Annotated in this window: 29 protein-coding genes and 1 pseudogene (2 of these 30 running past the window's edge); 25 read left to right on the top strand and 5 right to left on the bottom strand. The window is 73.8% G+C overall.

The window, feature by feature from the left end:
* From ACGF13_RS08830 to ACGF13_RS08840, 3 genes are all read left to right on the top strand, one after another.
* Positions 1–721, top strand: partial view of a DUF1702 family protein gene (locus ACGF13_RS08830; protein WP_392870647.1) — the 3' portion only. The gene continues 257 nt to the left of window position 1, outside the view; the window shows 721 of its 978 coding nt (coding positions 258–978); its start codon lies beyond the left edge, outside the window; its stop codon occupies positions 719–721.
* A 70-nt stretch (positions 722–791) separates the two neighbouring features.
* The gene (locus tag ACGF13_RS08835; protein WP_392870650.1) at positions 792–1,766 is read left to right on the top strand and encodes a DUF1702 family protein; all 975 of its coding nucleotides are present in this window, start codon (positions 792–794) and stop codon (positions 1,764–1,766) included.
* Between the two features lie 2 nt (positions 1,767–1,768).
* A complete protein-coding gene (locus ACGF13_RS08840; RefSeq protein WP_392870653.1) occupies positions 1,769–3,127 on the top strand; it encodes a cytochrome P450 in 1,359 nt (452 codons plus the stop codon).
* A gap of 137 nt (positions 3,128–3,264) precedes the next feature.
* Here the strand turns inward: ACGF13_RS08840 and ACGF13_RS08845 are convergent, their stop codons facing one another.
* Positions 3,265–4,044: a helix-turn-helix transcriptional regulator gene (locus ACGF13_RS08845; protein ID WP_392870656.1), complete on the bottom strand. Its 780-nt coding sequence runs from the start codon at positions 4,042–4,044 to the stop codon at positions 3,265–3,267.
* Positions 4,045–4,494: 450 nt separating this feature from the next.
* On the opposite strand from ACGF13_RS08845, the gene ACGF13_RS08850 reads away from it, so the two are divergent.
* From ACGF13_RS08850 to ACGF13_RS08885, 8 genes are all read left to right on the top strand, one after another.
* Positions 4,495–5,025, top strand: a complete 531-nt coding sequence (locus tag ACGF13_RS08850; RefSeq protein ID WP_392870659.1) for a DUF5987 family protein — start codon at positions 4,495–4,497, stop codon at positions 5,023–5,025.
* Complete coding sequence (locus ACGF13_RS08855; protein ID WP_392870662.1) at positions 5,022–6,677, top strand: GMC family oxidoreductase N-terminal domain-containing protein; 1,656 nt, start codon at positions 5,022–5,024, stop codon at positions 6,675–6,677. The genes ACGF13_RS08850 and ACGF13_RS08855 overlap by 4 nt, the downstream gene beginning before the upstream one ends.
* 62 nt (positions 6,678–6,739) lie before the next feature.
* A complete protein-coding gene (locus ACGF13_RS08860) occupies positions 6,740–7,786 on the top strand; it encodes a carboxymuconolactone decarboxylase family protein (protein WP_392870665.1) in 1,047 nt (348 codons plus the stop codon).
* Positions 7,787–8,071: 285 nt separating this feature from the next.
* Complete coding sequence (locus ACGF13_RS08865; protein WP_392870668.1) at positions 8,072–13,954, top strand: SDR family NAD(P)-dependent oxidoreductase; 5,883 nt, start codon at positions 8,072–8,074, stop codon at positions 13,952–13,954.
* Positions 13,954–14,451 (top strand): acyl-CoA thioesterase, encoded by a 498-nt coding sequence (locus tag ACGF13_RS08870; protein WP_392870671.1) that lies wholly within the window; start codon positions 13,954–13,956, stop codon positions 14,449–14,451. Before ACGF13_RS08865 ends, ACGF13_RS08870 begins: the two co-directional genes overlap by 1 nt.
* Positions 14,448–15,026: a flavin reductase family protein gene (locus ACGF13_RS08875; protein WP_392870673.1), complete on the top strand. Its 579-nt coding sequence runs from the start codon at positions 14,448–14,450 to the stop codon at positions 15,024–15,026. Before ACGF13_RS08870 ends, ACGF13_RS08875 begins: the two co-directional genes overlap by 4 nt.
* Positions 15,027–15,042: 16 nt before the next feature.
* The gene (locus ACGF13_RS08880; RefSeq protein ID WP_392870676.1) at positions 15,043–16,074 is read left to right on the top strand and encodes an NAD-dependent epimerase/dehydratase family protein; all 1,032 of its coding nucleotides are present in this window, start codon (positions 15,043–15,045) and stop codon (positions 16,072–16,074) included.
* 147 nt (positions 16,075–16,221) lie between these two features.
* Complete coding sequence (locus ACGF13_RS08885; protein ID WP_392870679.1) at positions 16,222–17,568, top strand: NtaA/DmoA family FMN-dependent monooxygenase; 1,347 nt, start codon at positions 16,222–16,224, stop codon at positions 17,566–17,568.
* A 70-nt stretch (positions 17,569–17,638) separates the two neighbouring features.
* Here ACGF13_RS08885 and ACGF13_RS08890 read toward each other — a convergent pair whose 3' ends face one another.
* Complete coding sequence (locus ACGF13_RS08890; protein WP_392870682.1) at positions 17,639–19,024, bottom strand: cellulose binding domain-containing protein; 1,386 nt, start codon at positions 19,022–19,024, stop codon at positions 17,639–17,641.
* A gap of 395 nt (positions 19,025–19,419) precedes the next feature.
* Here ACGF13_RS08890 and ACGF13_RS08895 point away from each other — a divergent pair.
* The 5 genes and pseudogenes from ACGF13_RS08895 to ACGF13_RS08915 all read left to right on the top strand — a co-directional run bounded on the left by ACGF13_RS08895 (position 19,420) and on the right by ACGF13_RS08915 (position 26,336).
* A pseudogene (locus ACGF13_RS08895) lies at positions 19,420–20,389 on the top strand (polyphosphate kinase 2 family protein).
* Positions 20,390–20,399: 10 nt separating this feature from the next.
* Entirely contained in the window at positions 20,400–23,141 is a 2,742-nt protein-coding gene (locus tag ACGF13_RS08900; RefSeq protein ID WP_392870685.1) for a cation-translocating P-type ATPase, read from the top strand.
* Between the two features lie 28 nt (positions 23,142–23,169).
* Positions 23,170–24,882, top strand: coding sequence for a SulP family inorganic anion transporter (locus ACGF13_RS08905; protein WP_392870688.1), 1,713 nt, complete (start codon positions 23,170–23,172; stop codon positions 24,880–24,882).
* Positions 24,883–25,084: 202 nt separating this feature from the next.
* The gene (locus ACGF13_RS08910) at positions 25,085–25,735 is read left to right on the top strand and encodes an LPXTG cell wall anchor domain-containing protein (RefSeq protein WP_392870691.1); all 651 of its coding nucleotides are present in this window, start codon (positions 25,085–25,087) and stop codon (positions 25,733–25,735) included.
* Between the two features lie 94 nt (positions 25,736–25,829).
* Complete coding sequence (locus ACGF13_RS08915; RefSeq protein WP_392870693.1) at positions 25,830–26,336, top strand: hypothetical protein; 507 nt, start codon at positions 25,830–25,832, stop codon at positions 26,334–26,336.
* A gap of 51 nt (positions 26,337–26,387) precedes the next feature.
* On the opposite strand, the gene ACGF13_RS08920 is transcribed toward ACGF13_RS08915, so the two are convergent.
* The 3 genes from ACGF13_RS08920 to eccCa form a co-directional block, all read right to left on the bottom strand.
* On the bottom strand, positions 26,388–27,269 hold the full coding sequence (locus tag ACGF13_RS08920; RefSeq protein WP_392870696.1) for a chitosanase: 882 nt from the start codon (positions 27,267–27,269) through the stop codon (positions 26,388–26,390).
* 59 nt (positions 27,270–27,328) lie between these two features.
* Positions 27,329–30,367: a hypothetical protein gene (locus ACGF13_RS08925; RefSeq protein WP_392870699.1), complete on the bottom strand. Its 3,039-nt coding sequence runs from the start codon at positions 30,365–30,367 to the stop codon at positions 27,329–27,331.
* 169 nt (positions 30,368–30,536) lie between these two features.
* On the bottom strand, positions 30,537–34,523 hold the full coding sequence (eccCa, locus tag ACGF13_RS08930; protein WP_392871645.1) for a type VII secretion protein EccCa: 3,987 nt from the start codon (positions 34,521–34,523) through the stop codon (positions 30,537–30,539).
* Positions 34,524–34,748: 225 nt separating this feature from the next.
* Here eccCa and eccD point away from each other — a divergent pair, with 225 nt between their 5' ends.
* The 9 genes from eccD to ACGF13_RS08975 all read left to right on the top strand — a co-directional run.
* Positions 34,749–36,116: a type VII secretion integral membrane protein EccD gene (gene eccD, locus ACGF13_RS08935; protein ID WP_392870701.1), complete on the top strand. Its 1,368-nt coding sequence runs from the start codon at positions 34,749–34,751 to the stop codon at positions 36,114–36,116.
* Positions 36,117–36,179: 63 nt separating this feature from the next.
* On the top strand, positions 36,180–37,694 hold the full coding sequence (eccB, locus tag ACGF13_RS08940) for a type VII secretion protein EccB (RefSeq protein ID WP_392870703.1): 1,515 nt from the start codon (positions 36,180–36,182) through the stop codon (positions 37,692–37,694).
* A gap of 104 nt (positions 37,695–37,798) precedes the next feature.
* On the top strand, positions 37,799–38,131 hold the full coding sequence (locus ACGF13_RS08945) for a hypothetical protein (protein ID WP_392870705.1): 333 nt from the start codon (positions 37,799–37,801) through the stop codon (positions 38,129–38,131).
* A gap of 184 nt (positions 38,132–38,315) precedes the next feature.
* Complete coding sequence (locus tag ACGF13_RS08950; RefSeq protein ID WP_392870707.1) at positions 38,316–38,618, top strand: hypothetical protein; 303 nt, start codon at positions 38,316–38,318, stop codon at positions 38,616–38,618.
* Positions 38,619–38,633: 15 nt separating this feature from the next.
* Complete coding sequence (locus ACGF13_RS08955; RefSeq protein WP_392870709.1) at positions 38,634–39,143, top strand: hypothetical protein; 510 nt, start codon at positions 38,634–38,636, stop codon at positions 39,141–39,143.
* A gap of 132 nt (positions 39,144–39,275) precedes the next feature.
* On the top strand, positions 39,276–41,468 hold the full coding sequence (locus ACGF13_RS08960) for a hypothetical protein (RefSeq protein WP_392870711.1): 2,193 nt from the start codon (positions 39,276–39,278) through the stop codon (positions 41,466–41,468).
* A gap of 121 nt (positions 41,469–41,589) precedes the next feature.
* Complete coding sequence (locus tag ACGF13_RS08965) at positions 41,590–42,072, top strand: YbaB/EbfC family nucleoid-associated protein (protein ID WP_392870713.1); 483 nt, start codon at positions 41,590–41,592, stop codon at positions 42,070–42,072.
* Positions 42,065–42,379 (top strand): hypothetical protein, encoded by a 315-nt coding sequence (locus ACGF13_RS08970; protein WP_392870716.1) that lies wholly within the window; start codon positions 42,065–42,067, stop codon positions 42,377–42,379. The genes ACGF13_RS08965 and ACGF13_RS08970 overlap by 8 nt, the downstream gene beginning before the upstream one ends.
* A gap of 13 nt (positions 42,380–42,392) precedes the next feature.
* A protein-coding gene (locus ACGF13_RS08975) for a toxin glutamine deamidase domain-containing protein (RefSeq protein WP_392870718.1) crosses the window boundary here: on the top strand, positions 42,393–57,671 show its 5' portion. 4,374 nt of this gene lie beyond the right edge of the window; 15,279 of the gene's 19,653 nt are visible here — the first part of the coding sequence; its start codon is at positions 42,393–42,395; its stop codon lies beyond the right edge, outside the window.

The following is a 57,671-nucleotide window of genomic DNA, read 5'->3' on the forward strand; positions in this document are numbered from 1 at the left end:
CCTGGACGCGATGGGCCGGGGCCACCGCACCAGGGACCTGCTGGCCGGTCCGGGACAGCCGCACATCTTCCTGGCGTACATCGGCATCGGCTTCGCCATGGCGCGGCTGCCGCGGCCGCTGTGGCGCAAGGTGCTGCCGGACCTCGCCGGGACGCCCTACCACCCGACGATGAGCTGGCTGGCCGTCGACGGCTACGGCTTCGACCTCGCCTACTTCCACACCCGGCGCTGGGTGGACGAGCAGCGCCGGCCGAAGCCGTACCCGTGGCAGGACGCGCCCGAGTACTTCCCGCGGGCGTTCGACCAGGGCGTCGGACGGGCCCTGTGGTTCATCCACGGCGGCTCGCCGGCGCAGGTCGCCGACGCGGTGCGGCGGTTCGACGCCGACCGGCAGGGCGACCTGTGGAGCGGCGTGGGACTGGCCGCGACCTTCGCCGGCGGCGGCACGGCCGACGGCCTGGCCGGGCTGTGCGACGCGGCGGGCCCGCACCGGGCGCAGCTCGCCCAGGGCTCGGTGTTCGCCTCCAAGGCGCGCGCGTACGCCGGGTTCGTCCCCGCGCACTGCGAGACCGCCTCGACGAGCCTGACCGGCCTGTCGGTCGAGGCGGCCGCGAAGGTGGCCGACGACTGCGCGGTGGACGACCGCGCCCCGGGCGCCGCCGGCGGTCCGCCCCCGTACGAACGGTGGCGGGCGAACGTGCGCGCCCACTTCGGCGACTAGGGCCCAGGCGTGTGCGAAGCAGCCGCGGGGCGGATCGGCCGCCCCGCGGAAGACCTGAGAGGAGTAAGGCGTGTCCACTGCATGGCGGACGCTCCGACGTCGAATTCTCACTCCGAGCACCTCTGAGACGCTCATGGAAACACGTGGTTTCCACCGGAAGTCGCCGGCCGCCCAGGACCTCCTGGAGACGGTCGGCGCGCGCTTCCTGGAGGGCTACGCGCACGCCGTGGAGGCCCGCAACCCGGCGGAGGCGGAATACCCGCTGGAGGAGATCCCGGACCGGTTCCGCGGATTCGCCTACGAGGGCGCCGGAATGGGCTTCGCCATGCTCGACGGGCTGCGGCTGTCCGGCGGCGGCTCGGTGGCCCGCTGCCTCCAGGGCCGCGGCGCCGACCACGTCTACATGGTGTACGTCGGGATCGGCTGGGCGATGGCCCGGCTGCCGAGGTTCTGCTGGCCCGACGTCGACGCGCTCGACCCGCTGCTGCGCTGGCTGGTGCTCGACGGGTACGGCTTCCACCAGGCGTACTTCCGCACCGACCGGTACGTCCACCGGCAGTACCGGGACCCGGCGTTCCCCTGGCCGGCCCATGACGCCCCGTCGTACGCCGGCCGCGCGATCGACCAGGGCATCGGCCGGGCCCTGTGGTTCGTCGGCGGCACCGACCCGGACCTGGTCGCGACCATGATCGAGAAGTTCCCGGAGTCCAGGCGCTCCGACCTCTACGGCGGGGCCGGACTGGCGGCCACCTACGCCGGGGGCGTGGACGAGGCCGAACTGTGCGCGTTCCGGGACCGGGCCGGCGAGCACCGGGCGATCGTCGCGCAGGGCAGCGCGTTCGCGGCCGAGGCCCGGATCCGGGCCGGACTGCTGGTGCCGCACACGGAGTTGGCCACCCGGGTGTTCTGCGGCATGGGGCCCGTCGAGGCGGCCGCGGTGACCCAGGAGCTGCGGCCGACCGAGCCGGTGCCGGGCCCGGTGCCCGCGTTCGAGCTGTGGCGCCAGGCCATCGCCGACCGCTTCCGGAACGTCGGGGGGTGCTAGCCGTGGCCGCCACCCGCAAGGTCCCGCCGGGCCCGCCGCGCCGGGCCGCCCCCGTCCTGCTGCGCAGGCTGGTGGGGGACCGGCTGGAGATGATGCGCGCCGCCGCGGCGGAGTACGGCGACGCGGTCCGGATCTCCATGGGCCCCAAGACGCTCTACTTCTTCAACCACCCCGACCACGCCAAGCACGTGCTCGCGGACAACGCGGCCAACTACCACAAGGGGATCGGCCTGGCCCAGGCCCGACGCGCCCTCGGCAACGGCCTGTTGACCAGCGAGGGGGAGCTCTGGCGCAAGCAGCGCCGGCAGATCCAGCCCGCCTTCCAGCACAAGCGGATCGTCCAGCAGGCCGGTGCCGTCGCGGAGGAGGCGGCCAAGCTGGTCGGCCGGCTGCGGGCGCACGAGGGCGGCGGACCGGTCGACGTGGTCAAGGAGATGACGGCGCTCACCCTCGGGGTGCTCGGCCGCACGCTGCTCGACGTCGACCTCAGCGCCTTCGAGGCGGTCGGGCACGACTTCGAGGCCGTGCAGGACCAGGCGATGTTCGACATGGTCACCATGGGCATGGTGCCCGGCTGGGTGCCGCTGTCCAAGCAGCTCCGCTTCCGCCGCGCCCGGCAGGACCTGCAGGGGGTGGTCGACCGGCTGGTGGCGGAGCGGGTCTCCCGCGACGGCGCCCGGATCGAGGGGGAGGACGCGCTGTCCCGCCTGATCGTCGCCACCCGGCAGGAGCCCGACCGAGCCGTCGCCCGGCAGCGGATGCGCGACGAGCTGGTCACGCTGCTGCTGGCCGGCCACGAGACCACGGCGAGCACCCTCGGCTGGACCTTCTACCTGGCCGACCGGCACCCCGAGGTGATGGACCGGCTGCACGCCGAGGCCGTCGAGGTGCTGGGCGACCGCCTGCCCGAGTTCGAGGACCTGCACCGCCTGCGGTACACCTCGATGGTGGTGGAGGAGGTCATGCGGCTCTACCCGCCGGTGTGGATCCTGCCGCGGCAGGCCCAGGCGGACGACGAGGTCGGCGGGTACCACGTCCCGGCCGGCGCCGACGTGCTGATCTGCCCGTACACCCTGCACCGCCACCCCCGGTTCTGGGACGCCCCGGAGCAGTTCGACCCGGAGCGCTTCGACCGGGACCGGGCGGTCGACCGGCCGCGCTACGCCTACATCCCGTTCGGGGCGGGGCCGCGCTTCTGCATCGGCAACCATCTCGGGCTGCTGGAGGCGACGTTCACGATCGCCATGGTCGCTCGGGAGCTGCGGCTGAGGAAGGTGCCGGGCCACCGGGTGGTGGCCGAGCCGATGCTGTCGCTGCGGGTGGGCGGCGGCCTGCCGATGACGGTGCACCCGGCCGGCTGACCGGGCCCCGGGGCCGCACGGCGAAGCCCCCGCGACCGTCCCTCCGGGGATCGTCGCGGGGGCTCCTGTGTGGGCTTCGGGCCCGGCTCCGAACGCTCCGCGGACGCGGGTTCGAAGCCGGGCCCGGGGCCGCGGGATCAGGCGGTGTCGGTGATCGGGGCGGCCCGCGCGGTCAGTGCCACCGCCCGGGCGTCCAGCAGGGCCAGCAGCACCGGCGGGTCGAGGACCCGGGCCTGGCGCAGGCGGAGCTCGATCGGCAGCAGCGGCACGTCCGGCCGCACCTCGATCGGTCCGACCGATCCCACCGAGACCGGGCGGTCGCCCGTCAGTACCTCGTCGAACGCGGCCGGGACGGAGTGCGCCAGCAGGAACCAGGTGCCGGCCGGCACCTGGTCGAATAAGAAGACGCCGGGGCGGGGGAGGACGGTACACGCGGCGGGTCGCCCTTCGGGGACGCGGGTCGGGAACAGCCCGACGTACACCCGGCCGAGGTCCCCCGCGATGGGGGCCCGGATCTCGCCGCGGAAGGTCGAGAGTTCCGTGCTCCGGGACAGGCCGCGCGGGTCGACCTCGATCCGGGGAGTGAAACCCCCGAGCTGGCGGTAGACGGTGGGGGGGACGCCGACGCTGCTGGCGAACCGTGAGCTGAAGGTACCGACGCTGTTGTACCCGACGCGGTGGCTGATCTCGGTCACCGTGAACGACGTTTCGATGAGGAGGCGCTTGGCCGTTTCGAGGCGGATGGCGGAGAGGAATCGCCTCGGCGAAACCCCGGTCATTCGCTGGAATTCACGGGAGAAGTGGAATTTGCTGTACATGGCGGCCTGCGCCATGTCGTCTATGGTCAGCAGCTCGCCGATGTTCTCGTGCATGGTCTCGATGGCCCGGGAAACAGCTTGCTCGATGGCAGTTGTCATGATTGACTCCAGCTTCTCCGCCGCACCTGCGGATGAACAGAGATTCCACCCTTGCGATGATCGGGAACGAAAGTCGCGGCCGCGCTGACAGGCCGACTGTCGAGGTGCCAGGCAAGCGAAGGGAGGCCCCCTTCGGAAAAGGCGAAGCTGAAAAGTGTCGCCGGCCATAGCAAGTGACGACCGTAGCAGCAGGCACATGACAGACGCAATGGTCCGGTGGCACGTGCCCTCGGCATGACCGTCCGGTGAGTTGTCCCGGAATTCATGTTTGAACGGCCCCGGAGGCCATCAGCAACACAGGAGATGCTTGCGGGGGCGTATTGCGCGCACGATGCCACTGTCGCGTATGCGAATCGGGATCGGCCGGTGCGTGCCGGGCCCGCTTTTCGACAAGCCCCTGAGGAGATGCCGGTGGGCTCGCCTACCTCGGATCGACACGATTACCGGACCATGACGCTCGAAGCGTTCGCGGACACGATCGTCCCGGGCGAGAAGCGTTCCCCCGACGACCGGGCGGTGGCCGGCGCCTCGACCGGCGGCGGCGCCGTCCAGGCGGGCGCCATCGAGCTGCTGGAGACGCCGGCGACCGGACTGTCGGACGCCCTGGACGACTACGAGCAGGCCCTGAACCGCCACGCGAGCGCGTACGCGGACGACCACGGCCTGCGGCTCGACGACTCGGTGCCGCCGTTCGTCGCGCTGCCGTTCGCGGACCGGACCAGCCTGGTGCAGGAACTGACCGGGACGGAACACCAGGAACGTGAACTGTGGGTCCTGCTGGCGCTGTTCGCCAACATGGCCTTCGACACCGCCGCCCACATGCCCACCGCGGACGCGCTCGCGGCGGGCCACCCGGGCCTCACGGCGATGGGGTTCATGAAGCCGGACGAGGACGGCCTGTGGCGGTTCCCCGACTTCTCGTACGGCAAGCAGCTGGCCGAACCCCACCCGGACACCACGTCTTCAGGGAGTCCCGCATGACAAGCACCGAGAGCACCGACGTCCTGATCGTGGGCAGCGGCTTCGGCGGCGCGATCGCGGCGTACCACCTGGCGGCCGGCGGCGCCAAGGTCACCATCCTGGAGCGCGGCCCCTGGCTGAAGGCCGACGACTTCGACCACGACTTCCAGCTCGGCTCCTCGTACACCCGGATCTTCGACTTCGTGGTCGGCGACGGGATGAGCCTGCTCGGCGGCAACTGCGTCGGGGGCGGCAGCGTGGTGTACTTCGCCGCGATGCCGCGCGCGCCGCGGTTCGTCTTCGAGCGCCGCGGCAGCATCGGCCGGCGGATGTGGCCGGCCGCCATCGACCGGGACGTCCTCGACCCCTGGTACGACCGGGTGGCCGAGGCGCTGCCCATCACGCAGCAGGACTGGAACGACGTCACCTACTCGGGCGGGCTGTTCGCCGCGGCCTGCGAGCACGCGGGGCGCACCGCCAACCCCGTCCCGGCCGCCATCGACCGGGCGAAGTGCACCAACTGCAACTGGATGATGTCCGGTTGCCGCTTCGACGCCAAGCGCTCCCTGCTGCTGAACTACCTGCCGGCGGCCCTCGCGCACGGCGCCGAGATCCGGCCGCTGCACGAGGTGCAGCAGCTGACCCGGACGGACGACGGCGGCTACCGGGTGCACTACAGCGTCGTCGACGACGAGGACTACCGGGTGCACGTCGGCAGCGGCACGATCGACGCGAAGATCGTCGTGCTCGCCGCCGGCGCCGGCGCCACCCCGGTGATCCTCCAGCGCTCCGAGGCGGCCCTGGGCGAGATGCCGCACGCCGTGGGCCGTTACTTCTCCGGCAACGGGGAGCGCCTCAACACGGCCATCGTCGACGAGGACAAGGCCCGCGACCTGCTGGGGCTCAAGCGCTCCGACGGCCCGGCGTTCCGGGCCAACCAGATCGGCAAGGGCCCGGTCGTGGCGAGCTGGGACAACCTCGACGGCTCGCTGCCGGAGCACTCCCGGTTCTCCCTGGAACAGCTCTACTTCCCGCCGGGGTTCGGCACCATCCTGGCGCAGGTGCCCGACGCGAGCGGGCCCAGCTGGTTCGGTGTGGAGAAGAAGGAACTGGTCCGGCAGTGGCAGTCCTGGCTGACAATCTTCACCATGATCGAGGACGACAACGAGGGCGTCTTCGGCCCGCCGCCGCCCACCGGCAACGCGCAGCGGATCTCCCAGCAGATGCTCGGGCGCGGGTCGATCTCGTACCGGCCGACCGCCAACACCCTGCGCGCCTGGGCCGATTCGGACGCCGTGGTGAAGGACATCCTGGAGCGCGACGGACTCGCCCGCGTCATGCCGTGGACCAACGACCTGGTGGGCGCCTACACGGTGCACCCGCTGGCGTCCTGCCGGATCGGTGACGACCCGCAGACCTCGGCGCTCGACGACCGGCAGGAACTGCGCAACCACCCGGGCATCTTCGTCACCGACGGCTCCGCCGTCCCGGGGGCGCTCACGGTCAACCCCGCGCTGACCATCTCGGCGCTCGCCGAGCGCGCGATCCCGGGCATCGTGGCCGCCGCGCAGCAGCGCGGCGTGAACGTCAAGTACGGCGCGCCCGCGCCGGACGGCGCCACCAACGGCCGGCGCGGCGTGCAGGTGCAGCTGCCCGGCCTGATGCGCCGGTAGCGCCAGGCGCCCGACCGGGCTTCCGGACCGGGCTTCCAGACCGAGCTTGGAGGAGGACGCACATGACGACGCCGTTCCTGCGGCCGGCCCTGCGCAGGTCCATGGCGCAGGTCCACCGGGTCGCCCCGGTGCGGCCGGCCGACGCGGGGAAGGAGGTGGCCGGCGTCTTCGCCGAGGTCGAGCGGGAGTTCGGCATGCTGGCACCGCCGATCGGCCTGCACGCCGCCTCGCCGGCGGTGCTCGCCGCCTCCTGGGTGATGCTGCGGGAGACCCTGGTCGCCGGCGGACGGGCCGACCGCGCGACCAAGGAGGCGGTGGCCGCGGCGGTCTCGGCCGCCAACTCCTGCCCGTACTGCGTGGAGGTGCACGGGACGACGCTGGCCGCGCTGCTGCCCGGGGCGTCCGCCCCGGGCAGCGCCCGGGCGGCCGTCGAGGCGTCGGCGGACTGGTTCCGGGCGGACCGGGACCAGGGCGCGCCGCCGCCGTTCTCCGCCCAGGCGGCGCCCGAACTGGTCGGGGTGGCGGTCACCTTCCACTACCTCAACCGCATGGTCAACCTGTTCCTCGCGCCGAGCCCGCTGCCGACCGGACTCCCGGCGGCCGCGAGATCGGCGGCGAGGGCGGTCCTCGGCCGACTGATGCGCCGCAGCGCGCGCGTCGCCCCGCCGGCCGGGACCTCGCTCGACCTGCTGCCCTCCGCGCCGCTGCCGCAGGACCTGCGCTGGGCGGCGGGCACCCCCAGCGTGGCCGGCGCCTTCGCCCGGGCGGCCGCCGCGATCGACGCGGCGGGGGCCAGGTCGGTGCCGGACGGCGTCCGCGCCCTGCTGGCCGACCGGCTGGCCGACTGGGACGGCCGGCCGCCGGGGATCAGCCGCGGCTGGGTCGAGGACGCCGTGGCGGCCCTGCCCGGGGACGAGCGTCCGGCGGGCCGGCTGGCCCTGCTGACCGCCGAGGCCTCGTACCAGGTCGACGACGGCCTGGTCGCCGAGTTCCGGCGCGGCCGGCCCGGCGACGCCGCGCTGATCGAGCTCACCTCCTGGGCCGCCCTGACGGCGGCCCGGGAGCTGGGCGCCCGGCTCGCCGACCGCGTTCCCACGGCCGCCGGCTGACGCCGCGCACGGCCCGCACACCCGAGGCTCCCGCCGACCGGCGGGAGCCTCGGCGCGTTCCCGGCCAAGGCCCCGGCCGGCCCCCGGGGAAGCCCCCGGCCGGCCCCCGGAAAATGACGCCGTTATCGAATAGCGGCGGCGTGGAATCACACCGTTATGGAAAAGCACCGCCCCCCACCAGGCGGAAAGCAAACTCGGAGAAGACAGCCGGACGGTCGCCGCCGCACTATTGACGACAGTGCAGGCGTGTCGAGTCGGCAACAGATTTGCCGTCAATTCATCTCCATGGGTGGTGAATACGTGAGCAGTGAGCGGATCGCTATCGTGGGAATTGGCCTCCGTTACCCGGACGCCAATTCGGCGAGCGAACTGTGGGAGAACGTACTGGGTGGTCGGCGGGCCTTCCGGCAGCTGCCGGACGAGCGCATGAACCAGGCGGACTACTGGTCGGAGGACCGTAGCGCGCCCGACCGGCACTACACGAAAAAAGCCGCGGTCCTGCGGGACTACGCCTTCGACCGCATCAAATACAGCGTCGCCGGAAGCACGTACCGGGCGACCGACCTGACGCACTGGCTGGCCCTCGACGTGGCCGCCGAAGCGCTCGCCGACGCCGGATTCCCGGACGGTTCCGGACTTCCCCACCAGAGCACCGGGGTGGTCGTCGGAAACAGCCTCACCGGGGAATTCTCGCGGGCCAACATCATGCGACTGCGGTGGCCGTACGTGCGCCGCACGGTGGCCGCCGCGCTGACCGGCCAGGGCTGGTCCGAAGGGGACGTGGCGAAGTTCCTCCAGGACCTGGAACCGCAGTACAAGGCGCCGTTCCCCGCCATCGACGAGGACTCGCTGGCCGGCGGCCTCGCCAACACCATCGCCGGCCGGATCTGCAACCACTTCGACCTGCGCGGCGGCGGCTACACGGTCGACGGGGCCTGCTCCTCCTCCCTGCTGTCCGTCGTCACCGCGGCGAAGGCCCTGGCCGACGGCGAACTGGACGTGGCGGTCGCCGGCGGGGTCGACCTCTCCATCGACCCGTTCGAGGTGATCGGCTTCGCCAAGACCGGCGCCCTCGCCACCGGCGAGATGAAGGTCTACGACCGGGACTCCAACGGCTTCTGGCCCGGCGAGGGCTCCGGCATGCTCGTCCTGATGCGCGAGCGCGACGCGCTGGCGCAGGGCCGGCGGATCTACGCCAGCATCAGCGGCTGGGGCGTCTCCTCCGACGGCAAGGGCGGCATCACCCGGCCCGAGGCGAGCGGGCACCGGCTGGCGCTGACCCGCGCCTACCACCGGGCCGGCTACGGCGTCGAGACGGTCTCGTACTTCGAGGGCCACGGCACCGGCACCGCCCTCGGCGACGCGACCGAGATCGAGGCGCTGTCCTCCGCGCGCCGCACCGCCGACCCGACGGCCCGTCCGGCCGCGCTCGGCACGGTCAAGGGGAACTTCGGGCACACCAAGGCCGCCGCCGGCGTGGCCGGCCTGATCAAGGCGACCCTCGCCGTGCACCACCAGGTGATCCCCCCGGGCACCGGCCACCTCGACCCGCACCCGGGCCTGCTCGGCGACGAGGCGGCCATGTACGTCCCGCGCCAGGCCGAACTCTGGCCGGCCGACCAGCCGGTCAGGGCCGGGGTGTCGGCCATGGGCTTCGGCGGCATCAACACCCACGTCGCCGTCACCCAGGCCCCCGGCAGCACCCGGCGCGAGGCGCTCGACGAGCACACCACCCGGCTGGTCGCCGGCCGCCAGGACGCCGAACTGCTGCTGCTGGACGGCCCGGACGCGGCCGCGCTGCGCACCGAGCTGACCGGGCTGCTCGACCTGGTGCCGAAGCTGGCCCAGGCCGAACTGGCGGACCTGGCCGGCACACTGGCCGACCGGCTGTCCGGCGGCCCGGTGCGCGCCGCCGTCGTCGCGACCACCCCGGACGACGCCGTGCGCGGCCTGGAGCGGCTGCTCGCCCTGCTCGACTCCGGTGCGCGGGAGGCCTTCTCGGCCGGCGAGGGAGTCTTCCTCGGCCGCGCCAGGACCGCCCCCCGGATCGCCTACCTCTTCCCGGGCCAGGGCTCGGGCCGTGGCGCCGTCGGCGCGATCCGGCGCCGGTTCGCCACGGCGGAGGAGGTGTTCCGCTCCTCGGCCCTGCCCACCGGCGCCGACCAGGTCGCCACCCAGGTGGCCCAGCCGCGCATCGTCACCGGTTCGCTGGCCGCCCTGCGGGTGCTGGACGCGCTCGGCATCCGGGCCGACACCGCCGTCGGCCACAGCCTCGGCGAGCTGACCGCCCTGCACTGGGCGGGCACGCTGGACGAGGAGCAGGTGGTGCGCCTGGCCACGATCCGCGGCCAGGTGATGGCCCGGGCCAGCCACGGCGGCGGCGCGATGGCCGGCCTGGCGGCCACCCCGGAGCAGGCGGCCGCCCTGTCCGCCGGACTGGACGTGGTCGTCGCGGGCTACAACGGGCCCCGGCAGACCGTGCTCTCCGGCCCCGCCGAGGCGGTCGACGAGGTCTGCCGCCGGGCCGCGGCCGAGGGCGTCACGGCGACCCGGCTGAACGTCTCGCACGCCTTCCACTCGCCCCTGGTCGAGCCGGCCGCGGTCGCGATGGCGGCCGAACTGGCGGAGTTCGACTTCGGCGAGCCGGTCCGCCCGATCGCCTCCACCGTCACCGGCCGGCTCCTGGACCCGTCCGCCGACCTGCGCGAGGTGCTGCGAGAGCAGGTCCTGCTCCCGGTCCGCTTCCAGGAGGCCGCCACCGTGGCGGTCGACGGCGCCGACCTGGTCGTCGAGGTCGGCCCGGGCCGGGTGCTGTCCGGCCTGCTGGCGGAGATCGCACCGGACCGCGCCACCCTGGCGGTCGACACCGACAGCGCCTCGCTCGGCCCGCTGCTGCGGATCGCCGGCGCCGCGTACGTGCTCGGCGTGCCCGTCCGGACCCAGGCGCTGTTCGGCGACCGCCTGCTCCGGCCGCTGCCGGCCGACGGCGCGATGACCTTCCTGGCCAACCCCTGCGAGGCGGCCCCGGCCATCGACGCGGAGCTGGCCGCGCAGGACGGCGGCCAGGCCGCGGACGCGCCCGCCGGACAGCCCGGCGCCGCGGACACCGGCGCGGACTCCACCCTGGAGCTGCTGCGCAGGCTCGCCGCCGAGCGGGTCGAGCTGCCGCTGGACTCCGTCACCGCGCAGACCCACCCGATGGACGACCTGCACCTGAGCTCCATCACCATCGGCCAGATCGTCAACGACGTCACCCGGGCGCTCGGCCGGCCGGTGCTCGCCGCGACCCCCAACTACGCGACCGTCAACCTCGGCGGGATCGCGGAGCTGATCGACCAGCTGGCGGACACCGCGCAGGACGGCGGCGAGTCGGCGGCCGAGGTCGCTGGCGTGGCCCCGTGGGTGCGGCCCTTCGCGGTCGAGCACCTGGAGGCCGCCCGGCCCGCCCTGCCGACCCCGGCGGCCTGGCCGCAGTCCGGCCCCCAGGACTCCGCCGGAGCCTGGACGGCGTACAGCACGCCCGGCCACCCGCTCGCCGAGCCGCTGCGCACCGCGCTCGCGGCGGCGGGCCTCGGCGACGGCGTGCTGCTCTGCCTCCCGGACGCGTGCGGACCGGACGAGGCGGAACTCTTCCTGACCGCGGGTCGGGCCGTGCTGGCCGCCCCCGAGGGTACCCGGCTGGTCGTGGTCCAGCGCCGGCTCGGGGCCGCCGGGCTGGCAAAGACCCTGCACCTGGAGCACCCGTCCGTCCCGACCACGGTGGTCGAACTGCCCGACACCGCCCCCGAGGGCGCGGCCCGCGAGGAGGCGGTGGCCCGGGTGGTCGCCGAGACCGCCGCCACGGCCGGCTTCGCGGAGGTCCGGTACCAGCCGGACGGCCGCCGCACCGTCCCGGTGCTCCGGCCGCTGCAGCTGCGTCCGGCGGCCGAGGGCGGGTCCCCGCTCGACGTCCGGGACGTCCTGCTGGTCACCGGCGGCGGCAAGGGCATCACCGCGGAGTGCGCCATCGCGATGGCCCAGGACTCCGGTGCGGCCCTGGCCCTGATCGGCCGCGCCGATCCGGCCGCCGACCGCGAACTCGCCGGGAACCTCGCCCGGATGGACGCCGCCGGCCTGCGCTACCGGTACGCCCGCGCCGACGTGACCTCGCCCGAGGAGATCGCCGCCGCGGTGGCCCTGCTGGAGAGCGGGCTCGGCCCGGTCACCGCGGTGCTGCACGGCGCCGGACGCAACCAGCCGGCCGCCCTGGACGCGCTCACCGTCGAGGACTTCCACCGGACCCTGGCGCCCAAGACCGACGGACTGGAGGCGGTCCTGGCGGCCGTCGAACCGGACCGCCTGAAGCTGCTGATCACCTTCGGCTCGATCATCGGCCGGGCCGGACTGCGCGGCGAGGCGCACTACGCCACCGCCAACGACTGGATGACCGAGCTGACGCTCCGGTTCCAGGAGCGCCACCCGAAGGCCAGGGCGATCGCCCTGGAGTGGTCCGTCTGGTCGGGCGCCGGTATGGGCGAACGGCTCGGCGTCGTCGAGGCGCTGATCCGCGAGGGCATCACGCCGATCTCCACCGAGAACGGCATCCAGGTGCTGCGCGAGGTGCTCGCGGACCCGTCGGCCGGCCCCGTCCTGGTGGTCAGCGGCCGGGCCGGCGGCCTGCCGACCCTCACCACCGCCCGGCGCGAGCTGCCGCTGACCAGGTTCGTGGAGCGGGTGGTCGCACACCACCCGGACATCGAGCTGATCACCGAGACCGAGCTGACCGAGGGCGGCGACCCGTACCTGAGCGACCACCGGCTCCAGGACGACCTGCTCTTCCCGGCCGTGCTCGGCATGGAGGCGATGGCCCAGGTCGCCGCCGCGGTGAGCGGCCACCAGGGCCCGCCGCTGCTGGAGGACGTCGAGTTCCGCCGCCCTGTGGTGGTCCGGCCGGGCGGCTCGACCACCATCCGGATCGCGGCCCTGGTCCGGGACCCCGAAACGGTCGACGTGGTGCTGCGCAGCGAGGGCACCGACTTCGCCGCCGACCACTTCCGGGCCCGGCTGCGCTACCCCAGGACCGAGGTGCCCGGCACCCCGGTGCCGGACGGGTTCGGCCTGCCGGCGGTGCCGGTGGACCCGGTGACCGAGCTGTACGGCAGCGTGCTCTTCCAGGGCAAGCGGTTCCAGCGCCTGCTGGAGTACCGGCGGGCCAGCGCCCGGCACGCGCTGGCGGAGATCTCCACCACCGCCCAGGCGCCGTGGTTCGCGGCCTACCTGCCGCAGGACCAGCTGCTCGCCGACCCCGGCACCCGGGACGCGATGATGCACGCCATCCAGTGCTGCGTGCCGGACGCCACCCTGCTGCCGCAGGGCATCGAGCGGCTCTGGCTGGCCGATCCGGCCGACCAGGACACCGAGTACGTGGTGCTCGACGCCAGGGAGCGCTCGCAGGACGGTGACAGCTACGTCTACGACGTCGACGTGCGGACCCCGTCCGGGAAGGTCGTCGAGCGCTGGGAGGGGCTGACCCTGGTCGCCGTCCGCAAGCGCGACGGCGCCGGCCCGTGGGTGCCCGCGATGCTCGGCTCGTACCTGGAGCGCGGCCTGGAACGGGTGCTGGGCGGCAGCCGCGCGGTCGTCGTCGAACCCGCGGCGGACGCCGCGGCGGAGACCGGCGCCGCGGACGGCGACCGCAGGGCCCGCACCGAGACCGCCCTCGGCCGGGCGCTGGGCCGGCCGGTGGAACTGCGCCACCGCCCGGACGGCAAGCCCGAACTCGCCGGCGCGCCCGGGCTGGAGGGGGTCACCGTGTCGGCCTCGCACGGTCCCGGACTCACCCTGGCGGTGGCCGGGCGGGGGCGGCTGGCGTGTGACGTCGAGACCGTCCTGGAGCGGACCGCCGAGGACTGGGACGCGCTGCTGGGCGCCGGCCAACTCGCCCTGCGGGACCTGCTGGTGGCCGAGGTGGGCTGCAGCCCGGCGGTGGCCGGCACCAGGGTCTGGAGCGCGCTGGAGTGCCTGCGCAAGTCCGGTGCGACCACCCAGGCGCTGACGCTCGACCGCGTCCACTCCGGCGGCTGGGTCGTGCTGTCCGCCGGTGACGCGGCCGTCGCCACCTGGGTGACCACCGTCAACGACCGCACGGAGCCGGTGCTCTTCGCGGTCCTCGTCGGGAAGGAGAACTGATGTCGTCCTACTACGAGATCCGGCACACCGTCGGATTCGAGGAGACCAACCTCGTCGGCAACGTCTACTACGTGAACTACCTGCGCTGGCAGGGGCGTTGCCGGGAGATGTTCCTCAAGGACAAGGCGCCGGGAGTGCTCGCCGAACTGCAGGACGACCTCAAGCTGTTCACCCTCAAGGTGGAGTGCGACTTCTTCGCCGAGATCACCTCCTTCGACGAGCTGTCCGTCCGGATGCGCCTGGAGGAACTGACCCAGACCCAGATCCAGTTCACCTTCGACTACCTGCGGATCGACGGCGAACAGGAGAACCTGGTCGCCCGCGGCCGGCAGCGGATCGCGTGCATGCGCGGGCCGAACACGGCCACCGTCCCCGCCCGGGTGCCCGAGGAACTGCGCCTGGCGCTGGCCCCGTACGCCGAGGGGCCGGCCGTCGCGCGGGCCCTCGCGGCGCAGGCCGCGCCCGGCGGGCCGGTGGAGACGGGGCGGGCGCTGTGATCGGCAACGGCCGGCTGCCGGTCAACACCCGGCCGACGGACGTACGGACGCCGGCCACCGAGAACCGGGCCGTCCTGCCCGGCGCCCTGCGCGAGACGATGGCCAGGTTCGCCACCGGGATCACGGTGATGACCACCGGCGGCGAGTACGTCCACGGGATGACCGCCAACGCGTTCAGCTCGGTCTCCCTGGAACCGCCGATGGTGCTCTGCTGCGTGGCCCGCTCCGCGACCATGCACGAGGCGATCACCGTCACCAGGTCCTTCGCGGTCTCCGTCCTCGGCGCCGAACAGGAGCCGCTGGCACGGTACTTCGCGAACAAGAGCAGGCCGCGCGGGGCCGAGCAGTTCCACGGCCTCGACTGGCAGCCGGGACCGTTCACCGGCGCCCCGCTGCTGGCCGGCTCGCTGGCCTGGCTGGAGTGCAAGCTGGCCGAGCAGTACGACGGCGGCGACCACTCCATCTTCCTCGGCGAGGTGCTGGCCGCGGACTGGGCCGACGACCGGCAGGCGCTGCTGTTCTACCGCGGCGCCTTCCACCGGGGCATCGGCGCGAACCCGGACGGGATCGGCTGAGCGGGGGATGGGCTCGATGTTGGTGAGCGTGACCGGCGGCACCGGGTTCGTCGGCATCCACTCCGTCGCGGCGATGGTCCGCGACGGACACCGGGTGCGGATGCTGGTCCGCGACCCGGCCGCGGCGGAGCGGGCCCTCGGCCTGCTGGAGGTGGATCCGGGCGCCGTCGACCTGGTCGTCGGGGACGTGACCGACGAGGGCGGCGCGGCCCGCGCGGTGCGCGGCGCCGACGCCGTGCTCCACGCGGCCGCCGTGTACTCCTTCGACAGCCGGCACAACGCGCGGATGCGCCGGACCAACGAACGGGGGACGGAGCTGGTGCTGGCCGCCGCCCGCCGGGCGGGCGCCGACCCGGTCGTCCACGTCTCCAGCATCGTCGCCCTGCTGCCGTCCCCCGGACGGCCGCTCGGGGAGCACTCCCCGGTCGGCCGTCCCCGGGACACGTACATGGCGACCAAGGCCGCGGCCGAGCGGATCGCCCGGGCCCACCAGCGGGACGGCGCGCCGGTGGTCATCAGCTACCCGCCCGCACTGCTCGGCCCGCGGGACCCGGGGCTGGGCGACCAGAACGCCCGGCTGCGCAACGCCCTGCGCGGGCTGATGCCGATCTGGCCGCTCGGCGGCTTCCCGGTCGGCGACGTCCGCGACACCGCGCGGCTGCACGCCAGGCTGCTGACCGCGCCGCGGGCGGGCTCCGACCGGCACTTCGGGCCCGGCCACCACCTGCCCACCCGGCAGTACGTGCGGACCCTGCGGGAGGTCACCGGGCGGCGCCTGCCCGCGGCCTTCCTCCCCGCCCGGGCCATGCTGCCGGTCGGTGCCCTGGCCACCCTGCTCCAGCGCGGCTGGCCCTGGCACATCCCCGCCGAGTACGGCGCCGTCTACACCTGCGCCTGCGCGACCCCGGTCGACCCCGCCGCCAGCACCGGCGGGCTGACCCCGAGGCCGACCGCCGAGACCATGGCGGACACGGTGCGCTGGCTGCACGCCCAGGGCCGGCTGACCGCCGCCCAGGCCGGCCTGCTCGGTGGGGAGGGGAAGGACTGAGACACCTCTGACGGCCATCCGACGGCCGGCCGCGGCGGACCCGAGTCCGCCGCGGCCGGCCGTCGGCCTGCTCGACGCCCCACCGTTTCCGTAGCACCCTGACGGGACCCGGCAGTCCCGGCGTCACCAGTGCAACGGAGAACACCCATGCGCACCCTCAGGCTCGGCCTGTTCGACAACGCCCAGACCAACGCGAGCGGCACCGCCACCTGGCGTCACCCCGACAGCCGCCGGCACCTGTTCGACACCCTCGGGTACTGGCGCGGGATCGCGCGGCTCTGCGAGGACGCCAAGCTCGACTTCCTCTTCCTGGCCGACGCCTGGGGCTGGTCGGAGATCGACGGGGTGCGCCCGCCGATCGCCACCGAGGAGGCCCTCGACCTGCCGCGCCTGGACCCGTTCGTGATCGCCTCGGCGCTGCTGGCGAGCACCACCGACCTGGGTCTGGTGGTGACCGGCTCGGTGCTGGTCGAGCCGCCGTACGCGTTCGCCCGCCGGCTGGCCACCCTGGACCAGCTGTCCGGCGGCCGGATCGGCTGGAACATCGTCACCACCGGCACCGCCGACACCGCGGTCAAGGCCTTCGGCATGGACATGGTGGCGCACGACGACCGGTACCGGATGGCCGAGGACTTCCTCGACCTCGTCTACAAGTACTGGGAGGGCGCCTGGGAACCCGGCGCCCTGGAGAAGGACAAGGCCGGCCGCTTCGCCGACCCGGCCAAGGTGCACCCGGTCGAGCACGAGGGCCCGTACTTCCGCTCGCACGGCTACGGCAACACCGCCCGCTCCCCGCAGGGCACCCCGGTGCTGTTCCAGGCCGGCGCCTCCCCGGCCGGGCGGCGGGTCGGCGGGCGGCACGGGGAGTGCATGTTCGTCGGCAGCGGCACGGTCGAGCAGCTCGCCGGGCACACCGCGGCGATCCGCGAGGAGGCCGTACGGGCGGGCCGGCGCGCCGACGAGGTCAAGGTGATGTCGGCGTTCTCCTGTGTGCTCGGCGCCACCACCGCCGACGCCGAACGCCGCTGGCAGCGCGTCCTGGACGCCCAGCGCCCGGAGGTCGCCGTCGCCAGCTACGCCATGTTCACCGGCCTCGACCTGTCCTCGTACCCGCCGGACACCCCGATGTCCGAGCTGTCCACCGAGCTGTCGCGGACCCAGGTCGCCCGGTTCGCGGACCGGACCGTCGGCGAGGTGCTCGCCGACTGGCACACCCACGGCGTCGGCGCCCGCCCGGTGGTCGGCACCGCCGAGGAGATCGCCGACGAGATCTGCGCCCTGGCGGAGGGCGCCGACCTGGACGGCTTCCTGCTCTCGCCGACCGTGCAGCCCGCCTCCACCACGGAGTTCGTCGAGTCGGTGCTGCCGGTCCTGCGCGCCCGCGGCGTCCTCCGCGGCGAGTACACCGAGGGCGAGTCGCTGCGCGAGCGGCTGACCGGCGCGTCCGACCGGGCGCTGCCGGCGAGCCACCCGGCCGCGCGGTACCGGCACTGATGGTTGACGGACCGTCAGATATCCTGCGCCGAGGGCCGGACCCCGTTCCCCGGGGTCCGGCCCTCGGTCGTCAGGAGGCGGGGACGGAGTCGGTGAAGGAGGTCCCGGCGGCGCGGTAGGCGGCGACGGCGCCGTTCACCTGGGCGGGGCTCAGCACCTGGTCCTTGACGTGCAGGACGTAGTCCACCTGTTCCTCGTAGGCGCGCTCCTCGGTGCCGGCGTGGCCGGCCAGGTCGGTGAGCCACTGGTTGAAGGCGATCACCATCGGCCGCTCCGGAAGGTACCGGGCGTCGTGGCGGGCGAACTCGACGCCGTCGACGTGGTAGACGATGCCGCCGGCGTCGATGGTCAGGACGAGGTCGTGCCAGCCGGCGAACGAACTCCGGGACGTGGTGTACACGTTGTCGGAGCGTTCGGGGCCGTACGTCTCCCACGAGGTGGCGAAGAAGATGTTCGACGGCTCGCCCCAGCCGCCGTTGGGCAGGTACTCGAAGTCGTACTCGGAGTAGTCGTCGGCCATCGGGGCCCTGAGGTCGTTGATCGCGAAGAAGCTCTGCACGAGGTGGTCGCCGTCCGGGCCGGTCACCGGGGCGTCGGCGAAGCGGACCCGGGCGGCGTACGTGCCGTACCGGAACTTCGTCGCCCGGCTGTGGAACTCGCTCTGCCGGGTGGACTCCGCCGTCCCGGCGGTGGTGGTCCGCAGGGTCATCACCGAGTTCCCGGCCTGCCGGGCGAAGGTGACGTTCTCGGCCGCCCAGCTCGCCCCGCCCACGCCCGGTCCGCCGCCGCCGGAGCGCGCGTTCCAGCCGTGGGCGGCGAGCGCCGGGTCGTCGTGGCCGGTGTAGTCGAGGTCGTCGAAGAGCACCTGGCCGGCCGGGACGCCGGGACCGCCGGGGGCGGTGCCCCAGACCTGGACGCCGGCGACGCTCGCGGTGACCCTGGCCCAGTCCGCGTACCCGGTCTGCTCGGCGCCGAAGGAGTAGTCGTCGCCCTGCTCCACCGGCTGCCAGTCGGAGCGGTGGAAGCGCAGCTGCAGGTCCCCGCTGTCCGCCCCGGGGGCCAGCGTCCCGGCGCCGGCGGTGAAACCGATCTCCAGGTAGCGGTCGGCGGCCGCGCCGGGGGTGGTGACGGTGCCGAAGGTGCCGGTGACGTTGGCGCAGCCCCGGACGGCCCAGTCGCAGGCGAAGCGGTAGCCGGCGGGCGGGGCGTCGGCCGTGAAGTAGTAGCGCAGCTTGACCTGGCTCAGCGCGACCGGCGCGGAGCCGGTGTTGACGACCTTGAGCCACGGCGAGGCCTGGGCGTTGCCGCTGCCGCCGTTGCGGTACCGCACGGTGAGCGGTTCGCCGGCGGCCGCGGCCGGCAGGGCGCCGAGGAGGCTCGCGCCGAGCCCGGCGGCGACGGCGGCGGCGAGCGCCGCGCGGACGCGGGGGCGCCGGCGGCTGCTTCGGGTGTCCATGGGGGTTCCTCTCCTGACGTGGGGGTCGGCGCGCGGCTCCGGCGGAGGGGAGCCCGGTCCCACCTCGGCGGTGGGGGAGGAGGTGGCGGGCCGCGCGATCAGAAAGTGGCATAGACCAATGTGGCCGTCAACCCCGCCCCGGCGGATCGGCCGGAACCCGGCCGTGCGCCGCCGGGAGCGGCCGACGGCAGTGGCCGACGGCGGGGCTGCCACGGCGTCTCCCCGGAAGGACACCGCCGGATTGACACCGCCGTCAGGGGGCCACAGCGTGGCAGGTAGCACTTCTCCCGCCCTGGTCGGTCCCGGTTCCGCCGTGTCGACGACACCGACGCGGACGGGGACGGCACGGCGGGCCTCGTGATGCCCGCCGGACCCGAGAGGAACCGGTACGGACGATGTCGGACGGAAAGACGGCCAGGCGCATCGCGAAGTTCATCAAGCCGCTGCGGGTGAAGCCGGGTTCGCGGGTGGACCTCGTGGAGGACTTCGACCCCCGGTACAAGGCGGGCATGCGCAAGCGCGACGGCGTCGAGCTGCTGCGCACCGGCGTGTCGCTGCTCTCGGAGTACCAGGCGCGGCTGGCGGCCCAGGACACCTACGGGGTGCTGCTCTGCCTCCAGGCACTCGACGCCGGCGGGAAGGACGGAACGATCCGTCACGTCATGAGCGGGGTGAACCCGCAGGGCGTGCACGTGAGCAGCTTCAAGGTGCCCTCCACGGAGGAGCTCGACCACGACTTCCTGTGGCGGTACGCCCAGCGGCTCCCGGCGCGCGGGGACATCGGGATCTTCAACCGGTCGCACTACGAGGAGGTCCTCGTGGTGCGGGTCCACCCGGAGAACCTCGACCGGCAGAAGCTGCCGCAGGACGCGAAGGGCCCGGGTGTCTGGCACCGCCGCTACCGGGAGATCAACGACTGGGAGCGCTACCTCACCGACAACGGGTTCAAGGTGGTGAAGATCTTCCTGAACCTCTCCAAGGAGGAGCAGCGCCGCCGCTTCCTGGCGCGGATCGACCTGCCCGAGAAGAACTGGAAGTTCTCCGAGGCCGACCTCCGCGAGCGCGAGTACTGGGACGCCTACCAGGAGGCGTTCTCCGACATGCTGTCGGCCACCAGCACGCCGTGGGCCCCCTGGTACGTCGTGCCGGCCGACCGCAAGTGGTTCGCCCGCATCTGCGCGGCGGCGGTGCTCGCGCACACCCTGATCGGGATCGATCCGCAGTTCCCCACGCTCGACGAGCAGGCCCGGAAGGGACTGGGCGCGGCCAAGCGCCGGCTGGAGGCGGAGGCCCCCGGGAACGCCCGCGGGTGACCCGTACGCGCGGACCCCGACATCCACGGACCTTGCCGTTCCCGGACCCTGAGGAGTGAAGAATGGCGGATCAGGCTGGGCCGTCCGGCCCGCAGGAGGCCCCGGCCCCCTGGTACGCGCGGCCGCCCCGGGAGGTCGCGGCCTCGCTCGGGGTGGACCCGGCGGCCGGGCTCACCGCCGCCCGGGCGGCCGAACTGCTCGCCGCCGACGGGCCGAACGCGCTGCCCGAGGAGAAGACGAGGCCGGACTGGCTGCGCTTCCTCGACCAGTACCGCAGCTACATGCAGATCATCCTGCTGGCGGCGGCGGTGGTCTCGTTGGCGATCAAGGAGTGGAGCACCGGGGTCCTGCTGATCGTCCTGACGCTGTTCAACGCGGTGGTCGGCCTGCGCCAGGAGGGCAAGGCCGAGAGCGCGATGAACGCGCTGAGATCGATGATGAAGGCCACCGCGCGGGTGCGGCGGGACGGCACGGAGGCGGAGATCCCGGCCGAGCAGCTGGTCGTGGGCGACGTGGTGCTCGTCAGGGCGGGCGACGAGGTCCCGGCGGACGGACGGATCGTCGAGGCCAGCGCGCTGCAGATCGACGAGTCGGCGCTGACCGGCGAGAGCGTCCCCGCCGCCAAGGACGCCGGCACCCTGCCGGCCGAGCCGCTGGGTCCGGGCGACCAGACCAACATGGCGTTCATGAACACCCCGGTCACCCACGGCAGCGGGCTGCTCGTCATCACCGCGACGGGCGCCGGCACCGAACTGGGCAAGATCTCCGGGATGCTGTCGGCGACCGAGAAGGAGCAGTCGCCGCTCACCAGGCAACTCGACACGCTGACGCTGTGGATCGCGGCGGCGGCCGGTCTGACCATGGTCGTGATGTTCGTGCTCGGCCGCAGCCGCGACCAGGCGTGGGACGCCCTCTTCGTCAGCGCGGTCTCGCTGGCCATCGCGGCCATCCCGGAGGCGCTGCCGACGGTCAGCCAGGTCATCCTCTCCGTCGGCAGCCTCAACCTGGCCAAGCGCAACGCGATCGTGAAGGAGCTGCCGTCCGTCGAGACCCTCGGCTTCACCTCGGCCATCAACTCCGACAAGACCGGCACCCTGACGATGAACCAGATGACGGTCGTGGAGGTGCTCAGCCCCACCGACCGCTACACCGTCTCCGGCACCGGCTACCGCCTCGACGGGCGGATCCAGCACGCGGCGGGCTCCGCCCCGAGCATCGAGGAGGCCGTGCTGCCCTACCTGGTCGCCAACGACGCGAAACTGGTCGAGGGCGAGGTCGTCGGCGACCCGACCGAGGGCGCCCTGCTCGTCCTCTGCCACAAGGCCGGGCTGGACATCGAGGGCACCCGGGAGCGCTTCCTCCGGCTCGCCACGCTGCCGTTCGACCCGAGCTACAAGCTGATGGCCAGCTTCAACGAGGCGAAGGACGCGGACGGCCGGGCGGTGGTGCGGTGCTTCGTGAAGGGCGCGGCCCCCGCGGTCACGGCCCGCGCCTCCTCGGCCGTCTCGGACGGCGTGGTCGTCCCCTGGGACGCGGACCTCGGCGGACGCGCCCTGGCGCAGACCGAGCGGATGGGCGGCGAGGGGCTGCGGGTGATGGCCGGGGCCGTCCGCGACCTGGAACCGGCGGACTTCGACCCGGACGGCGACCTGCTGGCGTACGTCCGGGACCTGCGGATGACCAGCCTGGTGGCCATGGTCGACCCGCCGCGCGAGGAGTCCCGGGCCGCGGTCGCCAGCGCGCAGGCCGCCCACATCCGGGTCCGGATGGTGACCGGCGACGACGTCACCACCGGCGCGGCCATCGCCCGCAAGCTCGGCATCGAGGGGGAGGCCGTCCTCGGCGCCGACTTCGCCGCCCTGCCGGAGCGCGAGCGACTGGCCCGGATCGACGGCATCGGCGTCGTCGGCCGGGTCGCGCCCGAGCACAAGGTGCTGCTCGCCGCCACGCTCAAACAGAAGGGCGACGTGGTCGCGATGACCGGCGACGGCGTCAACGACGCGCCGGCGATCAAGGCCGCCGACATCGGCATCGCCATGGGCAGCGGCACCGACGCGGCGAAGAACGCGAGCCGCATGGTCCTCGCCGACGACAACTTCGCCACCATCGTCTACGCCGTGGCGGAGGGCCGGAAGCTCTACGACAACCTCACCAAGTACATCCGGTTCGTCCTGGTGCTGCTGGTGACGTTCGTGCTGACCTTCCTCGGCGCCACGATCCTGAACATCGCCGCGGGCGAGCCGTTCACCCCGGCGCAGGTCCTGTGGGTCCACTTCGTGGTCAACGCCCCGTTCGGCTTCGCCCTGGGCTTCGACCAGGAGAGCCCCGGCCTGATGCGGCGCACCCCGCGCCCGCGCGGCGAGACGGTGCTGACCAGGCCCGTGATGGTCACCGTCGGACTCGCCGGGCTGGCGATCACGGTGGCCCTGCTCGGACTGATCAAGCTGGGCGAGGTGCGCTACCACAGCGCGCACGTCGGCAACTCGATCGCGTTCACCGCCTTCGCGCTCTGCCTGATCGTGGCGGCCTACGAGTGCCGCAGCGAGCGCGCCACCGCGCTGACCGTCCACACCTTCGACAGCAGGCAGATGAACCTGGCGGCCCTGGGCGAGTTCGTCCTGGCGGTGCTGGTCACCCAGATGGACGCCTTCCACCGCATCCTCGGGACCACCGACATCGACGCCCGGCAGTTCGGCTGGGCCCTGCTGGCCGCCGTCGCCCTCCTGCTGCTGTGGGAACTGGGCAAGTTCGCGGCCCGCGGAACGCCGGCCGCCCGCGCCGCGGTGCCCGACCCCCGGCCGTGACGGCGTTCCGGAGCCCCTGAGGAGACGCATGGCTGCCGGTGCCCCCGACCGAGGCCCGCGCCGCGTCGTGCCGGCCCTGCCGGGACTCGCGGTGCTCCGCCGCTACCGGCGCGCCTGGCTGCGGGGCGACCTGGTGGCCGGTGCCACGGTGGTGGCCTACCTGGTGCCCCAGGTGATGGCGTACGGGAGTGTGGCGGGCCTGCCGCCGGTCACCGGGCTGTGGGCCATCCTGCCCGCGATCGTGCTGTACGCCCTCGTCGGCTCGTCCCGGCTGCTGTCGGTCGGGCCCGAGTCGACCACGGCGCTGATGACCGCCACCGTGGTCGGCCCGATGGCCGGCGGCGACACCGCCCGGTACGCCGTCCTGGCCGCGAGCCTGGCCGTCGTGGTCGGCCTGCTGTGCGTGGTGGCCTGGCTGGCCAGGCTCGGCTTCGTCGCCGACCTGCTCTCCCGGCCGGTGCTGATCGGCTACCTCGCGGGCGTGGCACTGACCATGATCGTGGACCAGCTGTCCAAGCTCACCGGGATCGACGTGCGCGGGGAGGGGTTCTTCCCGCAGCTGACGTCCTTCGCGTCGAACATCACCGAGGCCCACCTGCCGACGGTCGCCTTCAGCGCCGCCACCCTGCTCTTCCTGCTCCTGGTGGCCCGCCTCCTCCCGCGTCTGCCGGGACCGCTGCTGGCCGTCGTGCTCGGCACCGCGATCTCGGCGGCGTTCTCGCTGAAGGACCACGGCCTCGCGGTGATCGGCGAGATCCCGGCCGGGCTGCCCCGCCCGGCGCTGCCGGACCTGAGCGAGCTGAACCGGCTGCTGCTGCCCGCGCTGGGCATCCTGCTGGTCGGCTACACCGACTTCATCCTCACCGCGCGGGCCTTCGAGAAGCCCGGGCAGGAGCGGCGGCTGGACGCCAACCAGGAACTGCTGGGCCTCGGTACGGTCAACCTCGGCGCCGGGTTCTTCCAGGGCTTCCCGGTGAGCAGCAGCGCCAGCCGCACCGCCCTGGCCGAGTCGGCCGGAGGCCGCAGCCAGCTGTACGCGCTCACCGCCGGCGTCGGCGTGGTCGCGGTGCTGCTGTTCCTCAGCCCGCTGCTGCACGACACGCCGGACGCCGTCCTGGGGGCCCTGGTCGTGTTCGCCGCACTGCGGATGATCGACCTCGCCGGGTTCCGCAGGCTGGCCTCGTTCCGGCGCCGTGAGCTGCTGCTGGCGCTCGGGTGCATGGTCGGCGTGCTGACCCTGGACATCCTCTACGGCGTCCTGGTCGCGGTCGGGCTGTCGGTGACCGAGCTGCTCAGCCGGGTCGCGAGACCGCACGACGCGGTGCTCGGCCTGGTGCCGGGCGTGGCCGGGATGCACGACGTCGACGACTACCCCGAGGCCCGGACCGTCCCCGGCCTGCTCGTCTACCGCTACGACTCCCCGCTGTTCTTCGCCAACGCGGAGGACCTCCACCGGCGGGCGCTCGCCGCCCTGGCCGAACAGCCGGAGCCGGTACGGTGGTTCGTCCTCAACACCGAGGCGAACGTCGAGGTGGACATCACCGCGCTGGACGCGTTGGACGCCCTGCGGCTGGAACTCGCCGAGCGCGGAATCGTCTTCGCCCTCGCCCGGGTCAAGCGGGACCTGCGCGACGAACTCGACGCGTACGGCCTGAGCGAGTCCGTCGGCGCCGACCGGATCTTCCCCACCCTGCCCACCGCGGTGGCCGCCTACCGCGCCTGGGCGGGCGACGGCGGATGAGGGCGGGATTCCGGGAGCGGTGAACCGGACGGGCGCGCCGTCCGTGTTCGAGGGAGAGAGCCGCGTCGTACCGCCCCTCCCTCGCCGCCGCCACGGCGGGCGGGGGCGGTCCGGGCTCACCGCCTCGCGCGTTCCCGTCTCCCCCCCTCGGGGGCGCGCGAGGCGATACCCGCACCACGAACTCCCTGGGAGAGAAGCACAGATGAAGCACGTACGCCGGGCTGCAGCGGTCACCGGAGGCGCGGTCGCCGCGCTCGCCCTGGCCGGGACCGGGACCGCCTTCGCCTGGAAGCCCAGCGACGCCTCGCTGGAGATCGGCTGCCGGGCGGACGCCGGCCACGTCGAGCTCGTCCTCGGCAACCACTACAAGGCCGCCGGCGACTACACCCTGAGCCTGGTCGGCGGCACCGAGCAGTACCACGGGCGGATCGAGGCGAACGCCACCGTCAAGGTGACCGTCGGCTACTCGGGCAAGGGCGACACCTGGCGCTACACCCTGGCGGACACCCACGTGGACAAGAAGGTCGCGGACGTCCCGCTCTGCCCCTCCGCCACCCCGACCCCGAGCACCACGCCCTCCGTCCCGGCCACCCCGGCCCCGACCACCCCGGCGCCGACGCCGACCAAGTCGGTCCCCGCCTCGCCGAGCGCCACGCCTCCGGCGACCACCCCGGCCGCGCCCGCCGCCACGCCGAGCGCCACGCCCGGTGCCGGGACGAGCAGCGCGCCGGCCCTGGCCCAGACCGGTGGCGGGGACAACACCCCGCTCGCCGTGGCCGGCGGCGCCGTCCTGGCCGCCGGTGCGGGCCTGGTCTTCGCCGCGCGCAGGATCGGCGCCAGGAAGCGCGCCTGACGCATCGTCATGAAGTGACCCGGGGCGCCGGGCCGGGTACCCACCCGGTCCGGCGCCCCGCGGTTCAGGGCCCGTACTCGGATTGGGGAGCGAGATGTTCGTCGACGGATCCTGGCGGATCACGGTGGCCGGCAAGGACGCCGACTTCGACCAGCGGGCGGTGGTGGTCGCCCCGTACGGCACCCTGGTGCTGCCCGGCAGGGTGGGGGAGTCGCTCGTGGTCGACGCCGACACCTGGGAACTGCGGCTGGAGCACCTCTGGCCGGGCGGCGGATGGCGGCCGGACGTCCAGGTGGTGCCCGGCCCGGTGACCGTCACCGGCGGCCTGCGCAGCCGGGAGGTCCGCGCCCGGGACTGCCACTGGCCGGGCGTCCCGGCCGACGACCTGCCGCGCAACCTGGTGCTGCGCCTCGACGCGCTCGGTGCCGAGGCACCGGCCCCGCGGCGGGAGCGGGCCGGGGCGATCGGCCCGGCCTCGACGCCGCTGGTCAGGACCAGCTCGGATCCCGGGTCCGACGGCCGGTGGGCGGCGCCGCGGCGGGAGACGCCGGCCGAGCGGACGGTTCCGTACGAGCCGGGGAGGGCCACCACCGGCTGGTGACGGCGGAGTCGGCGACGGGGGCGGCCGCGCGTGCGGCCGCCCCCGTGCCCGTCAGCTGTCGATCCTGAACGACTCGCCGTAGACCTTCCACGCCAGCGGGGGCTTGAGGTCGAGGTTGCCCGCCTTGAGGAAGACCAGCTGCTCGGTGTCCACCCGGTCGGTCTCCTCGTGGGCGGCCTCGGTCTTCATGGCGGCCCGGCGGGCGTCGAGGAACGCGGCCAGGTAGGCCTTCTCGTCGCCGCCCTGGGCAGGGGTTCTGGCCTTCTTCATGGCGGCGGCCCGGATGCCGCCGAAGCTGACCGGCTCGTTGCCGGGGCCGTGCATGACGATGGCGTCGTAGTAGATCAGCTGCCCGAGGGCGTGCAGCCCGTCGGTCTGGGCCTGCATCACGGACGGGTTGAAGTAGACGCGGTCCCGCTCGTCCGTCTGGGCCTGCTGGAACACCGGGTCCTGGGCCGCCTTCTTCCACTCCCCGACGAAGTCCGGGTCGAGGCCGGCGTGCGAGGAGGAGTTGTTCACCTTGCGCAGCGCCGGGAGGTACTTGCCGAGCGGGTTCCCGGGCTTGAGCTTCTCGTAGTGCTCGACGAGGTCGAGCATGTCGCCGGTGCCCGAGCAGAAGCCGATGATGCCGGCCGTGTAGCCGCGGCCGTCCTTGATGTCCTCGATGTAGGCGAACTGGGCCTTCCAGTCCAGCGAGGAGTTCTCCGCGCTGGAGACGATCTGCTGGGCGATGTCCTTCAGGTGGGGGTCGTTGAGGCCGTTCCCGGTGTCGGACTTGGCGGAGGCGGAGGAGGTGGCCCCGGGCGCGGGCGGCTGGGTGGTGCGGTGCGGACGGGCGTTGGCGACCGTGGCGGTGACGGCGGTGATCAGCACCGCGGCCATGGCGATGTGCAGGGCCCGGGGCCGGGTCGGACGGGCGTGTGCGGGTGGCATGCGTTCTCCGGTTTCGGTGGGCTGGGCGGGGCCGGTGTCCGGCGGATTCCGGCCCGGCCCTAAGCGGGATCGGGCGCCGTGGGATCGGGCGCCGCGGGGGCGGGCGGCTCCGGGAGGAGCGCGCCCGGGGTGAGGCGGAAGCGTTCGGGGCGGGGGACCGTCCGGCGGTCGGCCGGCGCCACCTTGTCCCGGCGCTCCAGCCAGGTGCGCAGCCTGTCCCGTGCGCTGCGGTCACGTTCGGCGTCCGGGCCGGCCGCCGGGCCGGCGGCCTCGCGCAGCAGCACCCGGGCCGGGCGGGCCACGCCGTCCCCGGGGGCGACGTCGACCACCACGAAGCCGGTCCCCGGCGGGAAGGAGACCTGGGGCACCTCCCGGTCGTCGCCGAAGGCGGCGGTCCGCCGGCCGGTGGTGGACCAGACGACGAACTCGACCGGGGCGCCCAGCTCGGCCGAGGGCGAGGCCAGGCCGGCGACCGGCCCCGGCTCGAGGAGCGCCAGGCCGACCGGGAACGCCTCCAGCGCCTCCGGCGCCAGGTCGGCACCCAGCAGCACCGCGCCGTGGTGGCTCGGCAGTCGGCGCAGGCCCGACCCCAGGCAGGCGAGGTACGGGCGCAGCGGGCCGGCGGCGCCGCCGCGGGCCTCGGCGAGCAGGGCGGCCCGGTCGGCGGGGACGCCGGAGTCCTCGTGGTGCAGCAGTACGGCCACCAGGTCGGACTTGAAGTCGTCCTGGCCGGTCGACCGCAGGCCCGGCAGCCGGGTGACGGCCGGCTCCACCCGCCCGGCGCAGCGGTGGTAGTGCTCGCCGAGCAGCAGCCGGAGGGCGTCCCGGTCCTCCGCGGCGCTGACCGGGGGCAGCGGCAGGACGTCCGCGGGGGTGAAGTACCGGGCGGCGACGGCGGCGGATACGGGCTTGGGCTCGGGGGCTGGCGTGGGCTCGGCCTCGGGTTCGGATGCGGGCTCGGGCTCGGGTTCCGGGGTGGCGGGGGCGACCGGAGGCGAGGGCGCCGGCGGCGGGACGGGCTCCGCCGCCCGCGGCTCCGGCCGCTCGGCGGCCGTCGCCGTGGTCGGCACGCTCCGCGTCGCCGCCTCGACGGTGAACTCCCGTCCCGGGGAGTCCGGTTGGGGGGTCCCGTCGGTGGCGGGGCGGCGGGTGGGCGGCTCGGTGCCGAGTCCGGCGGACACCGGCCCGCCGGGGGCCGTGGCGGTGGACTCCCCGCCGGTGGAGGCGGGTTCGGGTGTTCCGCCGGTGGTGGGCCGGCGGGCCTCGCCCGCACCGCCGGCCGGCATGCCACCGCTGGTGGCCAGGCCCACGGGCGCGGTCGGCAGCCCGACCGGCGGTTCGGCGGGGAGGGCCGCCTCGGTGGCGGGCCCGGGGTCCGTGCCCGTCGTGGTACCCGTCGCGGCGGCCGCCGGGGCGGTGAACCCGGGCGCCGCACCGGCCTGCGTCGGCTGGGGTGCCGGCTGCGGCGTCGGCTGCGGCGTCGGCGGCGCCTGCACCGGCTGGGGCATGGGCGCGGACAGGGCGAACCGCTCGGCCGTCGGCACCGGGACGGCCCCGGTCCAGGAGCCGTCCAGCGCGTAGGGCGCGTGGGCCGCGCCGCCGGCGCCGAGCGGTCCGGCCGGGTCCCCGGCGGCGGGCCGGGTCGGCGGGTTGAGCCACACCAGGCCGTGCATCCGGGCGAAGAACCGGGCGCTGCTCGCCGACGCGGCGTCGAGCAGCCCGTGCAGCAGCAGCCCGTACCCCCGGGCGCCGGGGGCCGGCAGTTCGTCGAGGATGGCCCCGAGTTCCTCCCAGACGTGGTGCGGGATCAGCCTGGCCTGCTCGCCGACGATGATCGTCGGGCGGGCCGGGTCCGGGCGCAGGTAGCGCGGCGCCCAGGCGTAGGGCGGCTCCGGGCGCAGCCACAGCCCGGCCGGTACGGCCTCCAGGCACCAGAATGGGAAGGCCCGGAACAGCCCGGGCCCGACCGTCTCCCAGCCGGCGGCGCCCTTGCGCCACGCGGAGCTGACGGCCTCGTGCCGGCCGGAGGAGCTGAGGCGCAGCAGGTACGGCTCCCAGGAGGCGGCGCCCCGGTGGTCGAGCACGGCGGTGGTGTAGCCGCTGCCGCCCGCGACCGGCAGGCCGACCGCGGTGTGGACCGGGCGCCCCAGCCGCTCGGCGAGGCTGCCGGACAGCAGGGCGGCCGCGCCCGGGTCGGCCCACGGCGCGCTGACCATGAGCTGCTCGGAGCCGACCGGCAGGGACAGCGCGGCCTCGGTGAACTCCTGCGGGTCCAGCACGGGCGCCGCGGGCGTGCCGACCAGCAGGGGGGTCGTCCCGGGGGGTGTCGCGAGCTGCTGCAGGAAGGGCATCGGGCCCTCGGGCCGGGCCGTGACGTGGTTGAGCCAGAAGCCGGTGGCCAGTCGGTGGACCGACACCGAGGCGGGCAGGGTGCCCGTCCCGGCGGGGGTGACGGCCCGTCCGGCGCCCGCCGCGGCCAGCGGGCCGTGGTCGGACGGCGGGCTGGGCGCGGGGAGCGCGGGCCCGGGGTCGACCGGGGCGGTGGCGGCGACGGTCTCGCGCAGCCGGCGGGCCCGGCCTCCCGGCGGGCAGCTCCACCAGGTGGCGGGCTCGGCGGAGCCGTCCGGGGCGGTCACCTTGAGGGTGCCGTCGGGCTGGACGGCGACCATCCCGTCCGGGGCGACGACCGTGATGCCCGCCTTGTCGGCCACCACCTCGGCGGGGCGGCGGCCGCCGGGGCCGACGGCGGCCAGCCCGGAGGCGGCCAGGATCAGGCTGGACGCGCCGCGGGCCCGGGCGATCATCCCGAGCTCGGCCATCTGCTCGCGCAGGACGGGCGCCGCGTCCGTCGCCGCCGCCACCACGACCAGCGCGTTCGGGACCGGCCGCAGGGCGCCGATGGCCGCCGACAGCTCGTCGTCGCTCACCTCGGGCGGGGCGATGACGAAGTGCGGGCCGAGCACGCGCAGGATCGAGCGGCCGGCGCCACGGCGGGCGGGGGCGGCGGCGGGCGCGGTGGCGCGGCGGCCGAACCAGCGCCGCGGGGCCGGTGCGTCCCCGTCCGCCGCGGCGCCCTCGGCGCTCCCGGCCGCGCTCATCGCGGCCTCCGGACGGCTCCGGCGGATGTCCGGCGAGGCTCCCCCTCGGCCATTGGCGTCTGCCTCCCTGGTCGGTCGTCAGGGCCCGCACGGGCGGACCTCGCCCAGCTACACGGGATTGCCGGGCACCCGGTTCACCGGGCACCCGGCAATCCCCGCCGAGGTGGGCTCAGGCGCCCGCCGCCTCCTCCGGCTCGGGGACCCGGGCGGTCTGCAGCTGGACGGTGCGCCGCCGGCTGATGTGCAGCGCCCGGCCGGGCGGCAGCTCGCGGGGCTTGACGCTGCCGAACAGCACGCCCTCGCTGGGCGGGCAGGACAGCAGCACCGCCGGGGTGTTGACGTCCAGCAGCCGGCGCAACAGCGGGTCGCCCATGGCGCGGCCGGCGCCGTTGGCGCTGCGCGCCACGATCAGGTGCAGGCCGAGTTCGGTGCCCTGGGCGAGGTGGTCGAGCAGCGGCGCGAAGGGGTGGCCGGTGATCGGGGCGGTGATCAGGTCGTAGTCGTCGACCACGATGAACAGCTCGGGTCCGGTCCACCAGTCGCGCAGCTTCAGCCGGGCGGGGGTGATGTCCTCGCCGGGCACCCGGCCCTCCATGGCCCGGGCCGCGCCCTGGACGACCTGCTTGAGGACGTCCACCGCGACGGCGTGGCCGAGCCGGTACTCCTCGGGGACGAAGTCGAACAGGCCGCGCCGGAAGTCGATCAGCATGATCCGGGCCTCGGCCGGGGTGTAGGCGGAGGTGATGCCGTCGACCAGCAGGCGCAGCAGGTTGGTCTTCCCGGACTCGCTGTCGCCGATCACCACGAGGTGCGGGGTCTCCTCGAAGTCGTGCCACAGCGGCGCGATCTGGCGGTCCTCCAGGCCGAGCGGCACCTTCAGCCGGCCTTCGGCGGCGGGCAGCTCGGCGGCCTCCAGCAGCAGCGGCAGCATCCGGACCTGCGGGGCGCGCGGGCCGCTCCAGTGCTCGTTGACGGCCTCCACCAGGTCGGCCACGGCGTCGGCGAGATCGCCGGTGTCGCCGACGCCGTCCATCCGGGGCAGCGCGGTGAGGAAGTGCAGCTCCTCGTCGGTGAGGCCGCGGCCCGGGATCCGGGGGACGGTGGCGGCCGCCCGCATGTTGATCATGGAGTCCACGTTGTCGCCCAGCCGCAGCTCGAACTTGGTGCCGAGCTGGTCGCGCAGCGCGCTGGTCACCTCGGCCCAGCGGGTCGCGGTGACGACCAGGTGGACGCCGTAGTTGAGGCCGCGTCCGGCGACCAGGCCGAGGATCTGCACCAGCTCGCCGAACTCCTGGCGCACGGTGTTCCAGCCGTCCACGACCAGGAAGACGTCGCCGTGCGGGTCGTCGGCCAGTTCGGGGTCCCCGGCCGCCCGGCGGCGGCGGAAGGTGGCGGCCGAGTCGATGCCCAGCCGGGCGAAGCTCTGCTCCCGGCGGGCGATGATGCCGTTGATCTCGGCGATGGTGCGCCCGACCCGCTCCGGGTCGTGCCGGCCGGTCACCCCGCCCACGTGCGGCAGGTCGCGCAGCGCCGACAGGCCGCCGCCGCCGAAGTCCAGGCAGTAGAACTGCACCTCGCGCGGGGAGTGGGTGAGCGCCAGGCCGGTGAGCAGGGTGCGCAGAAGGGTGCTCTTGCCGCTCTGCGGGCCGCCGGCGATGCCGACGTGCCCGCCGGCCCCGGACAGGTCGGCGGTCAGCAGGTCGCGCAGCTGCTGGAAGGGGCGGTCGACGACGCCGACCGGCACCGACAGCCCGCCGCGCAGCTGCCACCCGTCCGTGGTCAGCCCGTGCTCGGGGTGCGGGGACAGCGGCGGCAGCAGCTCGTCCAGGGTCGGCGGGACGTCCAGCGGCGGCAGCCAGACCCGGTAGGCCGGCGGGCCCGCGTCGGTGAGGCGCTCGGCGGCGAGGTCCAGCAGGGTACGGGCGGCCGACTCCGACTCGGTCTCCTCCGCGGGCTCCGGCTCCTCCACCACCGGCTGGTGGCGGGGCGCCACGTACTCGGTGCCGAACGGGACGATCTGCCCGGCCACCGCCGCCTGCCGCTCGGTGCTGGGCTTCTGCTGGCGGTACGGCCCGGAGACGTAGGCGGCCTTGAACCGGCTGAGGGTGGCGATGTCGCTGCGCAGGATGCCGTTGCCGGGCTGCGAGGGCAGGTGGAAGGCGTCCGGGACGCCGAGCACGCCGCGGCTCTCCATCGCGGAGAAGGTACGCAGGCCGATCCGGTACGACAGATGGGACTCCAGGGCGTGCATCCGGCCCTCGTCCAGGCGCTGCGAGGCCAGCAGCAGGTGCACGCCGAGGGAGCGGCCGAGACGGCCGATCATGATGAAAAGGTCCATGAAGTCCCGGTGGGCGGCGAGCAGTTCGGAGAACTCGTCGACCACCACGAACAGCGTGGGCAGCGGGTCCAGCTTGACGCCGGAGGACCGGGCCGCCTCGTAGTCCACCAGCGAGGTGTAGTTGCCCGCGGAGCGCAGCAGCTCCTGGCGGCGCATCATCTCGCCGTGCAGGGCGTCGCGCATCCGGTCCACCAGGGCGGCCTCGTCGGCCAGGTTGGTGATCACCGCCGAGGTGTGCGGGAGGCGGTCCAGGCCCAGGAAGGTCGCGCCGCCCTTGAAGTCGACCAGCACGAAGTTGAGCGTCTCCGAGGAGTGGGTCAGCGCCAGGGCCAGCACCAGGGTGCGCAGCAGCTCGGACTTGCCGGAGCCGGTGGCGCCGATCAGCAGGCCGTGCGGGCCCATGCCGCCCTGCGCGGACTCCTTGATGTCCAGGTCCACCGGGGTGCCGTCGGAGCCCAGGCCGAGCGGCACCCGCAGGCGCTGCTCGCGGGGCCGCTCGGCCCACGCCCGGCCGACGTCGTGCCGGTGCAGGTCCTTGATCCCCAGCAGCGAGGTCAGGTCGAAGTCGGTGGCCAGCGGCTCGGCGCCGTCGGAGGAGTCGCCGAGCCGGTGCGGCGCGAGGACGGTGGCGTAGCGCCGGGCGGCCGCCGCGGCGAGCGCGTCGGGGCGGCCGAGCACGGTGACGCTGTCCCTGCGGTCGCGGTCCGTGCCGACCATCTCCAGCACGCCGTCCGCGGTGATCCGCAGCCGCAGCCGGTGCTTGCCGTGCTTCCACTCCAGCGCGTCGTCCACGTCCAGCACGGTGGCGTTGCGGTAGCCGGCGAGCGCGGCCCGGCCGGAGGCGGGCAGCCGCACCCCGTCGACCACGATCACGGTGTACGGCTCCTCGCGGCCGGGCTGGGCGTCCGGCTCCCACGGGCCGCGCGCGGCGAACTCGGTGCCGAGCAGCTGCTCCAGCTCCACCATCGACGAGGCCACCAGCCGCACGGGGCCGGCCCCGTCGGTCTCGTTCGGGTGCACGGCGTGCGGCAGCCACTTCAGCCAGTCCCAGTCGGCGCGCCGCTCCGCCGAAGCCACCACGGCGATCCGCAGTTCGTCGGGGGCGTGGAAGAACGCCAGCTGGGCCACCATCGCCCGGGCCAGCGCCCGCGCGGCCCCGGTGGCGTCCACGGCCCCGGCCTCGCCCTCGGCCTCCTCGCCCGCGTCGACCCGCAGCAGCACGTGGGCGTACCCGCGCACGTGCACCGCGATCGGCTGCTCGGGCAGCGTGCCGTAGGCGTGGATGAACCGCCGCAGCGCGTGCGCGCTCAGCGGCTCCAGGTCCTCGACCGGCTTGGTGGCCAGCGGGGCGAGCCGTACGGCCAGCCGCTGCGCGCCCACCGCGATCCGCACGTCGCCGAAGTCGGGGTGGGCGGCCCGGCGCTCCCACAGCCGCGAGGTGCGCACCATCGAGGCCAGCGCCGCGGGCTCCGGGTGCCGCCAGGCCAGCGCCCGCTGCTGCTTGACGGTGTGCCGCCGGACCTGCCGGCGGATCTGCGACAGGTAGCGCAGGTAGTCCCGGCGCTCGCCGCGCAGCTGGCGCTTGCGGTCGCTCTCGCCCCGGATCATCTGGGTGACCAGCATGCCGACGGCGGACAGGGCCATCATGCCGATCGCCACGTACGTCAGCGGGCCGCCCGCGGAGTTCGGGTTGAGGAAGATGAACACCATCGACAGCGAACTCAGCGCCATCGGCGCCATGGTGAGCATGGTGGACAGCCCGCTCTGCGACTCGGGCAGACCGGGCGGCTCCTGCAACTGGATGTCGCCGTCCGGCATCTCCGGCCCGGAGCGCCTGGGCGGACGCTCAACCACGACCTGACTCAACGGGCCTCTCCTCACACGTGCGCGGACCTCGTCCGCCCCCTGACACGGAGCGCGCCGCCGGAAGGTTCACCGAATCCGTGCCGATCCCGGTGAACCGCGGGCCCCGGTGATTCCGTGCAGCCGGGCGACGAGGGCGTGATCCGCAGGCCCTGACCCGCACACCGGAGGAGGGAACGCATGAGCGGCGGTGCCGTGGCCGGCCTGTGCAGACTGAGGTTCCGTGCGCCCGAGTCGGCGTTCGAGCTGGTCGTGCCGTCCGACGTGGTCCTGGCGGACCTCGTGCCGGCCGTGCTCGCGCACGCCGGCGCCGAGACCGAGGAGGCCGGCGCCGAGCACTCCGGGTGGGTCCTGCAGCGGGTCGGCGAGGAGCCGCTCGACGAGGAGCTGACGCTGGACGCGCTCGGACTGCGCGACGGCCAGGAGCTCTTCCTGCGCCCGCGCACCGCCGAACTCCCGCCCGTCCACTTCGACGACCTGGTCGACGGGGTGCGCAGCGGCATGCTGGAGCGCCGCGACTCCTGGCGCCCGGCGCTCACCCACCACCTCGCGGTGGCCGCCGCCCTGGTCGCCCTGGCCGGCGGCCTGGCCCTGCTGTTCCTGCCCGGCCCCGCCGAACTGCGCTGCGCGGCGGCCGCGGTGGTCGCCGTGCTGCTCCTGGTCGGGGCCGGCGGCGCCACCCGGACGGTCGGCGACGGCGCCGCCGGTACCGCTCTGGGCGCCGCCGCGATCGGCTACGCCGTCACCGCCGCCGCCCTGGTGCCCGGCCTCGACGGCGCCGACCGGCTGCTGTCCGGCGGGGCCGCCGCCACCGGCGCCACCGTGCTCGCCCTCGCCGTGGCCGGCGCCTCGGCGCCGTTCTTCCTCTCCGTCCTGTTCGCCGCCCTGGTCACCCTGGCGGCGGGCGTGCTCGCCCTGCGGGAGGTGCCGCCGGGGCACTCCGCGGCGATCCTGGCCTGCGTCGCGGTGCTCTCCGGGGCGTTCGCCCCCGGCCTCGCCTTCAAGATCGCGGGGCTCCGGGTGCCCGCGCTGCCGCGCAACGCCGAGGAGCTCCAGGAGGACATCGAGCCGTTCCCGGCCGCCGAGGTCCTCGCCCGCGGCGACGTCGCGGACGGCTACCTGACGGGCTTCCTCGCCAGCATCGGCCTGGTCTGCGCCGCCTGCCTGACCCTGCTGTCGGACGCCGACGGCTGGGGCCCGGCCGCCACCGCCGCCGACCTCTCCGTGCTGCTCCTGCTGCACGCCCGGGAGATCGGCAGCCTCTGGCAGCGCCTCGCCGTGCTGCTGCCCGGCCTGTACGGGCTGGTGCTGCTGGCCGGCGGGCTCGGCCTGCGGGGCGGCTGGCAGGACCGGCTCACCCTGGTCGCGGTGCTGCTCGGCGTCGCCGCGGTGCTGCTGGTCGTCGCCTGGACGGTGCCCGGGCGCCGGCTGCTGCCCTACTGGGGGCGCGCCGCCGACCTGCTGCACTCCCTGGCGGCCTTCGCCCTGCTGCCGCTGGCCCTGCAGACGCTGGGCTTCTACCACCTGATGCGGGGCCTGGCCGGCTGACCCCCGGCCCGCGCACCGCCCCGCCCGCCGCCCGTCCGCACCACCGACCCCGGGAGAGCTCCCATGCAGTCCAGACGCGACCAGGTGCAGGCCCACCTGTTCGTGATGAGCCGGGTCGCCTCCGGGATGCTGCGCGCCGAGCCGGACGCCCCCGACACCCCCGTCGCCCGGACCACCCGTGGCGCCGCGGTCGGGCTCGCCATCGGCCTGCTGATCGGGGTCGGCGCCGGCGTCTACGGCCTCGTCAAACCCGGCGGGGCGACCGGCTGGAAGAAGCCCGGCACCCTGGTGGTGGTCGAGGAGAGCGGCGCCCGCTACCTGTACGCCGGCGGGCAGCTGCGCCCGGTGCTCAACCAGGCCAGCGCCCGGCTGCTCGCCGGGGACCAGTTCCGCTCGGTGACGGTCAGCTCGGCCTCGCTCGACGGCGTCGCGCGCGGGGCGGTGGTCGGCCTCGTCGGCGCCCCCGACGGCCTGCCGTCCGACCGGGACCTGGGCCAGGGCGCCGACTGGTCGGCCTGCGCGGTCCAGGCCGGCGGACCGACCGGCGGACCGACCGGGGGCCAGACCGGGGGCCAGGCCGCGCCGGGTGCGCGGGCCGTGCCGCAGCTGTCCCTGGCGATCGGCCTGCGCCAGGGCGGCCGGCCGCTCGGCGACGAGCAGGCCGTGCTGCTGGCCGGACCGGACGGCGTGCCCCAACTCGTCTGGCGCGGACGGCGGTTGCGCGTGGACACCGGCAACGGCGGGCTGCGCGCCCTCGGGTACGGCGGTGCCACGCCGTACCCGGTGACCGCCGGCTTCCTGGACACCCTCCCGGTCGGCCCCGACCTCAGGGCCCCCGAACTGCCCGGGCGCGGCACGGCCGGCCCCGCGCTGGCCGGCCGGACCACCCGAATCGGCCAGCTGTTCACCGGCCCCGGCGGTGAGCGCTACCTGCTCGCCGGGGACGGGCTCGTCCCGCTCGCGGAGACGCTGTTCCAGCTCGTCCAGGGCGATCCGCGGATCCAGCAGGAGGCGTACGGCGGGGCACCCGTCACCCCCGGGCCGGTCGGCCCGGCCGACCTCGCGGCGCACCTCGCCCCCGCCCCCGCCGCCGCCCCCTGGGCGGGCAGCGAACTGCCGCCCCGGCCACCGCAGTTGGCGGCGGTGGGGCAGGGGCAGGTGCCCTGCGCCGAACTGCGGCCGGGCGCCGGGCCGGCCGCGGTGGCGGTCGGCCTGCTGGACGCCGCCGCCGTCGCCGGACAGCCCCCGGCCGCCCAGCCCGGGGTCGCCCCGGCCTGCAACGGGGCCGACCGGATCGTGGTCCGGCCGGGCGGCGGCTCGCTGGCGCGGGCCGTCACCGGGGCGGGCACCGGATCGACCCTCTACCTGGTCACGGACACCGGGGTGAAGTACCCGCTGCCCTCGCCCGCGACCGCCAGGCTCCTGGGCTACACCAAGGCCGCCCCGGCGGCCGTCCCCACCAGGCTGCTCGGTTTGCTGCCCACCGGGCCGAGCCTCGACCCGGCCGCCCTTACCGGCGGCGGCGTGGTCGACAACCCCGCCGCGAACCCCGTGAACACGAACCCCTGCGGGGGTTGAACCCCGGGGCATCGCGCGTCCGTTCAGTGTGCCGGGCCGCGGACCCCGACCCACCCGGAGGCGCCGGCGACCGGCCGGCGCCCGCCCCAGAGAAGGGAACTCGCATGGCCGGCAACAGCATGCTCAATGACCCGGTGGTCGTCCAGCAGGTGCTGACCACCGTGGAGTCGCAGGACGCCCACATGCAGGAGACCCAGCGTCAGATCAACGCCATCGTCGACGAGATCAAGACGCACTTCGACGCTGCGGCCAGCAGGGTCTTCTGCGACAAGATGCAGGACTGGCAGGTCAGGTACGACCAGGTGCGCCAGAAGTACCTCACCTTCCACGGCCTGCTCAGCAGCGGTTCGGGCCTGATCCAGCAGGAGGGCCAGGCCTCCGTCCAGATCGTCTCGGGCCTCGGCGCGGGCGAGGACGTCCTCAAGGGCCTGAGCTGACACCGGCGCAGGACTGACACCGGCGCAGGACTGACACCGGTGCAGGACTGACACCGGCCCAGGACCGACACCGGTCCGGAGCCGACACCAGTGCGGCTGACGCCGGCCGGCGGGCGAGACCGCCGGCACACCCGCCGGTCCGGGTCAGGACCGGGACCACCAAGCCGATCGAAGGAGACCAGCGATGTCAGACGGCAGGATCGAACTCCACCACCAGCAGATCGACGAGGCCGCGGCGATGCTGCGCCAGCAGGGCGCCCTCATGCACGAGATGATGGAGCAGACCCGCACCTTCCTCACCCAGGGCCTCGGCCACGAGCTCCACGGCGAGTACGCCGACCAGGGCAAGGGCTACGCCGACATCCTGTCGTCCGCGGACACGGCCATGACCGACGACATCGCCAAGGCCGCCGCCGCCCTGGACGAGGTGCACGGCCTGATCCGCGACGGTGACCGCACCGCCGGCTCCAAGTTCCAGCTCCACTAGGCGCGGTGAGTCGCGGTGACCGAGGACGAGAAGGCCGAAGCGGAATGGAAGAAGCAGGAGGAGGAGAAGCGCAAGCAGAAGGAGAAGGAGCGTAGGGAGAAGCAGCAGCAGAAGGAGAAGGACGACGCCAACAGCTTCAAGGTCACCGAGAACTACCTGCTCGACTTCGCCCACACCAAGCTGGCCAAGATGCTGGAGGACCTGAAGACCCACCCCACGCGGGTGGCGCTCAAGGAGTTCGTCCTCGGCATCGGCGGCGGCAAGTTCTCCGGCGACTACGCGAAGCTCCTGCCCGGCGGCGGCCCCGCGGTGCTGCCGAGCACCAAGGCGCTCCAGGAAGCCTTCACCAAGTACTGCTCCGCCCTGGAAACCCAGTTCAAGACGCTGGAGGACCAGGTCCAGGCCATGATCGACGACCTGGAGTCGGCCCAGACCGCCCTCAAGCACGGTGGGGACGACGCCCTCGCGGCCGCCGAGATGATCTACCTGGTCAGTGACGTCCTCGGTGGCGGCGGCGTCCGCTAGCCCGCGACCGGGTGCTCCGCACCGACCCCACGCCCGACGGCGCCCCCGCCGTCACCCGTGACCGCGGGGCGGGCCGAAACCCCGCCTCCGGCCCGCCCCGCGCACACCCGAGCCCCTGGAGCTGTGACACCGATGGCCACCACCAACTGGGAATCCGTCCTGCTGGTGTTCGCGTCCTCCGACCGGACGCAGTTCACCCAGCGCAGTGCCGTCAGCGGTGACGACAAGGTCCAGTGGATCGCCGGCCACAAGTACGAGACCCTCAACTACTTCAAGCAGACCGGGGGCAACGAGGGCTACGACTGCTGGTGGTCGTACAACTACACGGACAGCTCCGGCCACCCCTGGAGCCACGTGATCGGCTGCAACCTCAACTGGAAGCAGTTCACGGACGAGACCACCGAGCTGGGCAAGTGGATCCGGCAGGGCTACGACGTGCTCATGCCGCTCGCCCACTCGCCGTACGAGAACGACGTGATGAGCCCCTGGAGCTTCGACACCGCCGTGTCGACGCTGACCGGCGCCCGGCAACTGCTGCAGACCTGGGCACCGACCGTCCGGGGCTGGGCCGGCGACATCAACGCGCCGGGGGCGGACTGGCAGGGCACCGCGGCGGGCGTGTTCAAGACCATGCTCAGCCAGTTCGGCGACAAGGTCGAGGGGCTCGCCAAGGCCCTGGCCGACAAGCACGTCGACACCCTGCTCAAGACCGGCCGGGACGCGACCCAGCAGGCGATCGGCACCATGTGGAACGGCCAGGAGACCTACCGCAACAGCCGCAACGCCTGGCCGGTCAACCCGCTCCTCGACGCCCTGCTCGAGGGGATGTCCACGGCGAAGGTCACCGTCTCCGAGGGCCTCATCACCACCAGCGACGGCAGCGCGGTGGCCGGCACCGACGTCTCCTTCTCGGTCATGACGGCCTGGGGCGACCCGCACGGCGACGACTTCTGGAAGAAGGCGGAGAAGCGGGCCAAGGAGGTCTGGCTCAAGAACGTCGCCGACATCCTCGACAAGGCCGCCGCCGACGCCGTCAGGATCCTCGACGCCGCCTACGTCCCCGCGATCCAGGGCCTGGGCGACGGCATCCACGTGAAGACGCCCAAGGCGCCCTACCGTGCCCCGCAGGACGACCCGCTGGGCGGCAACAGCGACCCGTACACCGAGCTCAGCAAGAACCTGAGCGACATGAACAAGAACATGAACGACTCGCTGACCGACATGAACAAGGGGATGAGCGACAACTTCAAGGGGATGAGCGACAACTTCAAGAACCTCACCAGCGGCCCCGGCTCCGGCCCCAGCATCGGCCCCGGCTCGGGCCCCGGCCCGGTGACGGGAGGGCCGGGCGGCATCGGCGGCGGCAGCTCGGGCCTTCCCGGGGGCGGCAGCTCCGGCCTCCCCGGGATCGGCGGTGGCGGTTCGGGCTTCCCCAGCGGCGGCGGCTCCGGCGTCCCGGTGCTGGACCAGAACGGCAAGCAGGTCTTCGACAGCCACGGCAACCCGGTCACCGTGCCGCCCGGCAGCCACATCGACCCGACCACCCACCAGGTGATCGGCCCGGACGGCAAGCCGGTGCTCGGCCCCGACGGCAAGCCCATCACCGTCCCCGACGGGGCGACCGTCGGCACCGGCCCGGGCGACCACATGAAGGTGCCGCCCGGCTCGCACGTCGACGACAAGGGCCGGGTGATCGGCCCGGACGGCCAGCCGGTGCTGGACCGCAACGGCAACCCGATCGTCGTCGAGCCCGGCTCCCGGATCGACGCCGACGGCACCCTGCTCGACCCGGACGGCCGGCCGGTCTCCGAGGTCACCCAGCTGCTGGCCGACCAGCGGCACGCCTTCGAGAACGGCTTCGGCGGTGGTGGCGGTGACGGACTGCTCGGCGGCGGCGGGTTCGGCTCCGGCAGCTACTCCTACCACCCCGGCAGCACGTCCTTCGGCGGCTCCGGCGACTCCGACGGCCTCGGCGGCTACTCCGGCACCGGGCTGATGCCCGGCGGCCGCAGCGGCCTCAGCGCGAAGGCCCTCGCCAACGGCGGCGACCCGAACACCGCCCAGGCCAGGGCGGCGACGGAGGCGGCCGAGGCCGCCGAGAAGGCCGCCGCGGCCAGGGCCGCCGCCGAGGCCGAGAAGAACGCGCTGACCGGCAAGGGCATGTCCACCAGCGGCGGCATGCCGCCGATGATGCCGCCCGGCGCGGGCGCCGGCGCCGCGCCCAACCAGAAGGACAAGGACCGCCAGCGCACCACCTGGCTGGCGGAGGACGAGGAGGTGTGGGGCACCGAGAGCACCGCGGTCGCCGGCGTCATCGGCCGCTGACCCGTCCCCGCACCACCCGCCGTCACCGCACCCGCCCCGCCCCGCACCGCCCGCGCACCGCCCCGGACACCCCGGCGTACCGCCCCGCGACACCCCGGCCCGCCGGAGACAAGGAACGACGATGCCCACGACCGCCGACCCGTTCGGCCCCGACGGCCTGTTCGGCTCGATGAGCGAGGAGATCGAGCAGGCCATGGAGGCGATGCGGGCCCACCGGCTGAAGGCCGAGGAGGTCCAGGCCGAGCTCGCCCGCTCCTCCGCCACCGTCACCTCCAAGGACCGCATGGTGACCGTCAAGGTCGGCCCCCAGGGGCAGGTCCTCGCGCTCACCTTCCACACCACCGGCTACCAGGAGATGGCCCCCGCCCAGCTCGGCAGGCTGCTCACCGACCTCCTCAACGAGGCCCGGGCGCAGATGGGCGATCAGGTCATCCAGGCGATGAAGCAGTTCGAGGGCGTGGGCGACATGCTGCGGCTGGGACTCAGCGGCGGCAGCAACCTGGACCAGCTGCTGGAGCCGCTGCGCTCGATGCGGCCCGGCCACGACGCCGACGAGGAGGCGCAGCGCCGCCGGGCCGGCCGCCAGGAGGAGTTCCGTGAATAGCGAGAACGTCTTCGCGAAGACCCAGGAACTCAAGAAGCGGTTCGCCGAGTTCGGCGAGCTGTCCTCCCTGATCGACAAGGTGATCTCCGACGTCAAGATCGTCAACGACCTCAACAAGAAGGTCGGCGGCGACGACGAGATCGGCAAGCAGTACCACGAGCAGGTGGACAAGGCCACCAAGGACCTGGAGACCCTGATGTCCAACATCAAGGACACGGTCAGACAGGCGGGCGAGAACGGCATCAACCTGGTCGCCGACCTCGACTACGCGGAGGACACCGCCCAGGACATCATGAGCAGCATGTAGGAGAGAGCACCCCGTGTCGTACCCGTCCCTCGACCCCGGCGACTTCCTGGCCAACCTCTTCGGCGCGCTGGCCGGCATGCCCTGGCCCCAGGTCAAGGAAGGCGAACTGCGCGACGTCCGGGACGCGTACGAGGTACTCGCCAAGGAGATCCCGCAACTCCACGAGCTGATCGCGACGGTGGCGATCAAGGCCCGCCAGGAGTTCGAGGGCGAGGCCGCCCGGTCGTTCAGCGACGCGATGAACGCCTACATCGGCATCGGGGGCGGCAAGGACGGCACGGACCAGGTCAAGGAGGCCGCGGACACCGCCCAGGCGCTCGCCGACTGCGCGGGCGACGTGGCCAACTCGGTCGAGTACACCAAGTGGATGGCGATCGCCCAGCTCATCCAGCTGGTCTTCGAGATCACCATGGCGACCCTGTGGGCGCCCTTCACCTTCGGCGAGAGCTTCGCCGGCCTGTCGCTGGCGTACTTCTTCACCCGGCAGGCGCTGTGGATGCTGCTGAAGTTCCTGATCAAGTCGATCCTGATGCACACCTTCACGGGCATCGTGACCGGCATGCTGATGGACTCGATCATCCAGGGCATCCAGATGTCCCACGGCGACCGCAAGAAGTTCGACCTCGACGGCTCCTTCAAGCAGAGCGTGCTGAACGGCGTCATCGGCGGCGCGCTGGCCGGGCCGATCAACCTGCTCGGCATGGGCCTGGGCAAGCTGATCGGCAACCTGATCGGGAAGAACGCGGGCAAGGTCCTCTCCAAGGAACTGACCAACGTCATGAAGGGCGGCGACAAGGAGGCGCTCAAGCACCTCCTGGACACCGTCACCAAGGAGGTCGGCGGCTCGGCGCTGGACAACCTGGAGAAGGCCGGCGCCAAGTCCATCGGCAAGGCCGGGGGTTCGGCCCTGGAGAGCGCCGGGAAGGGCGGCGGCGGAGCGGTCCGCAAACTGCTCACCGACGAGGAGGCCAAGGCCTTCTCGGAGTCGCTCGGGCGGCAGATGCAGCGCGTCGAGCCGTGGCTGAAGCAGGGCTTCGGCAAGGCCGGCGCCGGCAGCGTCGCCGAGCGCTTCACCGAGAACCTCGCGGGCTCCTTCGAGAAGCACCTCGGCACCCAGCTGGGCAAGGACGCCGCCAGGAAGCTCGGCCAGGAGTACGCCGAGGCCTTCGTCGCCGGCTGGACCAAGCACGGCGCCGGCAACGAGTCGCTCGGGACCGTGCTGCGCTCCGTCCTGGAACACGGCGGCTCCGAGCTCGGCGAACACGGGATCTCCGCCCTCGCCGAGCACCTGCCCAAGCTCGCCGCCGCCATGGGCGAGGGCAACAAGCTCTACCGCCTGGGCTTCGCCATCGGCTCCCAGCTGATGGAGGGCGTGCAGGGCAACCTCTCCGAGGGCTTCTACAACCTCATCTTCGACGACAGCCACAAGTTCACCACCAGCGCGGCCACCTTCGGCGCCGGCATGGGCATGGGCCTGCTCGGCAAGGGCCTGCACGCCGCCTTCCACAAGCTCGGCGTCGGCGACAAGTGGGTCTCGTACGTCCAGAACGTCCAGTTCAAGGAGATCGAGGCCGGCAAGGGCGCCTACTTCCCGCCCCTGCACCCGATGACCGTCCTCTCGCTGTTCAGCAACCTCGCCGGCCACCCGGCGCCGTTCCCGGTGCCCCGACTCGGGCCGCACCACGAGGAGGTGACGGCCGGTCACGTCCTCGGCTACTCGCGCGGGACGGGCGAGGCGCCGGACGTCGAGTACGCGGCGCTGTTCGCCAAGGCCTTCGGCCGGGCGGACCTGGAGACCCTGTTCGCCGACCCGGCGCCCAAGCCGGTGACGACCACGTCCGGCGCCGGTGCCGGCGGTACGACTTCCGGTACGACCTCAGGCACGACCTCAGGCAAGTCCGACCCCGTCACGGGCTCCGGGAAGACGGACACCTCCGACGGCGGCAAGGTCGGCCGTCCGAGCCCGGTGCAGACCGAGGGCGGCGCCAGGCCCGCCCCGGAGCGCCCCGCGCCCGTCCGGACCGACACCGGCGGCACCACCCTCGTCGACGAGCCGGTGCGGCCCGCCCGCCCGGGCCGGACCGTCGGCGGGGGGCAGCAGACGGACCACGCCGTCGCCACCGGCTCGGCCGGCGGCCCGGACCCCAAGCCGCCGACCCCGCCCCGCACTTCGGGCGGCACCCCGGACCAGCAGCCCGCGCCCCGGCCCGAGCCGGGCCGGCCGGAGCCCGCCCGCCCCGAGCCTGCCCGCCCCGAGGGCTTCGACCCCGACCGGACGGAGGAGTGGCTGGCGCCCTGGTGGATCAAGACGGACTTCCCCGAGGGCGCGCTGCCGCACTGGACGGACACCGACTTCGCCGCCGCCGCCCACCACGTACTCCAGCACCCCGACCGCAGCTACCCCGACCCGGAACGCCCCAGCGGCGCCCTGATCCTGCACGAGGGCACCGTCGACGGCGTCCGGCTGGCGATCGGCGTCGAGGACGGCCGGGTCTGGCAGATCCGCCACCTCGGCGGAGCCGACACCCCCCGCCCCGAGCACGGCACCCCGTCGGCCGGGCACCAGGACACCCCGTCCACCCAGCACCAGGACCCGCCGCCCGTCCGGCACCAGGACGACCACGCCGCCCCGCAGCCGCCGTCCCGACGCCGCGGCCGGGACGAGTACGAGAGCGAGAGCGCGAGCGACCACGGCGACCCCGGCCGGTCCGCCCCGAACACCCCGAACACCCCGGACAGCACGGACATCCCGGAACCGGCCGCCAAGCGCCCTCGGCCCGAACAGCAGCAGACCCCCGACGGCCGCCCGCCCTTCGACCCGGACCGCGACGCCCCGCACCCGCTGCGCCCGCTGGACTCCTTCCTCCACGAGTTCTCCGACGGCGGCTACGGCACGGCCCACCCGGCGGCCCGGCACGCCCTGGAGCAGGCACTGGCCGGCCCGGACGGCCCGAAGAAGTTCGCCCACCCCGAGGAGTTCGTCCGACTCGTCAACCCCAAGGACGGCGAGGGCAGCCTGCTCGGCGACGTCAACTGCGTGGCGGCCGCGATGGCCTTCCACGCCACCTTCCACGGCGACCCGCAGACGGCCCTCACCCTGTCGCAGCGCCACCTCGGCGCCGTCACCGACGCCCAGAACTGGACCGGCCACCCCGCCGAGTACCTCGGCCTCGGCGGCACCGGCCTGAACGAGGTCGCCCGCAGGGTCACCGAGGGCGGCCCCGGTTCGGCCGCGCTGGTCTTCGCCTGGACCGAGGACGGCCGGGGCCACGCCTGGAACCTCGCCAACGTCCCCGGCAAGGGCCTGGTCTGGGTCGACGCCCAGCAGGGCCTGCACTCCCCGGGCGACCGCCCGCTCCCGCAGGACGTCACCCGGGTCTGGGCGATCACCCTCGACCCGGAGAACCGGCCGGTCCGCGGCGAGGGCGGCTTCAACGCGGCCGCACTGCACCCGGACGAGCGGTCGGCCCGGCCGACCCCCGCCGAGGCGTTCACCGGCACGGACGGTCCGGCGCACCCGGCCCCGCACACCCCCGAGTCCGTTGCCGAGCACGTCACCGACCATGTCACCGAGCCCGTTGCCGAGCACAGCACCGAGTCCGGCACCGGGCCCGTCGAAGCCTTCCCGCCGCCCGGCGAGCGGGTCCGGGTGGACGGCGACGGCCTCTGCCTGCTCAACTCCGTCGCCACCAGCCGGCCCGACGCCGTGCCCTCGACGCCCGAGGCGATGAAGCGGGCGGTCGGCGAGCACCTGCTCAAGCAGGGCCCGGAGAAGCTGCCGCCGGAGGTCACCCGCGGCTACCGCAAGATCGTCACCCAGGAGCTCGGCAGGCAGCTCGCCAAGCAGACCCGCCCCGAGCTGCTCAACGGCCTGCTGGACCTCGGCGTCGCCGGCGTCACCACCCACGAGGTCGTCCCCGCGCCGCTGCTGCGCGAGCGCTACGTGACCGCCCTCGCCCACGAACTCGCCGGCCCCGGCGGGGACCCGGCCGCCGCCCGGGCACAGGCCGAACGGAACGTCAGCTGGAAGTTCAAGAGCCCCGAGGAGCAGCGGGCCGCCGAGAAGTACCTGCGCGACCACGGACTCGAACCCGCGACCTCACCGCACGAGCTGCGCCGGCAGTACGTCGACGAGCGGGTCGCCCGGGGCGAGGACCGCGACACCGTCGAGCACCAGGTCGGCTGGAACTTTGCCGACGGCTCCGTCGGCCCCGAGGAGCAGTTCGAGTTCCTGCTGGGCCGCCCCGAGCAGATCGGTCTGCACGACCTCTCCGACGCGGGCCTGGCCGACCTCCAGGTCTGGCACCGGACCATCTCGGACACGCCGCTCTCGCCCGCGGAGTTCGCCGGCCTCCAGGACGCCGTCAAGAACTGGGAGCACTCCTGGTGGCAGGGGTACGGCGAGTCCTTCCCGCCGCTGCTGGCCGACGCCCTCGGCCTGCGCCTGCGCATCCTCGGCCCGGACGGCCTCGGCGGCCACACCGAGTACCTGCGGTACGGCCCCCAGGACGGCCACCAGGTGACGGTGTACTACAACGGCTCCAACCACTACGACGCCAGCCGTCCGCCCGTGGCGGCGCCGCCGGTGACCACCGCGCCCCCGGTCCACCCGGCCGGGCACGACGGCCCGGTACTCCCGCCCGCCCCGCACAGCGTGCCCACCGTCAGCGGCCACGACCGGCCCCGCCCGTCGGCGGAGACGCCGAAGCCGGAGGCCGTGGCGGAGCCGCTGCCCGCGCCCAAGCCCGCGCCCAAGCCCGAGGCCGGGCCCGGGGTCAGGACGGAGTCGGCCCCGGCCCCGAAGCCCGTGTCCGAGCCCGAAGCCGAGGTCAAGCCCGAGGCCAAGGCCAAGCCCGTGTCCGAGCCCGAAGCCGAGGTCAAGCCCGAAGCCGAGGTCAAGCCCGAAGCCGAGGTCAAGCCCGAGGCCAAGGCCAAGCCCGTGTCCGAGCCCGAAGCCGAGGTCAAGCCCGAGGCCAAGGCCAAGCCCGAGGCCGAGGCGAAGACGGAGTCGGCCCCGGCGCCGAAGCCCGTGACCGAACCCAAGCCTGAGCCCGCGCCGAAGCCCGAGCCCAAGCCTGATCCCGAACCCAAGCCCGAACCCAAGCCCGAACCCAAGCCCACACCCCACCGCCCCGAGGTGCCGACCATCGTCGTCACCGAGCCGGCGCACGATCCGCTGCTCCACCCCGCGCCCGACTCTCCGCCGCCGTCCCCGCCGGCCTCCGTCCTCGCCATGTCCGTGTTCTCGACGGAGTCCACCGGCCCCCACCTCCAGGACCCGGCGTTCACGCCGAAGAAGCCGCTCGGCCCGGACGAGCTGCGCCTGCCGCCCGCCCGTGTCACCAACCACCGCAGGCTGTCCGCCTCCGACCTCGTGGTCGGCCTGCACCAGGACGACACGACCGTCTTCCAGCACATCACCAAGCTCTTCGAGGACAGGTTCAAGGACGACCTGCCCGCCGCCCGGACGATGGCGAAGGACTTCTTCGACCCCGCGACCCTGCGCCCCAAGCTGGCCGCGCTCTCCCGCGGCGACGTCTGGGAGGCGAAGTTCGAGACCAACGGCTGGTCCGGGAAGATCTCCGTCCGGGTCGACGTCGAGGACCTGCACCACCAGGAGACCGCCCCCGGCGTCGAGTTCGAGAACGGCTCCGACCGGCACGCCTCGATCGGCCTCCAGGACGACAGCCTGAACCGCTTCAACGCCGGTCTGCAGGCCAAGGCCAAGATCGGCAAGGTCGACGTCACCGGGACCTTCGGCTACCAGCACGACGAGATGCACGGCAACGTGTCGGCCGAGGTCGGCCGCTCCATCGCCCGCGGCAAGACCGTCGAGCCCGGCGCCCTGTTCGCCGGCAAGCTGCGCCTGGCCCTGGACTTCACCGAGCTCAACCACCGTGGCCGGCCCGTCGTCCCCGAGGGCGGGGAGCGGGTCCAGCGGCTCGACATCGGCGCCACCATCGGCATCCCCGTCCGCGACACCCTGGACTCCCACGGAGCGCCGGTGCCGCTGGACCACGAGAAGCTCTTCGCCCCGCCGCAGCGCGTCGTGGACGGCCACCGGCTCGGCGGCTCCGACATCGTCCTCGACGTCTCCACCCACCGGCACGGCCGCCCCGACTCCGACCGGCCGATGCAGGAGGTCTTCGACGGCGTCGAGGACAAGGCGGCGGAGGTGCTCGGCGGCATCTGGCCGAAGCTGCGCGAGAAGATGGCCGCCGAACTCGACCTCACCCGCCTTCAGCAGGACCTCAAGAGCATGATGTCCGGCGAGCCGACCCGGATCGAGGTCGTCGACGACACCGGCCTGGTGACCGGCTCGGTCGAGATCACCGCCTCCGTCCAGGCGATGCGGCAGGTCGGCGGGACCGCGCAGACCGAGTTCAACGTCGGCACCGGCGTCCAGCGCGTCCGCAGCGTCCAGGACACCAGCAGCGACGGCCTCCAACTGCCGCTGCCCGGCGTCGTGTCCGGCAGCGGGGCCGACAAGTCGATCGGCGCCGGCGGCGGTGGCCTCCAGCTCATCCGGGACAAGGTGCAGATCTCCGGCAACAGCCAGGAGGTCCTGCTCACCACCAAGACCAAGGGCCCCGGCGTGGTCTACGAGGGGCGCAGCGAGCTCACCCTCACCTTCGAACGGAAGTCGCCGCTCGGGACGGCCACCGACACCGCGAAGACCGCGGTCGACTTCCGGGCCCTGATCGAGCAGAGCGAGACCCGCCCGGTCAAGCACGAGGACACCGGCGACCCGACCCTCTTCGTCGCCACCGAGGCGCCCGGCCCGGGCAGGCCGAAGACCTTCGAGCCCGGCACCGAGGTCCCCAGCCCGCCCGACGGCCTCTGGCAGCGCCCGGACAGGACCGGCGGCGGCTTCAGCGACACCACCACCGTGCGCGACCTGCCCACCGTGCAGCCGCTGCACCAGGGCGTCGACGAGCTGGGCAAGCAGGTGCTCGGCGGCTCCTGGAAGGACGTCAAGGACGGCGTCCAGCAGCTCTTCAGCCACCCGATGGTCGCCTCCCACCTGACCTCGATGACCCGCGGCGTCCCGCTGGAGGCCCCCGAGCGGCTGGCCGCCACCCTGCTCAAGCACGGCGTCAAGGTCTCCGCCACCGCCCACATCACGGAACTGGACTACAAGCGGCCCAACGCCAAGGCGGAGCTCAACCCGGTCGACGAGACCACCTCCTTCAAGGCCGGCCGCCGGCTGATCTCCGACACCAAGTCCGTCCAGGGCTCGGGCGGCGGGACCGTCGGCCTCGGCGGGAAGAACACCGCCGAGATCAGCGGCGGCTACTCGCGACAGGTCCGCGACCGCGACGGCTGGCGCGACGGCAACTCACAGAAGGTGTACGCCAACGGCAAGTACGCCCGCCCGCAGGAGATCTACGACGCCGGGCTCGCCGTTCGGGTGAAGCTCACCGTCGACGGCAAGGACCACGAGGTCACCGTCCCGATCAGGGCCGAGGTCAGCCTGGACGGCAAGGAGACCGGGAAGTACACCGTCGGCGCCGACGGCCGCGCCCACTTCACCGGCCCCGGCACCGGTACCCCGGTCACCCACAAGGGCCCCGGCGAGCAGCACGACCCGCCGCACCGCATCACCGACCGCGGCGCCATGAGCGCCTCCGACGTGGTGCACAGCCTCGGCCGCGGCGACATCGAGGTGCTCAAGAACATCGAGAACACCCTCAAGCGCGAGTTCGGCTCCGTGCCCGACGACGTGCTGATGAAGGTGAAGAACCGCTTCGACCCGTTCGCGCTGAAGCCGCAGCTGTCCAAGCTCACCCGCGGCGCCAAGCTCACCGAGCACCTGTCCGTCCACGGTTGGGACACCACCGTCACGGTCAGGGCGGGCCTCGACAAGGACTTCAAGCACACCGACACCGTCGACAAGTTCGAGTTCGAGCTGGGCACCCAGACCCGGGTCACCTCGGGCGTCAGCAAGGACCGGCGCATCCGTGACGCGCTCTCCCTGCCCACCCGCTTCAAGCTCCCGTTCGTCGACCTCGGCCTCAACCTCGCCCGCCGCAACGACTTCGCCCACGGCTCGACGGTGGACACCACCGGTGCCACCGTCAGCAAGGGCAAGACCGTCGAACCGGCCGGCCTGTTCAGCGGCACCGCCAACTTCACCGTCCACATCGAGGCGAAGCGGCTGGGCCAGAAGGTCACCGCACCGGACGTCCACGTGCCGGTGGACACCACCGTCGCCGTTCCGCTGCGTGACGCCCCGCTGCACGGCAGCACCGAGACGGCGCCGCTGAAGAAGCCGCTCGACCCGCCCGCCCGCGTCGAGAAGACCCACCGCCTCGGCTCCTCGGACGTCGTCACCGACGTCTACCCGCTGCGCCCCCGCGACGGCGGCACCGGCGGCGGTACCGGCACCGGCTCGCACCCGGCGGGCGCCGGGGACCACCGGTCCGTCGGTGACAGCGCGGTCGAGCGGATCGGCGGGCGGGGTGCCAAGGCGCTCGGCTCGGACTGGGGCGGGATGCGGGAGAAGCTCCTCGCCGAGCTCGATGTCACCAAGCTCCAGCCGCAGCTCAAGTCGATGATGTCCGGGCACGAGATCGTGGTGAAGCACGGTCGCAGCACGGTGCGGATCACGGCGGGTGTCTCCCGGCTGGAGCACACGGGGGAGACCTCGCAGACCGAGTTCAACACCGGCACCCAGGTCCAGCGGACCTTCGCCAGCTCCGACGGCGTCACCAGCTACGGCGCCGGGCGCGGCAACACCGTCACCGCCTCGCTCCAGGGGACGAGCAACCCGCTGCCCGTGGGCCCCGCGGTCACGGCCGGTGGTTCCGTCACCCATTCCTGGGGCCATGACCAGCTGGATGTCCAGGCGCAGCGCACCACGGCGGGTGCGGCGACCAAGGCCAAGCTGCCCGGCAGTGTCTACACCGGTGAGGCGACGCTCTACTTCCGGATGGAGCGGCGTCCGCTGGTCCCCCTCGGGGACCCGAACCGGCTGGTCGAGCCGGGCGGGAACCACGTGCCCGGGACGGCGTTCGAGCACGTCAAGTCGGCCGCCGGCCAGGCCTGGCGGGAGGTGCGCAAGCTCGGTACCACCGTCCACAGCGTCGACACGGCGAAGATCGGCTTCGAGGCAGCAGTCGAGGCGGGGGAGGGACGCGGAGCCAAGAACGGCAAGCCCACGGCGTTCGAGGCGCCCGAGCACCGCACCGGCCAGGCCCCCGCCCCGGCTCCCACCGAGCCGCCGGTGGAGAAGGTGGTCAAGGCACCGCCCGCCCGGGTCTGGAGCGAGGGCCTGCGCGACATCGACGTGATGCGCTGGCTGGGCGACTCCTCCGGTGTGCAGGACATCCTGCGACTGCGCGGCCGTGAGTTCTTCGGGTCCCGTACCTGGGACCGGATGGAGAGCCTGGCCCGCAACACCACCGACCACGCCCAGCTCTCCAGCCACTTCGGTACGGCGACCCGGGGTGAGGAGATCACCACGCCTTCGCCGGGGCGGCGCCTGCTGGTGTCGGACGGCGGGGTGAAGGTGAACCTCAAGGTCCTGCAGCTGGAGTACGACCGCACCGACGGCAAGGTCGAACTCAGCCCCTCCAACGCCACCTCGACCAGCGCCACCAAGACCAGGCTCGACTGGTCGATGTGGGGTGGGCAGGTCCAGGGCGGCGTCAAGGCCGAACTTGGCCCCGTTGAGGGGACGTTCCAGGGCATCGCCGGCGGATCGCACCGCAGCCGCGACGGCCTGTCGCTCGGCAACACGGGCCAGGTCGTCTCGCACGCGAAGTTCAACACGCCGATGGCGCGCTACGACGGCTTCGCGGAGGTCGAGGTTGTCTTCTTCAAGGGGGACAAGGAGGTGGTGGAGAAGGGTGTCATCCCGATCACCATCGACATCCCCGAGCGGGAGACCGCCGACGCGAAGGTGATGAGCGACCACGTCCTGACGTTCAGCGAGGACAGCCCGAACGGCCTCTCCACGCCGAAGCACCCGGCCCCGAAGCCCGCCGCCGCCACTCCGGACACGGACACGGAGACGAGCACGAAGCCGGAGGCGGCTCCGAAGCCGGAGAAGGCTCCTGAGCCCAAGCCGGAGGCTGCTCCGAAGCCGGAGGCGGCCCCCGCCCCGAAGCCGGAGCCGGCTCCCAAGCCGGAGGCGGCCCCTGAACCGAAGCCGGAGTCCGCCCCGAAGCCCGAGCCGGAGGCTGCCCCGAAGCCCGAGCCCGAGACGGCCGCGAAGCCCGAGCCGGAGGCGCGTCCGAAGCCGGCCTCGGCGGAGGAGGACATCTTCCGTTCCCTCACGAGCACCCCCCGCCCGACCGTCTCCCCCGACGGGGACCCGGGCAGCCTCCCGAAGGCCCCCGACACGTCGAAGTCCGACACGTCGAAGCCCGGCGCGGAGAAGCCGAACCTGCCGCCGCGCGACCCCGAACCGGGCCCGGAGCAGCCGCAGCGGCCGTCCCGCCGCCGGGGCCGCGACGAGTTCGAGGCCTCGCACGCCGACACCGACACCGACCCCTCGAAGCCGTCGGCCCCGGAGCAGCCCGCGAAGCGTCCTCGGCTGGACGGCGACGCGGAGGCCGGCGGTCCGCGCCCGCTGCGTCCGTTGGACTCGTTCCTCAAGGAGTTCTCGGACGGCGGGTACGGCACGCCCGGTCCGGAGGCTCGGCGTGCGCTGGAGCAGGTGGTGAACGGCCCGGACGGGCCGCGGAAGTTCACACCTCCCTCGGAGATCGTCAAGCTGGTGAACCCGGGTGAGGGTGCCGGCGGTCTGCTGTCGGACGTGAACTGCGTGGCGGCCGCGATGGCGTTCCACGCGACCTTCCACGGGGACCCGCAGGTCGCGCCGTCGTTGACGGAACGCCACGCGGGTGCACACGGCGATGTACAGGAGTGGACGGGGCAGCCGGCGGAGTACGTCGGTCTCGGTCGTGCGGGCCTGGACGAGGTGGCGCGCCGGGTGACGGCGGGCGGTCCGGGGTCGGACGCGATCGTGCTGGCGTGGACGGCCGACGGCAAGGGCCACGCGTGGAACCTGGCGAACGTACCGGGTGAGGGCCTGGTCTGGGTGGATGCGCAGCAGGGCCTGCACTCGCCGGGTGACAACCCGCTGCCGCAGGACGTCACCCGGGTCTGGGCGATCGTGCTCGACCACGAGAACCGGCCGGTCGCCGGCGAGGGCGGCTTCAACGCGGCCGCGACCCACCCGGACGAGCAGACGGTCCGTCTGGCCGTTCCCGACGCCTTCACCGGCACCGACGGCACCGGCCCCACCGGCACGACGCAGGCCCACGAGTCCACCACCGGCCCTGCGCCGCAGACTCCGGTCCACACCCCCGAGGACGTCGTCGAGCACTTCCCGGCCCCCGGCGAGCGCGTCCAGGTCTCCGGCGACGGCCTCTGCCTGCTCAACTCGGTGGCCACCAGCCGTCCGGACGCCGTGCACCAGGCACTCGCCGAGCACGGCGCCACCGGCCCGACCTCGCGCGGCCCGGCACCCACCACGGCCGAGGCGATGAAGCGCGCCGTCTCCGACCACCTGACCGCCCAGGGGCCGGACAAGCTGCCGATCGAGGTCACCCACAACTACCGCAAGGCCGCCACCCGGGACCTCGCCGACCGCCTGGGCCGGCAGGAACGCCCCCAGCTGCTCAACGGCCTGCTGGACCTGGGCGTCGCCGGGGTCGCCACCCACGAGGTGGTCCCCAGCACGCTGCTGCGCGACCGCTACGTCACCGCGCTCACCCGCGAGTTGACGTCCACCGGCGCCGACCACGCGTCGGCCCGGGAGCAGGCCGAACGGACCGTCCCGTGGAAGTTCAAGAGCCCGGCCGAGCAGGCCAGGGCCGAGGACTGGCTGCGCGGGCTCGGGAAGGAGCCCGCGAGCGACCCGCACGAGCTGCGCCGCCAGTACGTCGACGAGCGGGTGGCCCAGGGCGAGGACCGGCGTACGGTCGAGGAGGAGGTCGGCTGGAACCTCGCCGACGGCGCCACCGGCCCGCAGCGGCAGTTCGAGTACCTGCTCGGCACACCCGAGCAGATCGAGCTGCACGACCTGCCCGACGCCCAGCTCGTCGATCTCCAGGTCTGGCACCGCACCGCCTCCGACCTTCCGCTCTCCCCGGAGGAGTTCGCCGGTCTCCAGCACGCGGTGGAGAACTGGGAGCACTCCTGGTGGCAGGGGTTCGGCGACACCTTCCCGCCGCTGCTCGCCGACGCCCTCGGCATCCGGCTGCGCATCCTCGGCCCCGGCGAGGACGGCAGCCACGCCGAGTACGCCCGCTACGGCCGCCCGGACGGCCACCAGGTGACGGTGTACTACAACGGCACCAACCACTACGACGCCAGCCGTCCGCCCGTGCCGGAGCCCAAGGCCGAGCCCAAGGTCGAGCCCAAGGCCGAGGTCAAGCCCGAGCCCGGGCCTGAGATCAAGCCCGAAGTGAAGACGGAGTCGGCCCCTGCGCCGAAGCCCGTGACCGAGCCCGTGATCGAGCCCGCGCCGAAGCCTGAGCCCGCGCTGAAGCCCGAACCCGAGGCCAAGCCCGAGCCCAAGCCCGCACCCCACCGCCCCGAGGCGCCGACCATCGTCGTCACCGCGCCGGAGCACGACCCGCTGCTCCACCCCGCGCCCGACTCTCCGCCGCCGTCCCCGCCGGCCTCGGTGTTCGCCATGTCCGTGTTCTCGACGGAGTCCGGCGACGGCCACGGGTCGCACGACCCCGCGTTCACGCCCAAGACGCCGCTCGGCCCGGACGAGCTGCGCCTGCCGCCCACCCGCATCACCAACCACCGCAGGCTCTCCGCCTCCGACCTCGTGGTCGGCCTGCACCACGGTGACACCGCCGTCCACGAGCAGATCGTCAAACTCTTCGAGTCCGCCTTCCCGAACGACCTGCCCGCCGGCCGTACGCTCGCCAGGGACTTCTTCGACCCGAACGCGCTGCGTCCCCGGCTGACCGCCCTGTCCCGGGGCGATGTCTGGGAGGCGCCGTTCGACACGAACGGCTGGTCCGGCAAGATCTCCGTCCGGGTGGACGTGGACGGTCTGGTGCACCAGGACACCGCACCGAGCGTCGAGTTCGAGAACGGCTCCGACCGACACGCCTCCGTCGGTCTCCAGTCCGACAGCCTGAACCGCTTCAACGCCTCCGCGCAGGCCAAGTTCAAGGCCGGCAAGACCGAGTTCACCGAGACCTTCGGCTACCAGCACGACTCGTTGAAGGGCGGCACCTCGGTCGAGGTCGGCCGGTCCATCGCCCGTGGGAAGACCGTCGAGCCGGGCGCCCTGTTCGCCGGGAAGCTCCACCTCGCCGTCGACTTCACCGAACTCACCCACCGTGGCGAGCCGGTGGCCGTCAAGCCGGAGGACCGGGTGAAGCGGCTGGACATCGGTGCCACGGTCGGCATCCCCGTCCGCGACACCCTGGACTCCCACGGCGCCGTGACGCCGCTGCCCAAGGACAAGCTCTTCGCCCCGCCCCAGCGCGTGGTCGAGGGCGGGCGGCTGGGCGGCTCCGACATCGTGCTCGACGTCTCCACCCACCGGCACGGCCGGCCGGACGCCGACCACCCGATGCAGGAGATCCTCGACGGCGTCGAGGACAAGGCGGCGGAGGTGCTCGGCGGCGTGTGGCCGACCCTGCGGGAGAAGCTGACCGCCGAACTCGACCTCACCCGGCTCCAGCAGGACCTCAAGGGCATGATGTCCGGCGAGCCGACCCGGATCGAGGTGGCCGACAAGTCCGGCCTGGTGACCGGCTCGGTGGAGGTCACCGCCTCCGTCAAGGCGATGCGGCAGGTCGGCGGGACCGCGCAGACCGAGTTCAACGTCGGCACCGGCGTCCAGCGCGTGCGCACCGAGCAGCACAGCGGCAGCGACGGCGTCCAACTCCCGCTGCCCGGCGTGGTCTCGGGCTCGGCCGTCGACAAGTCGACCGGCTCCGGTGGCGGTGGCCTCCAGCTCATCCGGGACACGGTGCAGATCTCCGGCAGCAGCCAGGAGGTCCTGCTCACCACCAAGACCAAGGGCCCCGGCGTGGTCTTCGACGGGCGGGCCGAGCTCACCCTGAAGTTCGAGAAGGACTCGCCGCTGGGCAAGTCCGTCGACACCGCGAAGACCGCGGTCGACTTCCGGGCCCTGATCGAGCAGGCCGAGGCCCGCAGCGTCCAGGACACCGGCGCGGGCGACCCGACCCTCTACGTCGCGACCGAGTCCGTACCCCCGCGCCAGCCCAGGACCTTCGAGCCCGGCAGCACGGTGCCCAGCCCGCCCGACAGCGTCTGGCGCAAGCCCGACGGCACCGGCGGCGGCTTCGGCGACACCACCACCGTGCGCGACCTGCCCACCGTGCAGCCGCTGCACCAGGGGATCGAGCAACTGGGCACGGAGGTGCTCGGCGGCTCCTGGAAGGACGTCAAGCGCGACGTCCAGCAGCTCTTCAGCCACCCGATGGTCGCGTCCCACCTGACCTCGATGACCCGCGGCACCCGGCTGGAGCTGCCCGAGCAGACCACCAACGCCCTGCTCAAGCACGGCGTCAAGGTCTCCGCCACCGCCCACATCACCGAGCTGGAGTACAAGCGGCCCAACGCCAAGGCGGAGCTCAACCCGGTCGACGAGACCACCTCCTTCAAGGCCGGCCGCCGGCTGATCTCCGACACCAAGTCCGTCCAGGGCGCGGGCGGCGGGACCGTCCCGCTGCCCGACAAGACGGGCATGGACGTCAGCGGCGGCTACGCGCGCCAGGTCCGCGACCGCGACGGCTGGCGGGACGGCAACTCGCAGAAGGTGTACGCCAACGGCAAGTACGCCCGCCCGCAGGAGATCTACGACGCCGGGATCGGCGTCGAGATCAAGCTCACCGTGGACGGCAAGGACCACACCGTCACCGTCCCGATCCGGGCCGAGGTCAGCCTGGACGGCAAGGAGACCGGCAAGTACACCGTCGGCGCCGACGGCCGCGCGCTGTTCACCGGCCCCGGCACGGGCACCCCGGTCGCCCACAAGGGCCCCGGCGAGCAGCACGACCCGCCGCACCGCATCACCGACCGCGGCGCCATGAGCGCCTCCGACGTGGTGCACAGCCTCGGCAACGGCGACACCGCGGTCCTGGACGGCATCGAGAAGACGTTGCACAAGGAGTTCGGCAGCGTCCCCGACGACGTGCTGAGCAAGATCAAGAGCAGCTTCGACCCGTTCGCGCTGAAGCCGCAGCTGTCCAAGCTCACCCGCGGCGCCAAGCTCACCGAGCACCTGTCCGTCCACGGCTGGGACACCACCGTCACGGTCAAGGCCGGTCTGCGGAAGGACTTC

It is taken from the genome of Kitasatospora sp. NPDC048286 (genome assembly GCF_043201735.1).
In the GTDB taxonomy this organism is placed as follows: domain Bacteria; phylum Actinomycetota; class Actinomycetes; order Streptomycetales; family Streptomycetaceae; genus Kitasatospora.

Excerpts from the sequence above, each read along its gene's own strand:
- ACGF13_RS08845 (WP_392870656.1), bottom strand. The coding sequence starts at position 4,044 with ATGACAACTGCCATCGAGCAAGCTGTTTCCCGGGCCATCGAGACCATG.
- ACGF13_RS08850 (WP_392870659.1), top strand. The coding sequence starts at position 4,495 with ATGACGCTCGAAGCGTTCGCGGACACGATCGTCCCGGGCGAGAAGCGT.
- ACGF13_RS08855 (WP_392870662.1), top strand. The coding sequence starts at position 5,022 with ATGACAAGCACCGAGAGCACCGACGTCCTGATCGTGGGCAGCGGCTTC.
- ACGF13_RS08860 (WP_392870665.1), top strand. The coding sequence starts at position 6,740 with ATGACGACGCCGTTCCTGCGGCCGGCCCTGCGCAGGTCCATGGCGCAG.
- ACGF13_RS08865 (WP_392870668.1), top strand. The coding sequence starts at position 8,072 with ATGGGTGGTGAATACGTGAGCAGTGAGCGGATCGCTATCGTGGGAATT.
- ACGF13_RS08870 (WP_392870671.1), top strand. The coding sequence starts at position 13,954 with ATGTCGTCCTACTACGAGATCCGGCACACCGTCGGATTCGAGGAGACC.
- ACGF13_RS08880 (WP_392870676.1), top strand. The coding sequence starts at position 15,043 with ATGTTGGTGAGCGTGACCGGCGGCACCGGGTTCGTCGGCATCCACTCC.
- ACGF13_RS08885 (WP_392870679.1), top strand. The coding sequence starts at position 16,222 with ATGCGCACCCTCAGGCTCGGCCTGTTCGACAACGCCCAGACCAACGCG.
- ACGF13_RS08890 (WP_392870682.1), bottom strand. The coding sequence starts at position 19,024 with ATGGACACCCGAAGCAGCCGCCGGCGCCCCCGCGTCCGCGCGGCGCTC.
- ACGF13_RS08900 (WP_392870685.1), top strand. The coding sequence starts at position 20,400 with ATGGCGGATCAGGCTGGGCCGTCCGGCCCGCAGGAGGCCCCGGCCCCC.
- ACGF13_RS08905 (WP_392870688.1), top strand. The coding sequence starts at position 23,170 with ATGGCTGCCGGTGCCCCCGACCGAGGCCCGCGCCGCGTCGTGCCGGCC.
- ACGF13_RS08910 (WP_392870691.1), top strand. The coding sequence starts at position 25,085 with ATGAAGCACGTACGCCGGGCTGCAGCGGTCACCGGAGGCGCGGTCGCC.
- ACGF13_RS08915 (WP_392870693.1), top strand. The coding sequence starts at position 25,830 with ATGTTCGTCGACGGATCCTGGCGGATCACGGTGGCCGGCAAGGACGCC.
- ACGF13_RS08920 (WP_392870696.1), bottom strand. The coding sequence starts at position 27,269 with ATGCCACCCGCACACGCCCGTCCGACCCGGCCCCGGGCCCTGCACATC.
- ACGF13_RS08925 (WP_392870699.1), bottom strand. The coding sequence starts at position 30,367 with ATGAGCGCGGCCGGGAGCGCCGAGGGCGCCGCGGCGGACGGGGACGCA.
- eccCa (WP_392871645.1), bottom strand. The coding sequence starts at position 34,523 with ATGCCGGACGGCGACATCCAGTTGCAGGAGCCGCCCGGTCTGCCCGAG.
- eccD (WP_392870701.1), top strand. The coding sequence starts at position 34,749 with ATGAGCGGCGGTGCCGTGGCCGGCCTGTGCAGACTGAGGTTCCGTGCG.
- eccB (WP_392870703.1), top strand. The coding sequence starts at position 36,180 with ATGCAGTCCAGACGCGACCAGGTGCAGGCCCACCTGTTCGTGATGAGC.
- ACGF13_RS08945 (WP_392870705.1), top strand. The coding sequence starts at position 37,799 with ATGGCCGGCAACAGCATGCTCAATGACCCGGTGGTCGTCCAGCAGGTG.
- ACGF13_RS08950 (WP_392870707.1), top strand. The coding sequence starts at position 38,316 with ATGTCAGACGGCAGGATCGAACTCCACCACCAGCAGATCGACGAGGCC.
- ACGF13_RS08960 (WP_392870711.1), top strand. The coding sequence starts at position 39,276 with ATGGCCACCACCAACTGGGAATCCGTCCTGCTGGTGTTCGCGTCCTCC.
- ACGF13_RS08965 (WP_392870713.1), top strand. The coding sequence starts at position 41,590 with ATGCCCACGACCGCCGACCCGTTCGGCCCCGACGGCCTGTTCGGCTCG.